Origin of the sequence: Pseudorhodobacter sp. W20_MBD10_FR17 (assembly GCF_052119765.1) — a bacterium.
Classification (GTDB): domain Bacteria; phylum Pseudomonadota; class Alphaproteobacteria; order Rhodobacterales; family Rhodobacteraceae; genus Pseudorhodobacter.
Genome location: NZ_JBGQOQ010000015.1, coordinates 1 through 56,244, shown reverse-complemented (window position 1 = coordinate 56,244; position 56,244 = coordinate 1). Strand labels below are relative to the sequence as shown.

Sequence of the window (56,244 nt, the reverse complement as noted above, 5' to 3'; positions counted from 1 at the left end):
ATGGGGTGGGTAGTATGTCAGAACCGATGAGCACAGTTGATATTGAGGACGTTCTGGCTTCGATTCGCAAGCTTGTCTCCGAGGATCTGCGCCCTGTTGCGCCGCAAGCGGCATCTGCACATCCGGTTGTTCAGGGCGGTGTCGCGGGCGGCAAAGGCAAACTATTGTTAACGCCGGCCCTGCGCGTGGTCTCGGATCAAGTAGCGGATATGCCCGAAAGCCAAGATGCACCAGAGGCGCCCTATGAGTTTGTCGAGAACGATGGCTTTGGCATGTCTGGGCAGGTGATCCAAGTACACCCCGCGCAGAGCAGAACTGACGTTACCGAAGAGCCGTCTTTTGCAGACTCAGGCGCAGAATTGCCTCCAGAAGCGGCGCAAGCCCATGAGGAAGACTGGCTGCCCGAAAATAATGAAGAGGCGGAACCGTTTCCCGGTTGGGCGCCAACATCCGCACAAGCCACGTCTGATGTAACCCGCGTTGTTAATGAAATCGCGGCAGGGGTATCGGACGCCGATGAAGATTGGGAGCCTGAGACCGGCGACAGTCTTGCGGACGCGTGGCAGGCTCCCGATTGGCGCGATGAGGAGGAGGTGGCCAAGGCTGACGCCCTCACGCAATACGCCGCCAAAGCGATTGGTGACAGGGCAGAGGCTGCGGCTGTGGCCGAGGTTTTGGCTTTGGACGCAATGGTTGCACCCGAAACGGTGACTGAAACGTCAGAAGACAGCGAGCCTGAGCTGCGTTTTGATGAGGCCGTTCTGCGTGATTTGGTCCGCGATCTGATCAACCAAGAGCTAAGCGGCCCCTTGGGCGAGCGTATCACGCGCAATATACGCAAGCTGGTTCGGGCCGAGATTAACCGTGCCATGACGGCGAAAAGCCTTGATTAAGGGCCTGCTTGGGGCCCTGTATAACAGGAATAGCTAAAATCACGCATAAAAAAACGCGCCCAAACTCGGGCGCGTTTTTTTAATCAATGGGCAAATATTAAGCAGCTTCTGCTTGCTCGGCCGCATTGCGACGCTCGGACTCTTCGCGCGACAGCGCAACAGATGTCCGAATGCCTTTGGAAACGAATTCCATCAAGCCTTTGACAACGCGCTCATTCGGGTCAATCCCCGAGCAAGACAACACTTCGCGGCCATCGCGCGAACGTGCCCAGCGGGCGATTTGATCTGGGCCGTTGCCATATTTCTTGTCATCCGCGATCGCATCGTCCAAAGCTGCTAGCACGACTGCCGCAAAAAGTTTGCGTGCGCGCTGGCCTTGTTCAAAGTTGAAAGCAGTTCCATCAACGAAGTCTAGCATCTGGCCGTCCTATTCTTGGTCTTGTGTTTTCCGACGTTCGCGCAATATGACCATTTTTGCGCGATTCGGCATCCCTCATTCGGCATACCTGCCATGCTTGCACTGCATAGCTTGCCGGATCTAGCACTGTATCTTGTAAGCTTGTAGGCGCTAACAGGGATATATATAGGGTTGATAAGGAATTCTTCAACTTTTCGACAAGGTTTTGTCATAATGCCAAAGATCAACGGAAATGAAATCAAGCCTAGCTTTATTCTGGAGCATGACGGTGGCCTTTGGGCGGCTGTTAAGGTCAATATCGTAAAGCCCGGCAAGGGTGGCGCATTTGCGCAGGTCGAGCTGAAAAACCTGCGCGACGGCCGCAAACTGAACGAACGCTTTCGGTCAGAAGATAAGGTCGAGCGCGTAACCTTGGAAAACAAGGATCAGCAGTTCCTCTATGAAACCGACGGGATGTTGGTGTTCATGGACTCGGAAACCTATGAGCAGATCGAACTGCCTGCCGATTTGTTGGGCGATCGCCGCCCGTTCTTGCAAGACGGGATGATGGCGACGGTCGAATATTTCGGCGATGAGGCGCTGTCGATGCGCCTGCCGCAAAAGGTAAAGTGCAAAATCGTTGAGACTGAGCCTGTCCAAAAAGGCCAAACTGCTGCCAACAGCTTTAAGCCTGCGATTTTGGACAATGGCGTGCGGATCATGATCCCGCCGTTTATCGGCGTGGATGAAGAGATCATCGTGCATACGGAATTGATGGAATATTCCGAGCGCGCCTAAAAGGTTCGGGGGCGGGCTAGTCTGCCCCCAAATACCCTACCGCGGCACCTTCTGCGGTCATCCCGTCGGCAATACGGTCAAAGCGCAGGTAGGCAATCGCCTCACCGCCCGCTTGGGTAAAGATTTGCCCCACGGGTTTGCCATCGGCCATAATCTCGGCCCCCAAGGCCACGGGTGCGGAAACCGACACGCGGGCGATGCCTTTGCGCAGCTCGGTCTTATGCTTCATCCGCGCGGTCACTTCTTGGCCCACGTAACAGCCCTTGCGGAAATCGACGCCATGCAGGCGCTCAAAACCGCATTCCAGAATATAGCTGTCATTCGGCGTCAGCTCGGCCCCGTAAGCGGGGATAAGGTGCTGCACACGCAAGGCGTTCCAATCTGTACCGTCATCCGGCCCAGCTGTGGGGCCGTAGAGCCGCCAACCAAGCCCTGTGTGGCGCGGGTCGGCAAATGCGCCGCTTGGGGTGGGGCCAAGGCCGCGCGTGACGTGCCGGTCGTTGGCGATGGCGATTTGCACATCGGCGCGCAGGCGGTACATCGACAGCCGCTTTAGCACATCCTCGGCGGCCAGTGCGGGCATATCCAACAGCAGCGCAGCACCGGTATTGACCACAAAGAAATCGGCCAGATATTTGCCTTGAGGCGACAGAAACGCGGTCCAGACGATCCCCGCCGCATCTGCCAGCGGTTGCACGTTATTCGTGACCAGCCCTTGCAAAAAGCCAATCGCATCGGCCCCAGTGACGACTGCAACACTGCGGAGATCGGTTTGGTCACTGGGCATCGGTTTGCTCCTGCAAATTCGGATAAGTCAGGCCTGAAACTGCAACTTGCACAGATCGGCGTAAAGGCCGGAACGGGCCAGCAATTCGTCATGTGTGCCGCTATCAACCACGCGCCCCTGATCCATCACCACAATCCGGTCGGCATTGCGTATCGTGGCCAACCTATGCGCGATCACAATCGTGGTACGGCCTTTGGCGGCGCGGGCCAAAGCATCGGCCACCAGTGCCTCGGATTGGGCATCCAGTGCACTTGTCGCCTCATCCAGCAGCAGCACGGGCGCGTCACGCAGCAGGGCGCGGGCAATCGCCACACGCTGGCGCTGCCCGCCCGAAAGGGCCGAGCCGCGCGGGCCAGCGGGGCTATCCAACCCCAAGGGCAGCTTGGCCACAAATTCCGACACATGGGCGGCATCCATTGCAGCGGTCAGCTGTGCCGCCTCTGGCTTGCTGCCCAATGCGATGTTTTCGCGGATGGTTTCATCAAACAGGGCGGCGTCTTGAGTGACTACGGCAAACTGGCTGCGCAGGTCGGGCAGCATCAAGGTGGCGATATCGGTGCCATCAAGGCTGATCTGGCCTTCCTGCGGTTCTGCCATCGCAGTCAGCAGGTTAAAGACAGTGCTTTTACCGGCACCCGAGGCCCCCACAAGGGCGGTCATCTTGCCCGCCTCGGCGGTAAAGCTAAGGCCGTGCAACACCGGCGTTTCGCCATAGCCGAACACCACGTCTTGGACTGTGATGCGCGGGGCGTGGCCCGGATGCTGCACGCTTGCCGTCGCCAAGGGGCGCGGGGCAGGTTCGCTATCGAACAGCCGGAACAGACGCTCTAGGCTGGCGGCGGCGATCTGCCAAAATCCCGCCATATCGCCCATGCGGCGCAGCGGTTGGAATGTCAGCGCCATCGACGAAAAAAACGCCATGAAATCGCCAATTGTGCGCTCGCCCTCAACAATCTGCGAGCCACCTAGCATCAGCACCGCGAAAAAGCCGATCCCGGTGATCACATCCACCAAGGCGGGGATGGTCGAGCGCCCGACCACGGTTTTAATCTCGGCCTTCACAATGCGCTGCACGATCGTGTTGAAGCGCGAGGTCTGATACGCCTCCATCCGGTTTAGCTTGACCGCCTGAATGCCGTGAAACACCTCATCCAGACGGGTGGCGCGGTTGCCCGCCTCGGCCCGCATGGCGGCGGTTTTGCGGCGAATATAGCGCTGAACGACCAAGGCAGGTAGAATCAGCAGCGGCGCGCCGATCATCGCGGCCAAGGTCCAGACCGGATCAATCGCAATCGCTACGGCAAACAGGCCAATCAGCGAAATCGTATCACGGCCAAAGCCTGTGATGATGGTTGACCACACGCCTTGCACGGCCTGCGTGTCGCCTTGCACCCGTTCAATCAACGCGCCGGGCGGGTTGGTTTGGAAAAAACTGGCGTCAAGCGTCAGGATGTGGCGCAGCAGGTCAACCTGCATGGTTGAGGAAGACCGCTGCGCAATCGTGGTCAGCAAGGTTTTTGAGGTGATCGAAGTGATCGCCCGCAACAAAAACAGTCCCAGAATGCCAAAGCCAACCCAGATCAGCGCGCCTTCGCCACCACTGGTAAACACCTTATCAAACAGGGGCTTTAGCATATAAGATAGCGCGCCAAGCGTACTGCCCTCAATGACCATAACGACCAGAGCCAGCGCCATCAGTCCGCGATATTGGTGCAAATACCCCGACCAAAGCCGCCCGAACAGGCGGGTCGAGCGATAAGGGTTCGGGGCGGCATCAGTTTTTTGGGTCACAAGCAAAGCGCCAAAATAAGGACAGGTTGCCAAAGGTGTAACGCGATATTGTTGGCACCTGCAAGGCAGCGGTTCTTTTGTCGCGCGTTTGGCGTTTGAGAGTGGTTGACGCATCGCTTGGGCGGGCCTAGCACTTGGGCATGAAATTGCAGGAAATCCCCCTCATGAAATCTCCCGTCTCGCTTGCCTATGGGCGCCCTTATCTTGCCATTCCTGGCCCGTCTGTGATGCCTGATCGCGTGTTGCGGGCGATGCACCGCGCCTCTCCCAATATTTATGGCGGCGAGATTTATGACGTGGTCGCAGGCATTTGGCCGCGGCTAAAGGCGGTTGCGGGCACGCAGCAAAACTGTGCCATTTATATCGGTAACGGTCATGGCGCGTGGGAGGCGGCGAATGCCAACCTGTTTTCGCGCGGCGATAAGGCGCTTGTGCTGGCTGTGGGGCGGTTTGGCATTGGCTGGGCCGAATCTGCACGGGCCATGGGTGTTGATGTCGAGGTGATGGATTTTGGTACATCCTCACCCGTCGACATGGCGCGGGTCGAGGCGGCGTTGCGGGCCGATAGCGGGCATAAGATCAAGGCTTTGCTGGCGACGCAGGTGGATACATCCAGCTCGATCAAAACCAATATCGCGGCATTGCGGGCGGTTTTGGATACGGTGGGGCACCCGGCGCTGTTGGCGGTTGATTGTATTGCGTCCTTGGGCTGTGACGAATACCGGATGGATGATTGGGGAGTCGACGTGACGGTGGCTGCCAGCCAAAAAGGCCTGATGACCCCGCCGGGTTTGGGGTTTGTGTGGTTTTCCGAAAAAGCGCGTGACCGCTGCCGCGGGAGTGATTTGCGCACGCCCTATTGGGATTGGGAGCTGCGGGCAAACGGCACCGAGTTTTGGCAATATTTCAACGGCACGGCGCCCACGCATCATCTCTATGGCCTGTCCGAGGCGCTGATGATGATTGAAGAAGAGGGCTTGGAAAACATCTGGGCGCGGCATCGGGCCTTGGCGGGGGCGGTTTGGGCGGCCTTTGACGTGTGGGCCAGCGGCAGCCCGACAATTGCGATGAATGTCGCTGATCCGGCCAATCGCGGCTGTTCGGTCACGGCGGCGCGGATTGGCGGGCAGGATGCAACCCGCCTGCGGGAATGGTGCGAAAAAGAGGCTGGCGTGACGCTGGGCATCGGGCTTGGCATGGCTTTGCCCAATGATCCGGCGTGGCACGGTTTTTTGCGGGTGGCCCATATGGGGCATGTGAACGCCCACATGACTTTGGGCGTGCTCGCGGTGATGGAGACGGGGATGCAGACCTTGAAAATAGCGCATGGTGAAGGCGGGATTTTGGCCGCAACGCGCGCGATTTCATCGCGGTAGGTCGCACGCAGGGGGATCGGTTTCTCTTGAAATTATGCTTTATAGTTTCGAGAGGAATTCCTTTGTAAAATTATATTTTAAAACATGGTATTACACCAACTACTTAAGGTGGTTTGTGAAGATCATAACCACTTTTTAAACTTGAAATACAGATAGGGCAGCACGGCAAAGGTGATCATCAGGCCCACAGCATAGGCATAGCCATGTTCCCAGGCCAACTCGGGCATATGGGTGAAGTTCATGCCAAACATCGAGGCAATCAGAGTGGGCGGCAGGAAGATCACCGACACAACCGAAAAGATCTTGAAGATGCCATTTTGTTCAATCCCGATCAGGCCCAGTGTGGCATCCAGCAAAAAGGTGATTTTTGACGCCACGAAATTGGCGTGATCGGTCAGCGATTTCACATCACTCGACAGGGTTCGCGCGCGCTCGCGCATGTCTGGGTTGACATCATGCTTGGTCAAAAGCTGGCCGAGATAGGTGACAAGCCGTTCCAATGTTAGCAAGCTGTCGCGGATGTTGGAATTGAGATTGCCCATTTGGCCGATTTTTTCCAGAACCTTTTGGTAGTCTTTGCTTTTGCCGCGCTGTTTGGGTTGGAACAGCCCGCGCGATTCCATGTCAATCTCGGCGGCGGCGCGTTCTAAAATATCGGCTTGGCGGTCGATAATCGCCTCCATCAAGGCCAAGAGGCAAGAATCTGCGCCGCTTATTTCTATTTTGGTTGCCTGCGCGCGCGGCGGGAACGTGGCAAAAACGCGGGGGTTGTGGTAGCGGACCGTGACAAGATGCGTAGCGGTCAGGACAAAGCTGACCGGCCCCATCAACGGATCGCCGCCATCCGAGTTTGCAGGCAGGATTGCGGTCATATAGGTGGCGTGGTCATAGGTGTAGAGGCGCGATGAAATCTCGATCTCGTTCATCTCGGCTTGGGTCGGGATGTCGCAGTTCAACACCGCCTCAACCGCTGCCTCCTCCTCGTCGTTGGGGCTGTCGAGATCAAGCCAGATGGCCGTATCAAGGCTGCCTGTATGCGGGGTAAGTACCCCGTTTTGCAGGGAATAGCTGTTGATCATGGTGCGCCTCGCTTGGTCTGTTTGGGCTATTGTGACCAGCGAGGCGCGATTGTCACGGGGTTATTTTTTGTGTTTGGCCAACTAGGTTTTCATCAAAGCGATTTCGGCCTCTTGTGCGGTAATGACGCCTTGGTGGTGTGGACTCATGCCGGCAATGAAGTCGACATCGGCATCGCCTGTTAGCGGCAGGTTCATGTTGGCGTGCATCTGGGCGGTGGCGGCGGCAAAGGCCTGCGAGGAAGCGGATTGATCGCTGGTCAATATGGCCGGTATGGTCTTGGGCCATCGCCTGAAGCGGGAGGATAATGGCGGATGCGAGCAGGAGGTGTTTCATTCTGGGGCTTTCATGCTGAATATTTAAGCACTCTGCAAGGTTCCTGCCGGAGGAATGTAAATCCAGGCTTTGTGAAGGGCGGTTGCCCCTTCACCATTGGCGCGGCGTCGCCTATCTTATATGCATGGTGTTGAATTTTAAGCGGGGACCCAATGCGCAGTCGTTCATCCAGACGCCCGGTGATCGGGATTATCGGCAATATGAATTTGCTGAATGACAGCTACCCTGTGCATGCGGGGGGCACGATGAACTCGGCTGCCGTTGCCGAAGTGGCGGGGTGCTTGCCGATTATCATCCCATCAGACCCGCATTTTGTAAGCGTGGACGAACTGCTGGAGTTGTGTGACGGGTTTTTGCTGACGGGGGGCCGGCCGAATGTGCATCCGTCCGAGTATGGCGAGGCCGAGACGCCTGCGCATGGCGACTTTGATCGCTGCCGTGATGCTGTGACGTTGCCATTGGTGCGGGCGTGCGTGGATCGCGGGCAGCCGTTCATGGGGATTTGCCGTGGCTTTCAAGAGGTGAATGTGGCGATGGGGGGCACGCTATCGCCCGAGATCCGCGATTTGCCCGGGCGGATGAACCACCGGATGCCGCCCGATGGCACCATTGAGGAAAAGTTTGCGCTGCGGCATGCTGTGCGGTTCACCGATGGCGGGGTTTTTGCCCGTTTGATGGGTGCGAATGAGGTGATGACAAACACGCTGCACGGGCAAGGAATTTGCCAAGCGGGGCCGCGGGTGGTCGTCGATGGCTTGGCCCCGGATGGCACGCCCGAGGCGATTTATATCAAAGATGCGCCAGGGTTCACGATGTCGGTGCAATGGCATCCCGAATGGAATGCCGCGATGGACCCGGTGTCGCGGCCCTTGTTTACCGCCTTTGGTGCGGCGGCGGCGGCATGGGCCGAAGGGCAGCGGCCTTTGGTGCGGGCAATGGCCGGGGCCTAAAGCTCTTGGCTGACATGCTGTAGGCACAAAAGACAGTAGACATAAAAAACGGCGGGCCTTTCGGACCCGCCGTTTTTTTATGCGTTTATGTCCGATGTTATTGGGCTGGGGTCTTTGGCAACAGGATCAAGGGCGCGGTACCGGTTGTTGTTGTCGCCTCGGGTGTCGCAGCCGTTGGTGTTGTGACCGCTGGGGCGACAACAACCGCAGGGGCTGTTGCCGCCGCAGCTGGTTCGGCCTGATAGGTGACGGTTTTGATCTCAAGTTCCGGCACAATAGGTGTCGCTTTGGGTTTTGCCACCGATTGTTTTGGCTTTGGCGGTGTCGGAATTTTCAGGCCCTTGGGCGTTGACCCATCGGCGTTCAGTACCAGAACCGTTGCGCCCGGTTGCACGCGGGTGTTCAGGTCGATCACGTCTTGTTGGATCATACGGATACAGCCCGACGAGGCGTTCTTGCCAATCGACCACCAATCAGGCGTGCCGTGGATGCGGTAGCCATAATCACGCCCGCCAGACAGCAGGTAAATCGCACGCGCGCCAAGCGGGTTGGTCGGGCCGCCGGGCTGGCCGTCTTTCCATTTTTCCAGCTTGGGGCTGCGGGCAATCATTTCCTTGGGCGGTGTCCAGGTTGGCCAGTTTTTGGTTTGCGAGACAACAGCCTCACCCGCCCATTCAAAGCCGTCTTTACCGACCGAGATGCCGTAGCGGATTGCCTTATTTTTGCCGGTGACAAAGTAGAGGAACTTTTGGCCCGGGTGGATGATGATTGAACCCACAGGGCGATCGGTCTGGTAGGCAACCTCTTGGCGGCGATAGGCTTCGGGCAGTTTATCTAAAGGGATGGCAGGTATCGCAATGGCACCGTCCATTTTGGCAACATAGACGCTATCGCCAATCGACGCCACTGGGGGCGAACTGGCCATCTGCGTTTCTTGATGCGGGACGCAAGCCGAAAGGGCAAAGCCAAGGGCGAGCGGAAGGCCTGTGAAACGTAGTGTAGAACCGAAAGTGCGCATTAGATATACCTTCACTATGCCGCCAAGGGCGGAGTATTCAATTGTTTCCACGGATAGAACAAAGTTACCAGTGGGTCAAAGCCGATTGCCCCTAAAATTGGTCGGATATCCGCTCATCCACTGGTTTTTGCCACCTAAAGCGTTGTTCTTAGGTGCCAAAGCTCTGGAAACAGCTCGGTTTCCAGCATTTTGCGCAGGTATTGCACGCCGGATGTGCCGCCTGTGCCGCGTTTGAACCCAATGATCCGTTCAACCGTGATTACGTGATTGAAACGCCATCTGCGGAAATAGTCTTCGAAATCAACGAGCTTCTCGGCCAGCTCGTAAGCCTCCCAATAGGTTTCGGGCGCACGGTAGATGGTTTCCCAAACAGCTTGCACAGATGAACTGGTTTCCCAAGGGCGCGTCAGGTCGCGGGTGATCACGTTTTCGGGAACAGGTAGGCCCGCGCGGTGCAAAAAGCGCAAAGATTCGTCGTAAAGGCTGGGGCGGGCAAGTTCGGCCGTTAGCAGCGCTGTGTAATCAGCCCTGTGCGCGTGTGGGCGCAGCATGGCCGTGTTGCGGTTGCCCACAGCAAATTCAATGAGCCGGTATTGGTGGCTTTGAAAGCCCGAAGATTGGCCGAGGCCGTCGCGAAAACGGGTGTATTCGGATGGCGTCATGGTGCGCAGCACGTCCCAAGCGGAATTAAGCTGCTCAAAGATGCGCGAGATGCGCGCGAGCATTTTAAACGCCTCGCGCGGGCGGTCATTTGCGATGCAGATACGGGCGGCGTTGAGTTCGTGCAGCGCGAGGCGCATCCACAGCTCGGAGGTTTGGTGCTGGATGATGAACAGCATTTCATCATGCGCATCGGTCGCGGGGTTTTGCGCCGTCAGGATGGCGTCGATAGAGAGGTAGTCGCCATAAGACATGCGGCCGTCAAACGACATTTCGGCGCCATCGGTTGCAGGGTCAAGCGGGGTGTATATTGGGCATTTCATTAGGTGTTCTTTCGGATTGGGATGGGGAAAGCCGTGTGAAAGGTACGGTTTTTGGGCCCGAGAGAACCGAAGATGCGGCCATATGGCGCCACAGCCCAGCCCAGCCAGAGGGGCTGCACAGCGGCAGGTGGGCGGTCAGGTTGTGGCGCATACCCACCGCCGTACGGGTTGTGCCGCCGGATAGGTATTTGGGCCAAGATGAAATTGCGAGGATCATTTTGCTGCGCTGGGGTCAGGTCACTTTGGCGCGGGTTTTATATTCTGGCCGGTCCCAGAGCGATGTTTCCATGATTTTGGCCAGAATTGTGATCGCGCTGTCGACGTCTTGTTCCGAGGTGTAGAGTGGGGTGAAGCCAAAGCGCAGGATGTCGGGGGCGCGGAAATCGCCGATGACGCCTTGGGCGATGCAGGCTTGCATGATCGCATAGCCCTCGGGGTGGCGGAACGAGGCTTGTGACCCGCGCTGTTTGCCATCGCGCGGTGAGGCGAGGGTGAGGGTGGGGCAGGCGGCCTCGACCCCTGCGATAAAGCGGTCAGTCAGGGTGATGGATTGCGCACGCACGTCATCCATATCGGCTTGGTCCCAGATATCCAGCGAGGCTTCGAGGGCTGCGAGTTGCAGGACGGGGGGCGTGCCCACGCGCATACGTTCAATACCGGCGCCGGGGGTATAGTCGAGGTCAAAGGCGAAAGGGGCGGCGTGGCCGAGCCAGCCGGACAGCGCAGGGCGGGCGGTTTCCTGATGGCGGGGGGCGACATAGATGAAGGCAGGGCCGCCGGGGCCGGAGTTGAGGTATTTATAGGTGCAGCCGACCGCGAAATCGGCATTGCATTGCGCGAGGTGGACGGGCAGTGCGCCTGCCGAATGTGCGAGATCCCAGACGGTGAGGGCGCCGTGTTGATGGGCGCGTTCGGTGATCGCCTGCATGTCATGTTTGCGGCCGGTGCGGTAATCAACCTCGGTGATCATCGTGACGGCGATGGTGTCGTCGATCGCATCCAGCACAGCCTCTGGCGCGACGGTTTTCAGGGTGTAACCTTGGCCAAGCGTGCGGCAGAGGCCGTCAGCCATATAAAGATCTGAGGGGAAGTTGCCGATATCAGACAGGATCACGCGGCGGGTCGGGTTCATTTCCAATGCCGAGGCAAGGGCTTGGTAAACCTTGATCGACAGCGTGTCGCCCATGACAACGGACCCAGCCTCGGCGCCGATAAGGCGCGCGATGCGGTCGCCGATGTTTGACGGTTGCGCCATCCAGCCCGCCTTGTTCCAGCCGGTGATCAGCATTTGCCCCCATTCGTCAGTGATGGTACGGGCCACACGGGCGGCTGCGGCCTTTGGCAAAGGGCCAAGCGAGTTGCCGTCGAGGTAGATTACGCCTTTTGGCAAGTCGAATTGTGCGCGAAGGCTGGCGAAATCGGTTGGCATGGGGCATCCTTTGTCTGATTGGGCGCATTGGAACGCTTTGCGGCGAGGGGTTCAAGATCAAAAGATGGATAAAGTATGAGACTGCTGTTTGATTGGCCGCCGGTTTGGACGGGCATGTTTTTGGTGGTGATCTGGTGGCTTTCCCGCGCGCTGCCCGTGCCGGTGTTTGGCGTGGCTGGCGATGTCGGGGGCGGGTTGCTGGTATTGGCAGGGCTGGGGTTTATGGCGCTGGCCGTGTGGGAGATGGGGCGTCTGCGCACGACGATTATCCCGCGGCGTACCGCGCATGCGCTGGTGACCTCGGGCGTGTTTCGGATCAGTCGGAACCCGATTTATCTGGGCGATGCGCTGGTGCTGATGGGGGCGTGCCTGATTTTGGACAGCCTTTTGGGCATTTTGCTGCTGCCGCTTTTTGTCTGGGCCATCAACACGCGGTTCATTGAGGGCGAAGAAGCCCATCTGCAACAAGCCTTTGGCGCGGATTTCACAGAGTGGAGCGGGCAAGTGCGGCGCTGGCTGTGACATACAGCGTTTAAACGTTAATTTTTGCCGCGCAATAAAATTACCGGGTTGAATTGCCGCAGATGCATGCCACTATGGCGTAATTGTAACGCCAACTTGTAAACTTTTGTCAAGGGGTGTTATAGGAAACCAGAAATACGGACCTGACGCCTTACGCCGCGTCATATATCGGGGGAGAAACTGTTGAAGATTGGGGCACCCAAGGAAATTTTTGAGGGCGAAGCGCGCGTTGCGATGACGCCTGATTCTGCCAAATTGCTGCAAAAGCTGGGGCATAGCTGCGTCATCGAATCCGGGGCCGGTGCGCTGGCTGGGTTTGCAGACAAGGCTTATGCTGATGCAGGCGTTGAGGTGGTGAAAACCGCCGTCGCCTTGTACAAAGCTGTTGATATTGTTGTAAAAGTGCGCGGGCCAGAGCCAAAGGAAGCCAAGCTTTTGGGTGAGGGTCAGACGCTGATCTCCTTCTTTTGGCCTGCCCAAAATGCCGATTTGCTGGAGCAGATGAAGGCGCAAGGCACCACCGCGATTGCGATGGATATGGTGCCGCGGATTTCGCGCGCGCAGAAAATGGACGCGCTGTCGTCGATGGCCAATATCGCGGGCTACCGCGCGGTGATTGAGGCGGGCAACAACTTTGGCCGATTCTTCACCGGTCAGGTGACGGCTGCGGGCAAAGTGCCGCCAGCGAAGGTGTTGGTTGTGGGCGCGGGCGTGGCCGGTTTGGCCGCGATTGGCACGGCGACGTCGCTGGGTGCGATCACCTACGCGTTTGACGTGCGGCCCGAAGTGGCCGAGCAGATTGAATCGATGGGTGCCGAGTTTGTGTACCTTGAATTCGATGCAAGCGAACTGCCCGATGGCGCGGCGACGGGTGGCTATGCGGCGCCATCTACGCCAGAGTTTCAGGCCAAGCAGCTTGCGAAATTCCGCGAATTGGCCCCCGAGATTGACATCGTTATCACCACTGCCCTGATCCCCGGTCGGCCTGCGCCGAAACTGTGGACTAAGGATATGGTTGAGATGATGAAGCCGGGTTCGGTGATCATCGACCTCGCGGCCGAGCGTGGCGGCAACTGCGATTTGACCGTGCCGGACCAAAAGATCGTCACCGAGAATGGCGTGACGATTGTGGGCTACACTGATTTCCCAAGCCGGATGGCGGCGCAGTCTTCGACGCTCTATTCCAACAACATCCGCCATATGATTGCCGATCTGACCCCGGCCAAGGACGGGGTTATCAACCAGAATATGGAAGATGACGTTATCCGAGGTGCTACCGTGGCGCATAAGGGGGAGATTACGTTCCCACCACCGCCGCCGAAAATCGCGGCAATTGCAGTGCAAAAGCCAAAAGAAAAGGTCAAAGAGCTGACGCCAGAGGAACGGCGTGCCAAAGAGACGGCAGAGTTCAAGGCGCAGACCCGCAACCAAGTTGGCCTGTTGGCGATTTTTGGTGCGCTTTTGCTGCTCGCGGGGCTGTTTACCCCTGCGAGCTTTATGTCACACTTTATCGTGTTTGTGCTGGCCTGCTATGTTGGTTTCCAAGTGATCTGGAAAGTTAGCCACAGTCTGCACACGCCATTGATGGCGATTACCAATGCGATTTCGTCGATCATCATTCTGGGCGCGTTGCTTCAGATCGGGTCGGGCAGCTGGCTGGTCGTTGTTTTGGCAAGCCTGTCGGTTTTGATGGCCGGGATCAATATTTTCGGCGGTTTCATGGTGACACGGCGTATGCTCGCCATGTTCCAAAAGTCGTAAGCGGAGACAGATATTATGGAATATGGTTTTACAACAGCCGCTTACGTTGTCGCAGCCGTGCTGGTTATTCAATCACTCGGCGGGCTTTCGGGCCAGGAAAGCGCCAAGCGCGCGGTGTGGTACGGAATTGTCGGTATGGCGATTGCCGTGCTGGCCACCGTTATCGGGCCGGGTGCTGGCAATTGGATGATCTCTATCCTGATGATCGCCATTGGCGGCGGCATTGGGTGGGTCGTGGCACAGCGCGTGCAAATGACCGAAATGCCACAGCTTGTGGCCGCTATGCACTCTTTGGTCGGTTTGGCCGCAGTGTTCATCGGCTATAACGCGCATCTGGAGGCGGCTTTGGTTGCGGGTACCCCCGAAGACCAGCGCCACCTGCTGGAAGGGTTTGCCGCAATTTTGGCGCATAAAGCCCCGGTAGAGCTGACAATCCTGCGCATCGAGGTGTTCCTTGGCGTGTTCATCGGCGCGGTTACCTTTACTGGCTCGGTCATTGCCTATGGCAAGCTGGCGGGTAAGGTGGATGGCAAGGCGAAAAAGCTGCCCGGTGGGCATATTTTGAACGCCACTGCGGCCATTGGTTCGGTGTTGATGCTGATTATGTACTTGCAATCGGCCTCGGTTGTGGCGCTGATCGTGATGACCCTGCTGGCGTTTTTCATCGGCTACCATTTGATCATGGGCATCGGCGGCGCCGATATGCCGGTGGTTGTGTCGATGCTGAACAGCTATTCCGGCTGGGCGGCGGCGGCGATTGGTTTCTCGCTGTCGAATGACTTGCTGATCGTTGTGGGCGCGCTTGTGGGCTCCTCCGGTGCGATCCTGTCCTATATCATGTGTAAGGCGATGAACCGCTCGTTCATTTCGGTGATCTTGGGCGGCTTTGGTGGCACCACTGGCCCTGCGATGGAAATCAGCGGCGAACAAATCGCCATTGATACCGAAGGTGTTGCAGCCGCGCTGAATGAGGCCGATAGCATTGTGATTATCCCTGGTTACGGCATGGCTGTGGCGCAAGCGCAGCAGGCGGTTTCCGAGCTGACACGCAAGCTGCGGGCCAAGGGTAAGAACGTGCGCTTTGCGATTCACCCTGTGGCTGGCCGTTTGCCGGGCCACATGAACGTGCTGCTGGCCGAGGCAAAGGTGCCTTATGACATCGTGTTGGAAATGGACGAAATCAACGATGATTTCCCATCAACGGATGTGGCGATTGTTATTGGCTCCAATGACATCGTAAACCCAGCCGCACAAGAAGACCCGAACAGCCCGATTGCTGGCATGCCAGTGTTGGAATGCTGGAAGGCAAAACAGGTGTTCGTGTCCAAGCGCGGCCAAGGCACAGGCTACTCGGGGATTGAGAACCCGCTGTTTTACAAAGAAAACACGCGGATGTTCTATGGCGATGCCAAGAAATCATTGGACGCTTTGTTGCCTTTGATCGACTGACCATCCTAAAAAAACAAATAACGCGCCCTGCAGGCAACTGCGGGGCGCGTTTTGCGTTTCGGGGCGTGGCGGATTTACCAGTGTACAATTGCGCACCGATTTGAATGGTCATAGGGAATTTACAATCCGTTCGGCAGCCTCTTTGTTAAGCCAAGACTAAGCCGAGGACCCTATGCCCAAAATCAAAGACCACCCGCTGCGCTATGACTTGGTGAACGAGCTGCACGCGCGGCCCTTTCCGGCGCTGACGGTGCCGTGCCATGCGGTCTATGTCGCGATCAAAGAGCCGGAACATGCGGTGAACCGTGATCGGGTCGCCGACCGCACGCATTTACTGGCCTTGCTAGACCGCAATGGATCGCCGCATCCGCAGCCCGATGCTACGCATTTTTCGGGGGCGATGGGGCGGCACCATTTGAAATGGGAAAGCCATACTGAATTTGTGACCTATTCGGCCTTTGGCAGCGGGTTATCTGCCCGCGCCTTTGACCCGATCGAGGCGGATGTTTTCCCCGAAGGCTGGCTGGCAAACGCGCCCGGCACGCGGCTGACGTCCGTCTTGATCCGGGTTGAGGAAATGCCCGAGGATGAGGCCGAAATGCTGACCAAGCTGGATGATTGGTTTGTGCCGGAAAGTCTTGCCATGGCGCGGGTTGTCGATGGGGCGGCGGTGATCGCCGGTGATTTCCGGATTGATCCGGCAGGGCACATGCGCTTTGCGGTTTTTGTGCAAAAGGGCACAGGCGAGCGGCGGGTCGGCCGGATTGTGCAACGGCTGTGTGAGGTGGAAACTTACCGCGCGATGTCGATGCTGGGCTTGATGCGGGCGCGCAGCCTAAGCGGCAAGCTGAACGAGCTTGACCCGCAATTGTCGCGGCTGATTTCGGGGATGAACAGCACGGACCATTCGCCTGAAGAGGTGCTGCAAACCCTGCTGAAAGTGTCAGCCGAATTGGAAAGCCTTGCGGTGCAGTTCAGCTTTCGCTTTGGTGCGACCGAGGCCTATGAGGCGATTGTCACGCAGCGCGTGTCGGTGATGCGCGAAGTGCGGGTCGAAGGCCGTCAGACCTTTGGCGAGTTTATGATGCGGCGCTATGACCCTGCGATGCGGACGGTGAAATCGGTGGATGCACGGCTGCGCAACATGGCCGAACGCGCGACACGGGCGGCGGAATTGCTGCGAACACGGGTCGATGTGGAACGGTCGGCACAGAACCAAAAACTGCTGGAAAGCATGGATGCGCGGGCCGATTTGCAACTGCGGCTGCAGACCACGGTTGAGGGCTTGTCCGTGGTGGCGATCAGCTATTACGCGGTGAACCTGTTGGCCTATATCGCCTATCCGGTGACCGAAGGCTTGGGAATTTCCAAAGGCATGTCGATGGCTGTGATGGTGCCGCTGGTGATTTTTGGCGTCTGGGCAATGGTGCGGCGTATCCGCAATAAGTTTCATTAAAAAAGCCCGCCCTTTTGGGGGCGGGCTGTGCTTAACCAGCCAAGCTTTAGCCAAACGCTGGGGCGGTTTTCGGTGTGGCTGCAAGCACCTTATCCGCCAGAACTGCGCCCGCAGCGATTGCGCCAAGGGCCAGCAGAGCCGCGACTGAAAGGGTTGGTACTCCGGCAAGCCCTGCACCGATTGTGCAGCCGCCGGCCAATACGCCGCCCACGCCCATCAACGCGCCACCCGCAATGTAGCGGCCGGTTTCACGCGGCGACACAAAGCTTTGCCATTTAAAGCGACCCGTGGTCAGCGAGGATAGCGCTGCACCGGCAACCGAGCCGCCAAACAGCCCGATGCCAAAGCCTGCGGCGACCGACGATGACGCAATGGCCCAGAACAGGGTTTCGGTGAGCGGCGAGGTAAAGCTAAGGCTTTCCATGACGATGGGGTCGAATTCATCCAGCAGCACAAAACCGGTGCCAACCCATGCAAGCGGGACAAGCGCACCGATGGCAATCCCCGCGAGCCATTGGCGCGGCGCCATTTTAGCCGTGACAGCAAAAGCCAGCGCTGCGGCGGCAAGGGCGCCCGCAGCAAGCGGCGCGCCGCCGGGCAGGTTTGCCAGATTGATCGCATCGCCCATCGGCACGGTGATGGTGCCCAACGCGCTGCGCAGGGGCGAAAGCAGACCCTTCATCGTGGCATGTGCGGTGATCGCAAACACCGTCAGCACCGTCAGGGCGCGTAGGTTGCCCGTGCCGCTCAGGATTGTCAGGCGTGACGCACAGCCGCGCGTCAGAACCATGCCGATGCCAAACGCCAAACCACCAAGGACTATTGCCGCATAGGGCAAGTCGGGGGTCAGCAAGCGGTGGCCTTCAAAATTGATCCAACCAGAGGCAACGGCGGCTTGGGTGCCCAAGATCGCGGTGGCGAGGGCTGTAGCCCAGAGGGCGAGGGCGGGTTTACGCTCGGCCTTGGGGCCGACCAGGCCGCGGCGAAGGCAAAAGCGGGTAACCTCGGCTAGAATGCCGAACAAAACGCCGATGGTCAGGCCCAAGATAACGGACGCTGCACGGGGTGTCAGGGTTTCAAAGCCTAGAGATTCGAACATGGCTCTCTCCGATCTAAACAGAATTTTGTTCCGTTTGGACCAGAGATTACAGCGTTGCAAGGGTGGTTGGTGCCAGAATGGTGCGTGCGCAGAGGATTGTTTTCTGAAAATGGCGCGAGCAAGGAATTTAAGACCAAACCACCCCTAAAGACAGAAAATCTGTCTAGGGGCAGGGCGAAAGCTGTGCGCTTGGTCTTATTTCAGCGGCCATGGATGCAGGCGCGTCGCACAGGCCCATGGTTGTGGAATTTGGGATGCCCATAAGTTCCAGCACTTCAATCGCGTGGTTCGCGCTTGACGCGGGCTGGGTAAGCGCACAGCTTTGCTTTAAAATATAAGGACAGACTTGATGCAAGCGATGGAATTATCAGCCCGCGAAATACTTGACCATTTGGTCGGTTTTCGCAGCGTCAGTTCTGACAGCAACCTTGATCTGATTGATTGGGTTGAGGGGTATTTGGCCTCACACGGGGTTAAGTCGCAGCGGGTGTACAATGCCGAGGGGACCAAGGCCGCGCTGTTTGCCAATGTTGGCCCCGAAGTTGCGGGCGGGGTGGTTCTGTCGGGGCATTCCGATGTGGTGCCGGTTGACGGCCAAGATTGGGCGACCGACCCGTTCACGGTGGTGGAAAAGGACGGGCGGCTTTATGGCCGCGGCACCTGCGATATGAAGGGGTTTGTGGCGCTGGCACTGGCGGCGGTGCCGCTCGCATTGAAAGCAGGCGTCAAACGGCCGCTGCAAATCGCGATCAGCTATGATGAGGAGGTGGGCTGTGTTGGCGCGCCGCCGATGATCGCGCAGATGGTAAAGGATTTGCCAAAAGCGGCGGCTGTGGTGGTGGGCGAGCCATCGATGATGCGGCTGGTGAACGGGCACAAGGGCGGCGCCGGCTATAAGGTGCATGTAAAAGGGTTTGAGGTGCATTCGTCGCTGCTGCCCTACGGCGTCAGCGCGATTATGGAGGCGGCACGGCTGGTTGGTTGGATCAACGACCAAAACACCGCCATTCAGGCCCGCACCCCAACAGCCATTGCAGCGATGTTTTACCCGCCCCATACCACCGTGCATTGCGGCAAATTTGCAGGCGGCACAGCGCATAACATCACCGCAGGCGATTGCCATTTCGTGATGGAATTTCGGGTGGTGCCGGATGAGGATGAAAACGAATGGGCTGACCGTTTTGTCGCCGAATGCAAGCGGGTTGAGGGCCTGATGCAGGCCATACAACCCAATACGCGGGTCACCTTGGATAGGTTTTTTGATGTGCCGGGGTTGCGGCCCGAAGAAGGCGGGGCCGCCGATGCCTTGGTGCGTCGCCTGACTGGCGATAACGCGGCCGAGGTGGTGTCTTACGGCACCGAGGCGGGGCAATTTCAGGCCGAGGGTTATTCTTGTGTCGTCTGTGGGCCGGGCGATATTGCGCAGGCGCATCAGCCGAATGAATATCTGGACGTCGCACAGCTTGAGTCATGCTGGGGCTTTATGCAGCGCTTGGTACAGGATTTGGCAGATTAAGGGCGGGGTTTAGCGTAGGTTCGTGAAAATGCACTGGCGGCTGTTCTAGGTCTTGCGGCGCGCGCAGGTTTGGAACACCCTGACGCCATCCGATGATAAACAGGATACTGCGATGCCCGTAAAAAACCGCTTTGCCGAAATGCTGCCCGAGCTTATAGCCATACGCCGTGACTTCCACGAAAACCCCGAGTTGCTGTTTGAGGTGCATCGCACGGCGGCCAAAGTGGCCGCGCTGCTGCGGGCATGGGGCTGTGACGAGGTTGTCGAAGGGATTGGCCGCACCGGTGTTGTCGGTGTGATCTATGGGAAAACCGACAGCGGCAAGGTGATTGGTCTGCGCGCCGATATGGATGCGCTGCCGATACATGAGGCAACAGGGCTGGATTATGCGTCGAAAATCCCTGGCAAAATGCATGCTTGCGGCCATGATGGGCATACCACGATGCTGTTGGGGGCTGCGAGATATCTGTGCGAAACCCGTAACTTCGACGGCAAAGCTGTGATGATCTTTCAACCCGCCGAAGAGGGCGGCGGCGGCGGCAATGAGATGGTTAAGGACGGGATGTTGGACCGCTGGAACGTGCAGGAAGTGTACGGAATGCACAATATGCCGGGCATTCCGGTAGGGCAATTTGAAATTCGCCCCGGCCCGATGATGGCAGCGGCAGACCAGTTTAAAATTACGGTGACAGGCAAGGGTGGCCACGCCGCCAAACCGCATGATTGCGTCGACACATTGCTGGTTGCCAGCCATATCATCGTGGGTTTGCAGTCGATTGCGGCGCGCAATGTGAACCCGCTGAAGCAGGTTGTTGTGTCGACCTGCATGATTTCAACCGATAGCAACGCCCATAACGTCATTCCGCAAACCGTTGTTTTAAAAGGTACCGTGCGGACGTTTGATGCGGCGGTTCAAGATCAGGTAGAAGCGCGGCTAAAGGAATTGCCGGTGCAAATGGCGGCGGCCTTTGGGGCCTCGGCCGTGGTGGATTTTCGCCGCGGCTATCCGGCCACTGTGAATGCCGAGGATAACACCGGCTTTGCTGTTGCGGTGGCCAGCGCGATTTCGGGCACAGTGAATGAGGACACCGAGCCGATGATGGGGGCCGAGGATTTTAGCTATATGCTGAATGAACGCCCCGGTGCCTATATTTTCCTTGGCAATGGCGACACTGCGATGATTCACCACCCCGCCTATAATTTTGACGATACCGCGATTCCGTTTGGGGCAAGCTGGTATGCTGGGATGGTTGAGGCGCGGATGCCGTCTGTGTAAGAGGGCGGCCCCATCGGGCGAACAAGTTTCCGACGAAAATGCGCAAGCGGGTTGTCGTCGGTTGATTATCTTTCACGTAAGTCGCGGCGCATGACCTTGCCGGTGGCCGTCATCGGTAAGGCATCGACAAAGACGATATCACGCGGGGCGACATGCGGGCTGATCCGGATGCGCACCCTTTCAATCAGTCGCGCACTGGCGCCGGCGCGATTTGCCCCGTCCCGCAACACGACAAAGGCACGGACCACTTCGGTACGCACAGGATCAGGGACCCCAATGGCGGCGGCCATGACCACGTCATCGTCGCCCATCAGGCAGTTCTCAATCTCGCTCGGGCCAATGCGGTAGCCCGCCGAGGTAATCACATCATCGTCACGCGCGGCAAAGGTGAAATAGCCTTGCGCATCGACATGCCCCAAATCGCCCGTGCGCAGCCAATCACCCCAAAATTTTTCGGCGGTTTTCTCTGGCTGGTTCCAATAGCGCAAAAACAGACTGGCTGCGCCTTTGCGAATGCAAATCTCGCCCAATTCACCCGCAGCACAGGGTTGGCCCATGTCATCAAGCACCGCCACATCAAAGCCGGGTAAGGCTTGGCCCATTGTCGCGGGTTTCACAGCCATAAATCCTGCCGCTTGGGTGATGCACAGGTTGCATTCGGTTTGGCCGTATAGCTCATTTATCGCGGCCCCAAGGGTGAGTGGCCCCCATGCCAGCATTTCCGCACCAAGGCTTTCACCACCGGATGAGATTGTCCGGATATTTACGCCAGCGGGAACCGGCGTACCCCGCATCAGTTTCAGCGCCGTCGGCGGCAGAAACAGGTTGCGGATGGTGTGCTTGGCGATCAGCGCATAGGCTGCGCCGGCGTCAAACTTGCGCATACGGTGGGCGATCAGCGGCACGCCGTAATAGAGGCAAGGCATCGCCATATCCATGAGCCCGCCGATCCACGCCCAATCGGCGGGTGTCCAGCCTTTATCGCCCTCTTGGGGAAAGCCGTCATGCGTCAGTTCCATGCAGGGCAAATGGCCGAACAAAAACCTATGTGCATGTAAAACGCCTTTGGGCGGGCCGGTGGTGCCCGAGGTGTAGATCATCACCGCAGGGTCTTCGGCCAGTGTGGGTGCAGGGGCGGCAAGGGGCGGATGTGTGGTGATGGCGTGCCAAAGGTCGCGGGCATCTGGCGCAGCGGTGGTGCAGAATATGGCCTTCAGGGCTGGGAGTTGGGGGGCAATGGCCCGTAGTTTCGGTAGGCTTTCGGCATCGCAAACCACCAGTGCCGCGCCGGAATCGGATAGGCGGTACAGCAGCGCATCCTCACCAAACAGGGTGAACAAGGGTAGGGCCACAGCGCCCAGTTTCATCGCAGCAAAATGCGCGATGGCCACGGCGGCCGATTGGGGCAACAGCACGGCCACACGGTCACCACGCCCCACTCCGGCGCTGGCAAGGGCAGTGGCGAGACGGTCCGACGCGTCTTTCAGCGCGGCATAGGTCCAGTCTTGGTCGCCCGCCTCGGTAATCTCGGTGATCGCGATTTTATCGGGCGCAGCCTGTGCCCAATCATCGCAACAGGCTTGTGCGATGTTGAAATGCTCGGGCCAGTTCCACGCAAAAGCCGCGCGCTTATCGGCCCAGTTCCCGCGCAAGGGGATCAGGCTTCTATTGCGCAAAGATGGTCACTTCGGGCAGGTCGGTCAGCGGTAGGTTCAGCGCCCGAAACGCCGCAAGCGACAGTTGTGCAGCCCCTGTGCCGGGGATCAGATCAACTGCGATCGACGCCCCATTGGCTGTGACCACGCGCCCCTTACCGGCGGTTTGCACCAAGCTAGACCGCAGCCAAAAGCCAGCCTCGGTGACTTTGCCAAGCGCCACTGCGGTTTTTCCGAGGGCTTGCTCGGCCGCAGGTTGGGCCGGTGCTGACAGGGCTTCGGCTTTTTGTGCGGCGGTTGTGGTGTCAAGGGCAGCTATTGTGCGGGCCCCTTTGGGGGGCGCCACCGCGCCCGCCGAATTGGGGCGCGTTTGGGGATGCGTGGCAATGGACGCAGCAGGTTCCATCGCAGCGTTTTTATCGCCGTAAAATGGCAAATAGCCGCAGCTGGATAGCAGCATAGCGGGGATAAGAAGGGCGCGTGTATGTTTCATAGAGCCTACGTTAGCCGCAGCGCTGACCGCTTTCAATGGCCTTGCAAGCCCCCCTGCGCAAAGCTAAAGTTCGGGCATGAATACACCACTGATCGACCCATTCGCCCGCGCCATCAACTATCTGCGCGTTTCCGTGACGGATCGCTGCGATTTTCGTTGCGTCTATTGTATGTCTGAAAACATGAGCTTTCTGCCCAAGGCCGAGTTGCTGACGCTGGAAGAGCTGGACCGCATGTGCACAACCTTCATCGGTATGGGCGTAGAAAAACTGCGGATCACGGGTGGCGAGCCGCTGGTGCGCAAAGGAATCATGACGTTCTTTGAGTCCATGACACGGCATCTCGACAGCGGCGCGTTGCAAGAGTTGACGCTGACAACGAACGGCAGCCAGCTGCGCAAATATGCGGTGGCATTGGCGGCTTGCGGGGTGCGGCGGATCAATGTGTCACTGGACACCCTGGATGATGCCAAGTTTGCCGAGGTGACGCGCTGGGGCCGGTTGGCACAGGTGTTGGACGGGATTGCCGCCGCGAAAGAGGCAGGGCTGCGGGTAAAGATCAACGTGGTGGCGTTGAAAGGGTTTAATGAGGACGAGCTGTTTTCTATTGCCGATTGGTGCGCGCGCGAAGGGCATGATCTGACGTTTATCGAGGTCATGCCGATGGGCGACCTCGGGAATGAGGACCGGCTGGACCAGTACTGGAGCCTGGAAGACCTGCGCGCGCGGCTGCGTGAGCGGTTTACGGTGACGGAATTGACCGAGCGCACCGGCGGGCCTGCACGCTATGTGCGGGTGGAAGAAACGGGGCAGAAAATCGGGTTTATCACGCCGTTGACGCATAATTTTTGTGAAAGCTGTAATCGCGTGCGACTGACCTGCACGGGTGAGCTGTATATGTGCCTTGGCCAAGAAGACATGGCCGATTTGCGTGCGCCATTGCGGGCGAGTGGTGATAACGCAGTGCTGGAACAGGCCATTCGCGACGCGATTTTGCGCAAACCCAAAGGCCATGATTTTGACTATTCACGCCAAAAAGTGGATGGCCAGATGACGCGGCACATGAGCCATACTGGCGGCTAGGCAGGGACGATTTTTCTACGAAAAATCATGCCTTCGGCGAGGATATTTAACCCAAAGAGAAAGCGCAGTGGGATGCGAGACGTGGTGCTTGGCACCGCGATTTGAAGGGGGTAAATCCCCCTGAAAATCGCAGGCCCCTGTGTCAGGTCATTCGTTTCACTGTAAATACTGGCCCGACTCTTTGCGCGCCCATGTTTTCATCAGATCGCCGAACTCGGCAAGAAACGCTTCGGTACGCGCTGGATCGTGTTTGGATAGATCGCGCAACCATGACGCCACTGCTTTTTGGATGAACCAGTCTTTATCGCCCAGATAGCTTGCCGCCCAGATCAGAATGCGCTCGCGGGCCTCTTGCTCGGCCGGTTTCAGGTTATTCAGACGGGCAAAGGGCAGGGTGGACACAAGGGCGGCGCGGCGGGTCCACATCTCGGGGCTGGTGGTCCAGCCTTCAACCGTGTCTAGGCGCGCCGGATCGGCCATAATGCGTTTTTGCGCGGCGATGCAGACGTGATCGGCGATGGCCCATGCGTCAAAATCGGGCAGCCAAGAGCAGATCATCTCCCATGCGCCGCTATCATCGGGGCGGATGCGGGCTTGGGTAAGCAGTTTGGCGGCGGCGATGCGCGCCTCATGGATATTGCTGGCCCAAAGGCCGTGGCACAGCGAAAGGCGATCCTGTAGCGGCAATTCGGCGCGCCAGGTTTTACACAGCGTTTCAATGTCGGGGTTAGAGGTGCCAAGATACGGGCGGTCAACCTTGTGATACGCCAGCATTTGCGCGGGTTTTGCGGGGTCAGAGAGGGCCTTGATTTCGGCAATGGCGTGTTCGACTGTCAGTTCGGGGGTCATTCTACGGTTACCGATTTTGCTAGGTTTCTGGGTTGGTCGACGTCGGTGCCTTTGGCGATGGCGGTATGATAGGCCAGCATTTGGGCCGGCACGGCATAGAGGATGGGTGCCAGAAAGTCGGGAACGGCGGGCATTTCCAGCGTTTTCCAGCAGCCCATGCCGGCCTCGGCTACGCCTGCGGCATCTGATATCAGCAATACCTTGCCATGGCGGGCCATCACCTCTTGCATGTTCGACACGGTTTTTTCGAACAGCGCATCGCGGGGGGCCAGCACGATCACCGGCACTTGGGCATCAATCAGCGCGATGGGGCCGTGTTTCAGTTCGCCGCTGGCATAGCCTTCGGCGTGGATATAGCTGATTTCTTTCAGCTTTAGCGCGCCTTCCATCGCCAGCGGGAACAGTGGGCCACGGCCAAGGAACAAAATGTCCTGCGCGCGGGCCAGTTCTTCGGCGATCTGTGCCACTTGTGGGGCGATCAGCATGGCTTGGTTGATAAGGCCGGGCAGAGTGCCCAGATCGGCAATGTGTTTTGCCAGTTCGGCATCGGTTAAGCGGCCTTTGTCACGCGCCGCTTTCAGCGCCATCAGCGCAAGGCTGGCCAACTGGCAGGTGAAGGCTTTGGTCGAGGCGACGCCTACTTCAACCCCTGCGCGGATTGGCAAGGCAATATCGGCTTCGCGCGCGATTGACGACGTAGGCACATTGACCACCGCGACGATTTTCGCAGCCTTATCGGTGCAATAGCGCAGCGCGGCCAAGGTATCGGCGGTTTCGCCCGATTGGCTGACGAACACCGCCCAAGTGTTGGGGGTAATTGGCGGCTCGCGGTAGCGGAATTCCGAGGCGACATCCACCTCAACCGGAATGCCCGCGACCTGTTCAAACCAGTATTTCGCCACAACGCAGGCATAGTAGGCAGTGCCGCAGGCAACCATGGTCAGCCGGTCAACGCTGGTAAAATCCATCTCGGGCGGCAGGTTAAGCGCATCGCCTGCAAGGTTGTGTTTCAGCGCATCGGCCAAAACCACCGGCTGTTCGGCGATTTCTTTGGCCATGAAATGCTTGTAGCCGCCCTTTTCAATGCGGGTATGTTCTTGCACGATCTGGGTTGTGGCGCGGTTGGCGCGGCGGTTGTGTGCGTCAAAAATCTCGGCGCCTTGGCGGGTGATAACGGCCCAGTCGCCCTCTTCCAGATAAGTGACTTGGTCGGTCATCGGTGCAAGGGCGATAGCGTCTGATCCGACAAACATTTCGCCAGACCCGTGCCCGATAGCCAAGGGTGAGCCTTTGCGCGCGGCGATTAGCAGGTCATCCTGACCGTCGAACAAAAAGCACAATGCAAAGGCACCGCGCAACCGTGACAGGGTTTCGCGTGCGGCCTCAACCGGGGTCATGCCTGCATCGAGATGAGAGCGGGTCAGAATGGCCACGGTTTCAGTATCTGTTTGCGATTCAAAGGTATAGCCTTTGGCTTGCAACTCTTCGCGCAGCTCACGGAAGTTTTCAATAATGCCGTTATGGACAACGGCAACGGGGCCTGCCTGATGCGGGTGGGCATTTTGAACGGTGGCGGCGCCATGCGTGGCCCAGCGGGTGTGGCCGATGCCGGATTTGCCCGCTAGCGCGTTATGCACCAGCAAGTCGGACAGGTTCACCAGCTTACCAACCGCGCGGCGGCGGCCCAAAACGCCGTTGTTGACTGTGGCAATGCCTGCACTGTCATAGCCGCGATATTCCAGCCGCTTTAGGGCCTCGACCAACAAGGGCGCGACTTCATTCTTGCCCAGAACGCCAATGATTCCACACATTTACGACTTGCCTTTCTGGCGGTCAGCTTTGATTTTCATAAATCGGTCCATCAAGCGCACGGCGAGGCCGGGCTTGTTGACTTGCGGCGCACGCGCCAGCGCCAACGCCTCTGACGGCACATTGGCCGTGATCACCGACCCCGAGGCCGTCATCGCGTCACGGCCCACTGTCACAGGGGCCACAAGCATGGTGTTAGAGCCGATAAAGACGCGCGGGCCGATTTCGGTGCGGTGTTTATTCGCGCCGTCATAGTTGCAGGTGATGGTGCCTGCGCCGATATTGGTATGCTCGCCCACATGGGCATCGCCCAGATAGGTGAGGTGGCCCACCTTGACGCCTTCGTCTAGCACGGCGTTTTTGATTTCGACAAAATTGCCGACATGCACATCCTCGGCCAACTCGGCACCGGGGCGCAGGCGGGCAAACGGGCCAACGGTGGCGCCACGGCTGATATGGCAACCCTCAAGATGGCAAAACGCCTTGATCTCGGCGTTGGATTCAATCGTCACCCGCGGGCCAAAGACCACATTCGGGCCGATCAGTGTATCGCGGCCAATCACGGTATCATAGGCGAAATATGTGGTTGCTGGATCGGCGAGAGTAACACCGTTTTCCAGTGCCTCGGCGCGCATGCGGGTCTGAAAGGCCACCTCAGCCGCCGACAACTCGGCGCGGGTGTTGATGCCAAGCGTCTCGGATTCGTCACAGGTGACCACGCCCGCCGAAAGCCCTTGGGCGCGGGCCAGTGCGATGATGTCGGTCAGGTAGTATTCGCCAGCGGCATTGCTGTTGCCAACCTGTGACACAAGGTCAAACAGCACCGATATGTCGGCGCAGATCACACCTGAGTTACAAAGGGTTATCGCGCGTTCGGCATCCGTGGCGTCTTTATATTCAACAATGCGGTCCAGCGTGTCGCCCGATGTGATAAGGCGGCCATAACGGCCCGGATCGGCAGCCTCAAATCCCAGCACAACAACGGCATGGTCGGCGCGGGCATCCAGCATGGCTTGCAAGGTTTCACTGCGCACAAAGGGCGTATCACCGTAGAGCACAATCGCGTCGCCTGCGGCACTGGCCAACAGGGGCGCAGCTTGGGCAACCGCATGACCCGTACCCAGTTGTTCTTGCTGAATCACGATTTCGATGCTGTCATCAAAGGCGCGGGCGGCTTTGCCTACAGCCTCGGCGCCATGGCCTGCGACAACGATAACCTGTGCCGGATCAAGGCTTTGGCCGGCCTGCAACGCATGGTGCAGCAACGGGGCCGAGCCCAGCGGATGCAGCACTTTTGGCAGGTCTGAATTCATCCGCGTGCCTTTGCCTGCGGCCAAAACGATCAATGAAACTGACATGAAACCCTTTCCTTCGGTAACAGAACCCTTTTACACGGGCGGGGCAGGGTGGCAAGGTCAGGCGCGTAACGCGCTGTTTCAGGGCTGACATATGGGGGACTTATGCGCACGGTTGTTTTTGATCTGGACGGAACTTTGGCAGACACCAGCGGAGATTTGATCGCTGCGGCCAATGCGTGTTTTGAGGGCATGGGCAAAGGGCGACCGTTGGACCCTGTCGCCGATGCTTTGACAGCCTTTGCAGGCGGGCGGGCGATGCTGCGTCTGGGGTTTGGCCGGCTGGGCATGGCGTGGACCGAGTCCCAGGTTAACGCGCAATACCCTGTGTTGTTGCGGGCCTATGCGGATGCGATTGCGGTGCATACGGTGCTATATCCGGGGGCAATCGAGGCGGTGAAAACCCTGCGTGACGCCGGTTTTGCAACCGCGATTTGCACGAATAAGCCTGAGGGTTTGGCCATTACCCTCTGCGACCAGCTTGGGATTTCTGGCCTGTTTGGCGCGTTGGTGGGGGCCGATACGTTGCCGGTGCGCAAGCCCGACCCCGAACATTACTTTGAAACCGTGCGCCGCGTTGGCGGTTGGGCCGATCAATCGCTTTTGATTGGTGATACAATAACCGACCGTGACACGGCCCGCGCGGCCAAGGTGCCGATCGTTTTGGTGGGCTTTGGCCCCGAAGGCGCAGGCGTGGCGCGACTGCAACCCGATGCTTTGCTGGATCATTACGATGATCTACCGGCTTTGATTGAGGGGTTTTTGCCAATGCGATGATTGTCGTTTAAGAATTTGTTTTTGAATGGTTTTTCGTGTATGATGCGCTGGCAGCTACCCTGTGGTGATGGCCCGATTGCACTTGAAACACGCGATAAAGATGCCGATCTTGAATTTAATTTCGAAAAAGCCGACGGAAAACCAACGGGCCGCCGTTTAGCTTAAACCTTCCACAGAGAAGGGCAGCAAAACGAAAGACACTGTAATGAGCAATCGCAAATCTACCTTTTTGGCCCTGTTGACGGCTGTTTCCTTGGTGGCCCCTATGGCCGCTGTTGCCCAACAAGGGCAGCGCCCGTCTGGCCCGCCGACGGCGCAAATCGCCAAGGCGCTTGGGGTATCTGAGAAGGCGGTCAAGACGTGCTTCCCCGCGCAGCCACAAGGTGAAGCAGCGGGCAAAGCGCCAGCCAAAGGCCAAAAGCCAGAGCAGCCAGCGCGCCCGGATGCCAGCAAGATTGCGACCTGCCTTAAGGCCGAAAATAAAAGCCTGACCAAAGCACAGGTTGAAAAGGTGCTGGGTGATTTCGCCCCACCAGCACCGCGTGGGTGAAGGCTGGGCTGATCCAAGTACGCCATGAGATAATCGATGCGGGGGCAAGTCAATTGCCCCCTTTATGCGTAGCTGCCCAAAGGTGGTCTGGCGAGGTTATAAGCGATGTTCTCCCTAAAATCTTGGTCAATAATTGCGTTGCTGTGCCTGACTGCATGTGGTGAACGCAGCGAAATTGTGGTGGTGCAAAAAACTGATGGCGTCACGCTGCATGAGGTGCTGTTTGCAACCAATCGCGCCCCCGACACGCGCCTGTTCGGGGCCGTGCGCAGCAGCATTACCAGCTATGGCACGGCGGTGGTTTCGGTGCCGCCTGCGCATAAGGTGGGGGTTGTGGAATACCCCGGAAAGTCGGCCGATGCGAAAGCGGCCTTTGGCATAACGCAGGCCGCGACCAGCCAAAACCCCGCCGCATTTGACCATGTTTTGGCCGAAAAGATTGCCGCGCGCGCCCCCTCAAACCGCCGCGCCGTGGTGTTTGTGCATGGCTATAACAACACGTTTTCCGAGGCGCTGTATATGAATGCGCAGATTGTCCATGATTATCAAAGCCCTGACATTCCGGTGCTGTTCAGTTGGCCCTCGGCAGGTGAAAACTTGGGGTATTTGCAAGACCGCGAGTCGGTGATGCTGTCACGATCCGCGCTAGAGGCGCTCTTGGACAGGCTAAGCGCCTCGGGGATTGAAAGTTTTACCATCGTTGGCCATTCGATTGGCAGCCAGTTGGTGATGGAGGCCCTGCGCCAGCACGCGATCCGCAACGGGGGCAAACAATGGCCGAAACTGGCGGGCGTGGTGTTGGTATCGCCGGATATTGATGTTGAGATGTTTGAACAGCAACGCAATGATATGGGCGGTTTGCCGCAGCCGTTTTTTGTGGTCGGATCGGGTAAGGACCGGTTGCTGCCGATATCGGGTGTGATTAACGGCAATTCGCTGCGCCTAGGGATGGTTGAGGACACGTCGCAGTTGGGCAACGAAGATGCGACCGTGGTTTCAGCCAGCTTCGCGACCGAGATGCTGTCGGTCAACCATACGACTGCGTTTGCCTCGCCCGCGATGATTGCCTTGTTGAAGGGGCTAGAGGGACAGTGAGGCGAGGGGCTTTGCTGCGCCGCGGGCGCCACTGCCGGAAAATCCAAGCGCGTAAGCAAGCCGTAGGGTCATATAAGAAAGGCCCCGCTGTTAGGCGGGGCCTTTGGTCGTTTAGGTGTAACGGTAGGGCCGACCGGCTTTTTCCATCACGGCGTTATATTCTTTGAAGATGGCAACCACCTTGGCCTTGGTCTCGGACTCGGCGCCGATTTCATCCCAGAATGTATGCGCTGCGGCCTCGACCGTGGCCCATTCGTCATCGGGGATGGTGGTCAGCTTCAGTTTCGGGCCGTTGACGCGCAGGTCGGCCTCGCCGCCCCAATACCATTGCTGGCGGTGCATGTGCGATTGGTCAAAGCACACTTTAACCAGTGTTTGCAGGTGCTGCGGCAGTTCTTTCCAGCGGTCCATATTGGCAAAGAAATGGCCAATCCATGCACCCGAGATGTTGTTGGTCAGGAAGTGGTTGGTCACATTCGACCAGCCAACGGTATAGACCTCGGTAATGCCCGACCACGCGATGCCGTCAAGCTCACCCGTCTGCATCGCGACTTCGATGTCTTCCCACGGCAAGGTGACGGGGATAACGCCGAATTGCGACAGAAAGCGGCCGGCGGTTGGGAAGGTAAAGACGCGCTTGCCCTTTAGGTCTTCGAGCGAATTGATCGGGTCTTTGGTTGAGAAATGGCAAGGGTCCCATGCGCCCGCGCTGATGTGTTTCACGCCGACTTTTGCGTATTCTTCATCCCAAATCTCGCCCAGCCCGTATTTGTTGAACAGCACAGGCACATCAAGGGAATAGCGCGAGGCAAAGGGGAAATACCCTCCGAAAACAGTGACTTCGGTGGGCGAGGCCATCGAGTCGTCATCCGATTGCACGGCGTCAATGGTGCCGCGCTGCATGGCTTGGAACAGCTCTCCCGTTGGAACAAGCTGGTCGGCGTAGTACAGCTCAATTTCCATTTGGCCTGCGGCGATCTCATTGAACATGTCGATCGCGGGCTTGATCACTTCGGCACCAAGGGCCGCACCGGCATAGGTTTGCAGCCGCCATTTGATTGGGGCGCCTTGGGCCAGCACGGGTGCGGCAAGGGTTGACGCACCAGCGGCGAGGACGCCGGAGGTGAGAAACTTTCTTCTTGTGGTCATTGGTACTCTCCTTGTTGTGGCGGTTCGGTCCGCCTGTCGGGTTGGTTAATGACGAAGTGTGTTTGGCAGCCAAAGCGCCAGCTGCGGGAACATCATGACGATGGCCAGCGCCAACACCATGACGGCGACGAACGGCACGATAGAGCGGTAGATGTCGGCCAGCGTCACCTCGGGCGGGGCCATGGCCCGCATGAGGAACAGGTTATAGCCGAAAGGTGGGGTCATATAAGCGATCTGGCAGGTCATCGTGTACAGGACACCATACCAGACCAAATCAAAATCTAATGCCGCGACAAGGGGCACATAGAGCGGGGCGACGATGACCAGCATGGCCGTGTCGTCCAGAAATGTGCCCATCAGCAGGAACGAGATCTGCATCAGGATCAGAACTTCCCAGCGGCCAAGGCCAAGGTTATCAAGGAACAGACCCTTGATCGCATCAACCGCGCGCAGCCCGTCAAACACCGCGCCAAAGGCAAGGGCGGCAAGGATGATCCACAAAAACATGCACGAAATCGCAAGGGTTTGGCGGGTGGCGGTTTCCAGCACTTTCCACGACATACGGCCTTTGGCCAGCGCCACCAAAACCGAGGCCAGCGCACCGATGACCGAGCTTTCGACCAGCCGCGTGTAGCCGGTCACAAAGGGCACCATCATCACAAGGAAGATGCCAAAGGGCAAAAGCCCCGCCAGCAGCAAACGGCGCTTTTCGGATTTTGACACAGCGGCAAGCTCGGCCGGGTCCAACGCAGGGCCGAGGCTGGGGTTCAGTTTGCAGCGAATCCAGATATAGGCGATAAACATCGCCGCCATCAGCAACCCGGGCACGACGCCCGCCAGCCACAAATCCGACACCGATTGCCGCGCGATCAACGCATAGAGAACAAGCACCACCGAAGGCGGCACAAGAATGCCAAGCGACGAGCCAGCCTGAATAACGCCAGTGACCATCTGTTTATCATAGTTTCGCTTTAGCAATTCGGGCAGGGCGATGGTGGCACCAATTGCCATACCCGCCACCGACAGCCCGTTCATAGCCGAAATCAGAACCATCAGCAGGATTGTCCCAATCGCAAGACCGCCCGGAACAGGGCCGAACCAGACGTGAAACATCCGGTACAGGTCATCGGCCAAACGGCTTTCCGACAGCACATAACCCATAAAAATGAACATCGGCAGCGTCAGCAGCGGGAACCAACCGATCACCTTGATGCTTTGGGCAAAGGCCAGATCATAGCCGCCACGGTCGCCCCACAGGGCCAAGGCGGCCACCACAGCCACAAAACCGATGATGCCAAACATCCGCTGGCCGGTCATCAACATCACCAGCATCGAGCCGAACATCAGCATCGCAATCATATCATAATGCATCAGATTTCTTTCCCCCGCAGGGTGGCAATGTCGCGGATAAAGAAGACGGTGCATTGCAACAGCATCATAACAATGCCCACACACATCACAATTTTCACAGGCGCCATGTAGGGCCGCCAAAGGCCGGATTTACGCTCGCCATATTCCAGCGCGTAGGCGGCGCTTTCCACACCGCCCCACAGCAAAACGCCGAGGTAAAACAGCAGGGCAAAAATGGTGACCGCATCAATCATCGCCTTGGTGCGCGTCGACCAGTTGGAATAAAACACATCCATCCGCACAGCCGAGTCCATCTGTAAGGCATAGGCACCGCCCAGCATGAAATATCCGGCAAGGATGAATTGGCCCATCTGGTCGGTCCAGCGCAGCGGCACCCAAAATGCCCGCGATATAGCCCCCCAGAGCAGCACAGCCATCAGAACAAACAGCAGATACATGGCCATTCGGCCAATGCGTTTGTTCCAGCGTTCAACCCAATGAACGTAGCGAATGACGATTGTCGGCATAAACCCCCACAGTATGCGCTTTTGCCTTTGCGGCAAAATTTGACCTTTCGGTCAGCATGGCGGGGCAAATAGGACTTGGCAAGCGTGTTAAACCAGCCCGCGCATTTTGCTGCGGGTTTTGCCTAAAGGTTAATCACTCGGGGGAACGGCGGGGGAGTCGAGTTAGCCGCAGAACATGTCGTGTATCAGGGCCATCATCCGCGTTGCGCGGGAATCAGACAGAGCGTAATAAATCGCCTTACCATCGCGGCGGCAGCTGACCAGACCTTCCAGCCGCAGGCGGGCCAACTGCTGGCTAACAGCCGCTTGGCGCGAGCCGAGAAGCGTTTCCAACTCGGTTACCGATTTTTCGCCCGAGGTGAGGTGGCACAAGATCATCAAGCGCCCCTCATGCGACAACGCCTTTAGGAAATTCGACGCATTTTCGGCCTGCCGCACCAGATCTTCTGGTGGGACGCTGCTGCAAGCAATGGCTGGGCTTGCAGAGTGGCTAAGGGCGCGGGCATTGGAGTCGAACGACATCGAAAAGCTTTCACAGCGAATATGTTGACCTTATCCTAGTGCTTGGCGCGGGTATATTCAAGAAACGGCGGGGGAATATGTCTGTTTATCTGCGGAAGTTGAAGAATGGCGGTGGCTGGCGCGTTAAGTTTGGGCAAATTGCCATGGTTTTGGGGCTTCGATGGACAGCGTAGGTTTGTAACTAGGGCGGCCCCAGAATGGGCCCCAGCACAGGATTTGTGAAAATCCGGTCATAGGCGGCTGGTGGGGCTGGAATTGTGGCCACGTTTGGGCTATTGCAGCGGCCATATCCTTTGCCAATGGGGGCCACCGATGAAAGCTGCTGTTCTAACCTTTCCTGGGTCGAACTGTGACCGCGACCTAGCAGTTGCCTTTGAACAGGCCGGCGCCGAGGTGCATCGGGTCTGGCACAAAGATACCGATCTGCCGGTGGGCATCGATATCGTAGCGATACCGGGCGGTTTTTCCTTTGGCGATTATTTGCGCTGCGGCGCGATTGCGGCGCAGTCACCTATTGGTGCGGCTGTGCGGGCCCATGCGGCGCGTGGCGGTTATGTTCTGGGCATCTGCAACGGCTTTCAGGTGCTCACTGAAATGGGCCTTTTGCCGGGCGCTTTGATGCGCAACGCGGGGCTGAAATTTATCTGCAAGCCTTTGGAATTGCAGGTCGCCACCAGGGATAGCGCCTTTACCGGCGGCTATGAAAAAGGGCAGCGTTTGATGGTGCCGGTTGCGCACCACGACGGCAATTACACTGCCGATGCCGAGACCGTAGCGCGGTTGCAAGGCGAAGACCGTGTGGCCTTTACCTATAGCAACAATCCGAATGGTTCGGTCGGCAGCATTGCCGGAATCCTGTCGGAAAACCGCAGGGTTTTGGGGATGATGCCCCACCCCGAGCGTGCAAGTGAGGCGTCGCATGGCAGCACCGATGGCGCGGCGTTGTTTCGCTCGTTGACCGGCGCTTTGGCGCTCGCCTGATTGCGCGCTGCTTGAGGTCGCCGCGGGCAGGTCGTAAGCTGTTACTATGAGCGATACAGATAAACCCATCCCCATCCCGCGCCCTTTACCGGGTAAAACCTTTGCGGCCCAGCCCTTGGCAAAACAATCACGCCGATTGTCATGGCTGATGCGTGGGCTGATCGCGGCTCTGTTTGCGGCAGCTGTAGCGGTGGTCATGGTGACAAATGTCTGGCTGACCGAACGGTTCAGCGAGGCGACGCGCAACCGGTCTGAGGTGCGTCTGGCGCTGTATACCGGTAACCTGATCTCGGAATTGCAGCGCAATTCGGTTGTGCCACTGTTGCTGGCGCGCGACCCCGAGCTGATCCGAGCGCTGCAAGATGGCGATTTTTCGCGGACCTCGGCGCGGCTGATCTCGTTTCAGGCCGAAATTGGCGCGGCGTCGATTTTGTTGCTGGATAAAGACGGGCGCGCGGTAGGGGCGACGAATCGAAATTTGCTCGGGTCGAACCATCGCAGCCTTGCCTATTTTGTCGATGCGCAGCGCACCAAAGACACGGTGTTTTCGGCGCAACCCCGTCAAACCGGCGGCAATGATTTCACCTATTCCCGCGCGGTTTTGGCCGATAACCGGATGGTCGGTGTGATCGTCGTCGCGGTTGATTTGATGAAATATGAACGGGCTTGGGCCGGACTGACCGATGCGGTTTTGGTGACCGATAGCGAAGGCCGCGTGATCCTTGCGACCGAACCGCGGTGGCGCGGGTTGACGATTGATGAGGCGCTGGCCGTGCAGGACGCGCCATCGGCGATTGAGCGCGCGTTGCGGGCCACCTCGGATTGGACGCAAAGCCGACCCGATGCCTATTTGCGCGGCACGGCGGTGATGAAAACCGAGGCGCGGGTGCCGTTTCGAGGTTGGCGCATCTTGACCTTTACCGCCTACGATTCCGTGCGCGAGCGGGTGAACGGGGTTTTGGCGCTTGAAATCATGGGATTCGCGATCCTTTTGGCGCTGACATTCTATTTCCTGTCACGGCGGGCTTGGTCGCAAAGCGCATCGTTTCAGCGTGAAAGCGCCGAGCTGCGGTTGCTGAATGCGCGCCTGAAACGAGAGATCGCGCAGCGGGAAAAGGTGCAAAAAGACCTTGCCGTGGCCGAGTTGACGCTGGCGCAATCGTCGAAACTGGCCGCCTTGGGCGAAATGTCGGCGGCTGTTAGCCATGAGCTGAACCAACCTTTGGCCGCGATGAAGACCTATTTGGCGGGCGCACGGCTGTTGTTGCAACGCCACCGCCCCGAAGAGGCGCTGTCGAGTTTTCAGCGCATTGATGACCTGATCGAACGCATGGGCGCGATCACACGGCAGCTAAAATCCTATGCCCGCAAGGGCGGCGAGGCGTTTGAGCCGGTGGACGTGCGCGCCAGCCTGTCGAGTGCGCTGTCGATGATGGAGCCGCAGCTGAAAACCCGCGTGGTGCAGATTACCCGTAACCTGCCGCGCACGCCGGTAATGATTATGGCGGATCGCTTGCGGTTGGAGCAGGTGATCATTAACCTATTGCGTAATGCGCTGGACGCGACCAAAGACACCAAAGACCCCAAGATCAAGCTAGAGATTGTGGTCGATCATTCCGTGCATCTCACGGTAAGCGACAATGGCCACGGGCTCGATAACCTCGAAAGCCTGTTCGAGCCGTTTTATACGACGAAGAAACCCGGTGAGGGTGTAGGGCTTGGCCTTGCGATCTCATCTGGGATTGTGACCGATTTGGGCGGGCGGTTGCTTGCGCGGAATGGCGATGAGGGGGGGGCTGTATTTGAAGTACAACTCCCCATATTGGGCAGTGAACTGGCAGCAGCGGAGTAGAATATGGCGCGTGCAATGAAAGTCGCGATTGTCGATGACGAGGCCGACATGCGGCAATCCATCAGCCAGTGGCTGGCTCTGTCGGGGTTTGAAACCGAGACCTATTCCTGCGCCGAAGATGCGCTAAAGGTTATTGGTGCAGACTATCCGGGCGTGGTTGTGTCCGATATCCGGATGCCTGGCATGGATGGCATGGCGTTTTTGAAACGGTTGATGAGCCTTGATAGCGGCTTGCCTGTGATTATGATCACCGGCCACGGCGATGTGCCGATGGCGGTTGAGGCAATGCGGGTCGGCGCATATGACTTTTTGGAAAAGCCGTTCAACCCCGACCGGATGACCGAGCTGACCAAAAAGGCCACGCACAATCGCCGTATGACGCTCGACAGCCGCGCGCTACGGCGTGAGTTGTCGGATGGCACGATGCTGATGAAAAAACTGATCGGCACCTCGGATGAAATGGAACGGCTGCGCGAGGATATTCTCGATCTGGGGCAGGCGGATGGCCATGTGCTGATTGATGGCGAAACCGGTACGGGCAAAACGCTTGTCGCCCATGCGCTGCATGCGGTGGGGCCGCGGGCGTCGAAAAAGTTTGTGACGATTTCCTGTGCGGCGTGGTCCGAAGACCAGCTTGCCGCCAAATTGTTTGGCCCAATGGAAGACGGCGCTGTGCCAATGGTAGAAGAGGCGCGGGGCGGCACGCTTTGCCTTGAAGACATCGAGTCGCTAAGCCACGCACTGCAATCGCGCTTGTTGACCATGATTAACGACCAAGGCGTCCCACCCGAAACCCGTATCATCGCCATTGTGAATGAACACGCGCCTGACAAAACGCTAGAGGATATTCTGCGCCCTGATTTGTTTTACCGCTTGGGCGCACTGACGATTATCTGCCCGCCATTGCGGGCGCGAGGCGAAGATATTCTGACATTGTTCACCCGTCTGTCGGAACAATTCGCCGAGGAATATGGCTGCGAGGCCCCGCAAGTCGCCGCGCAAGAGGCCGCACAATTGCTGCAAGCGCCGTGGCCCGGTAACGTGCGACAGCTGGTGAATATTGCCGAGCGTGCAGTGCTGCAAAATCGCCGCGGATCGGGTTCTATCGCGTCCTTGCTGATGGCTGATAACGAGGCCGCGGGCCCCGCGCTGACCACCGAGGGCAAGCCGTTAAAGGACTATGTCGAAGCCTTTGAACGGATGCTGATTGACAACACAATGCGCCGCCACAAAGGATCGATTGTCGCTGTCATGGAAGAGCTGTGCTTGCCGCGCAGAACGCTGAACGAAAAAATGGCGAAATACTCTCTAAGCCGCTCGGATTATACCTAAGGCCGAATTTTTTTGGGGGGGGCTGCGGCGCCCCTCTCACATGAAGCGCGTCCCTTGGGGGCTTAGCGGTCTAGCGTTTCAGCCTCTGGATGAGGTTGAGAAAACGCACAAGTATATTTCAAATATAGCGATGAAATACGATGCCTGATGGCTCAAGTGGCTTCGGCTTTCTGTTCGGTGAAAATATCCTCAGGGGGGCGCCTGAAAGGCGTAGGGGGGCAGAATGCCCCCCCTTGTTCATCCCAAGGCGTGGCTTTATTTTTCCGGGATCAACCCGCGCGGGCTAAACCGCATGACGAGCAGCAAAATCACCCCCAAGGTCAACAGCCGCATGTTTTGCGCCGAGTCCATCAGGTGCGTTTTAAGCCAGCCATCGCCCATGCCATAGGTCACCATCGACATCACACCCGGCCCAAGGCTTTCCACGATCAGCCACAACCAACCGATCAGCAGGCCACCCAGCACCGCACCCCAGTTATTGCCCGATCCGCCAACAATCACCATAACCCAGATCAGAAAGGTAAAGCGCAGCGGGTTATAGGTGCCGGGCGTCAGCTGTCCGTCCATCGACGTCATCATAGCACCCGCAAAACCAACCACGGCCGAGCCGATGACAAACACCTGCAAATGTCGGCGTGTCACGTTTTTACCCATCGCAGCGGCCGCCACCTCATTGTCGCGGATAGACCGCATCATGCGGCCCCAAGGGCTGTTCAATGCCATTTCCGACATCCAGACCACCAGCGCCAAAACCGTCGCAAACAGAACGACATAAGCCAGCTTGACCACGATGGATGAGGCGCCAACCGGATCAAACCCGTAGTTCGCGGCCCATTCAAGGAAGGCCGCATTTTGCTGCAAATCCACCTCATAGGGCACGGGCCACGGGCGGGGCAGGCCGATCATATTTTTTACACCGCGCGCCAGCCAATCTTCATTTTTCATCACAGCGATGATGATTTCGGCAATGCCAAGCGTGGCAATAGCCAGATAATCCGACCGTAGGCCCAATGAGATCTTGCCGATCGCCCAAGCCGCAAGCGCCGCCAACAGCCCGCCCACGGGCCACGCCAGCAGGGATGGCAGGCCAAGCCCGCCAACGTTGCCAGCCGTTGCGGAATTGATCGCCTCAACCGCCTCAACCGCAGGGTCGAAAATTTCCCGAAATGCAAAGAAGCCGCCGATCAGCAGGGCCAACATGGCCATTGTGCGCATCCGGCCTTTGGCCATCCGCTTATACACCTGTGTCGCGGCCACGATCACGACAATGCCAAAACCAAGCCCTGCCACGATACCCCAGCCACCAGCCGCCCACCCCTCGGGCACAGGCGGAGAGGACACGAGCGCCACAGCCAACCCGCCAAGGGCCGCAAAGCCCATGATGCCGGTGTTGAACAGGCCCGCATAGCCCCACTGCATATTCACGCCCAAAGCCATGATCGCCGATAGCAACCCAATGGTCAGGATACTAAGGGCGAGGTTCCAGCTTTGGAAATATCCGGTGCCGATATAGAGAACCGCGACCAGCCCGAACAGGATAAGATTACGTTTGTTCATCCCGATTTCCCCTTAAACAGCCCGGTGGGCATGAACAGCAACACTATGATAAGTATAATAAAACTGACCGCCAGCTTGTAGTCTGTCGACAGGAGTTGGATCAGATTGTCAGGCGCCCAAGCCTCGGGCACCAGATAGCCGATGACCTTTTTCCACGCATAGGTCACAAAGACCTCGGAATAGGCCACAACAAACCCGCCCGCGATTGCGCCCAACGGGTTGCCAAGGCCACCCACCACCGCCGCCGCAAAGATAGGCAGCAGCAGTTGGAAATAGGTAAAGGGTTTGAACGACTTATCCAAACCATAGAGCACACCCGCGATCGTCGCCAATGCGGCCACGATAATCCACGTCACGTTGACCACATGGTTCGGGTTTATGCCCGACAACAGCGCCAAATCCTCATTGTCTGAAAACGCGCGCATCGACTTACCGGTACGGGTTTTCTGCAAGAACCAAAACAGCCATGCCACCACGATGATCGCCGTAATCACGGTAATGGCTTGGGTCGATTTGATCGCCAAGCCTTCGGACAGGCCTGTCCATTTTTTAAACTCGCCCGCCGTCATGACAAAGCGTTCGCCATCGGCAAAGTTGCGTTCGTCAACGCCGATAATAAGGCGGGTAATACCGTTCATCACGAACATCACACCTAGCGAGACAATCACCAAAATTGTCGGCACCGCGCGTTGTTTGCGGTAAAATCGGTAGACGAACCTGTCTGTCAGCAGCAACAGCGCCGCAGTCGCTGCAATCCCAACCGGCATCGCGATCAACGCTGTCGGCAGCGGCCCAAAATGCACGCCCATGCTTTGCAGCCACCATGTCACCAAAATGGTGACCATAGTGCCAAACGCCATCGTATCGCCTTGGGCAAAGTTTGAAAATCGTAAGATGCCGTAAACCAGCGTGGCCCCCAGCGCCCCCAGTGCCAGTTGCGCGCCATATGCGGTGGCCGGAACCACCACAAAATTCACAAAGGCCACGATTGCGTTTAAAATATCCATCAAGCTTGCCCTTTATTCATCCGGTCCGCATCAACGCAGAACCCTGTTGCGGTGCCCAGCACAGTGCTATCTGCCGCAAATCCGTCTGTTTCAGTCACGGTCAACGCGCCGTTTTCGCGCAATTGAAACCGCCTCATGCCTGTTTTGTCGGTCCGCATCACCCATTCCGTCTCGCTCACCGTTTCCAGCGCATTGCGCCCCGTTTCAAAGCCCGCCTCAAAGTAATAGGCGCGGCCATCCTCGGCCACGGGCAAAATTACGATATCGGCGGGTAGGGGGCCCCTGCAATCGCTGCCCCGACAAATGCTGTCAAACTTGCAAGCGAAAGCAACCAACTTTTGCGGGGTGACCTTGTACTCCCACTGACTGATAAACATAATCGCTGTCACCAGCACCATGAAGACGCTAACCGACAGTACAAACGGGCGCGTATCCATCGACTAGCCCCCCAAGAAACTGCGGCGCACTTCGGGGTCTTGCATCAAGGCCTGTCCGGTATCGGTAAAGCGGTTGGCCCCTTGCACCAAAACATAGCCTTTATGCGCGATTTCAAGCGCTTGACGGGCGTTTTGTTCCACCATCAAAATGGAAATACCCGAGCGCGCCACCTCGATGATCCGGTCAAACAGCTCATCCATCACGATGGGCGACACGCCTGCGGTGGGTTCGTCCAGCATCAACACCTTTGGCTGCGTCATCAACGCGCGGCCCACGGCCACCTGTTGGCGCTGCCCACCCGACAGCTCACCTGCGGGCTGATGGCGTTTGTCTTTCAAAATCGGAAACAGGTCATAGACCTGCGCAATTGTGGCTGAGATATCGTCGCGGCGCAAAAATGCCCCCATCTCTAGGTTTTCCTCAACCGTCATGGAGGTAAAGATGTTTGAGGTTTGCGGCACAAAGGCCATGCCTTTGGCAACGCGGTCTTGGGGTGACAGGGCGGTGATATCCTCGCCTTGCAGCTTTACATGCCCCGCCCTCAGGTTCAGCATGCCAAACACGGCCTTCATCGCGGTTGATTTGCCAGCACCATTGGGGCCGACAATCACAGCAATTTCGCCCTTTTCAACGGCGATGGTACAATTGTGCAAAATATCCGCCGCGCCGTAGCCGCCGGTCATATTTTCACCAATCAAAAACGGTTCTGACATCTAATTCCTCTGCGCCGCTGCCTCGGGTTTCGGGTGGCGGTTTCATTCATCTATAGTCAAACAGCCACAGGCGTGCAGCCTTACGGGGTTACGCGCTGGTCTTAATCTTGTTCTTTAGGCCGGTGCCCAAATACGCCTCAATCACACGCTCGTCGTTTTTCACTTCGTCCACGGTGCCTTGGGCCAAAACCTTACCTTCGGCCATACAAATTACCGGGTTGCAGATGCGCGCGATGAAATCCATGTCATGCTCGATCACGCAGAACGTATAGCCCCGTTCCTTATTCAAGCGTAAAATCGCGTCGCCGATGGTGTTCAGCAGCGTGCGGTTCACGCCGGCACCCACCTCATCCAAGAACACAATCTTGGCATCGACCATCATCGTGCGGCCCAGTTCCAACAGCTTTTTCTGGCCGCCGGAAATGTCGCTGGCGCGCTGGTCGGCCAAATGGCTAATGGTCAGAAACTCCAGCACATCATCGGCCTTGTCGCGGATGCGGCGCTCCTCGGCGGCAATGCGGCCCCGCGCGAACCATGTGCTCCACAGTGCTTCACCGGTCTGGTTTTCCGGCACCATCATCAGGTTTTCGCGCACCGTCATCGAACCAAACTCATGCGCGATTTGAAAGGTGCGCAGCAGGCCTTTGTGAAACAATTCATGCGGCGGCAGGCCGGTGATATCCTCACCCGCCATTATGACCCGGCCCGACGTGGGCGGCAGGCGTCCGGCGATGACGTTGAATAACGTGGTTTTGCCCGCGCCATTTGGCCCGATCAAGCCGGTGATTGAACCGGTTTCAATCGTAAGAGATGCGCCATCAACGGCATGGAAGCCGCCGAAATGTTTGTGCAGGTTTTCGACGACGATCATCGCAGTCTCCCATAGGGGCCAGTGGAATTGGCCGCTGCCATACTATATTTAAACGGCCCGAGGGGTACCCCTCGGGCCGCATTGTTAGCCGTTAGGCCAAGATCAGCGGAATTTATCCGTGACGAACTTGCCGCCAGTGACGGTGAATTCGCGGAAGTTGCCCGCAGCTTCGCCATTGCCAATCAACTCGACCGAGGTTGCGCCAACATAGTCGATGTCGGTGCCAGCAGCGATCAGTTCCAGCGCACGGCCCAGATCGCCTGCGTTGACTTTTTCGCCCGGAGCGTTGGCCACGTCCATGACTTTGGCGGTCCAATCCTTGGAATTGGTCGATTTCGCCGCTTCCATCGCCAGCATGATCAATGCTGCCGCGTCATAGCTTTCGCCGGTGTAGGACGAGGTCGGGTCAAAGCCAGCAGCCGTTGCCAGTTCGGCAAATTTCGCAGCACCTTCGGAATCGGTACCGGGCACGGTGCCCATTGTGCCGTTCAGGCCATCACCAATGGCGGCGATCAGGCTTTCACCATACATGCCATCGGGCAGGAAGAACGTGTCAAACGCGCCGGTATCAAGCGCTGCTTGGATCACGCCTTTGCCGCCTTGGTCAACATAACCGGCAACAACAAGTACATCCCCACCAGCGGCAGCCAAAGTGGCCACTTCGGCAGAATAGTCGGCTTTGCCATCTTCATGCGCCGTTACAACGGTCACAGTGCCGCCTTTGGCTGCAAATGCTGCTGCAATGCTGTCGGACAAGCCTTTGCCGTAGTCGTTGTTGGTATAGGAAATCGCGATGCTTTTCATGCCACGCTCTGTCAGAACGTCAGCGATAACTTCGCCTTGGCGGGCGTCAGACGGTGCTGTGCGGAAGAACAGGCCGTCATCTTCGGCGCTCGACAGACCCGGAGATGTTGCAGATGGCGAAATCATGCCAATGCCGTTTGGACGTGCAACGTTTTGCAAAACCGAACCGGTAACGCCCGAGCAATCTGCGCCCATGATGCCGTTCACGCCTTCGGCGGTGACAAGGCGTTCTGCGGCAGCGGTGGCTGCGGCAGCGTCAACACAAGTGCTGTCCGCGCGAACGGGGGTGACAGTGCCGCCGCCCATGAACTTGCCCGAAGCGTTAACTTCGGCAATCGCCAATTCGGCGCCTGCGGCCATGTTGGGCGTGATTGATTCGAGTGGGCCAGTAAATCCGAGAATGATGCCGATTTTTGCATCTTCTGCAAACGCGCCACCCGCCATCAAGGCGGTTGCAGCTGTCGCGAGCATAAGTTTTTTCATTATAGTCTCCCTAGGTGGAAATTTTTCCAAGACCAAGATTAGACAAAGGGAAATGAAAAGAAAAGGCGCGAAACGGCGCGAAATCGGGCTGACTTGCAAAGAAAAACGGCAAAAACACCGCAGGTTGTGGGGATTCGTGCGTTACCCTGCGTCACCCGTGCTGGGCCGTCTTGTGCCGCCTGTCAGATCGACAGCCGCAAGGATGTGGCACCTTGGGTGCCGCGTTCGCGGTAAGGGGTGGTGGAGTAATGCGCACGATAGCATTTAGAAAAGTGCGACGGCGACGCAAAACCGCAGGCCAGCGCGACATTGATCACTGACATATCGGTCTGCATTAACAAATTGCGCGCTTTTGAAAGCCGCAACTCCATATAGTACCGCTTAGGCGAGCGGTTTAAATAGCGGCGAAACAGCCGCTCAAGCTGGCGCGTGGACATGCCCACATCATCTGCCAGATCGGCAGGGCTGATCGGTTCCTCAATCGCGGTTTCCATCATCTGGATCACTTGGGACAGCTTGGGGTGGCGCACGCCGATGCGGGTAGGGATAGACAGCCGCTGGGTGTCTTGGTCGGTGCGGATCGTCGAATAGATCAACTGATCCGCAACCGTATTGGCGACATCTTCGCCATGATCGGCGGCAATGATTTTCAGCATCATATCCAGTGACGCGGTGCCGCCCGCAGTCGACATCCGGTTGCCATCAATCACAAAGATTGAGCGGGTCAGTTTAACCTGCTCGAATTCCTCAAGGAAACCATCCTGATTTTCCCAATGGATGGTTGCCCTTTTTCCATCCAGCAACCCTGCCTTAGCCAAAGAATAGGCACCGGTGCACAAGCCGCCAATCGCCACACCTTTGCGCGCCTCACGCCGCAGCCAATTCAAAATCCCTTTGGTCGTGGCCTTTTGCACATCAATGCCACCGCACACCAGCACCGTATCGTCGCGATCAATTTCCGACAGCCCGATATCCAGCTTGAACGCCGCTCCGTTGGAGCAGTGCACCACGCCTTCGCTATTGCCTTCGCCCGCCAGCACCCATTGATAGACCGGCGCGCCAATCACACGGTTGGCAATGCGCAGCGGCTCAATCGCGCTGGCAAAAGACAGCATCGTGAATTTATCCAACAGCAAAAACACAAACCGCTTGGGTGCAGTGGTTTTTCCGACATTGGTGGCTTTTTGCTGCGGGACGGACATGAGCTTCCTTTGGGACGGCACGGGTGGGACGGCGCGGGATTGGTTAAAACCAACTACACCGAAACAGGAAATCATCGGCGCGGCAAGGGGGGCTTGGGTCTTTCACCCTTTGCTTTCCGCCCACACCTGCCTATACATCAGCCCGATACCGCTAACTTTCGGAGAAGACCGATGACGCAAGCTTGGAAAAAATCAGATTGGCGCAACAAACCTCGGGTGCAAATGCCCGATTATTTGGATGCAGATGCCTTGAACGCCGTTGAGGCCCAGCTTGGGAAATATCCGCCGCTGGTGTTTGCCGGTGAGGCACGGCGCCTCAAAAAGCAACTTGGGCTGGCGTCCGAGGGCAAGGCGTTCTTGCTGCAAGGCGGCGATTGCGCCGAAAGCTTTGCCGAGTTTTCGGCTGACAATATCCGCGACACCTTTCGTGTGATGCTGCAAATGGCGGTGGTTTTGACCTATGGCGCGAAAGTGCCGGTAATCAAAGTGGGCCGGATGGCAGGGCAATTCGCCAAGCCACGCTCGGCCCCGACCGAGATCATCAATGGTGAAGAATTCGCCAGCTACCGTGGTGATATCATCAACGGGTTTGAGGCAACACAAGCCAGCCGGATCCCCGATCCTGCCCGTATGTTGCAAGCCTATACCCAAGCAGCGGCCAGCCTGAACCTGCTACGCGCGTTCTCGACGGGCGGTTTTGCCGATATTCACCGCGTGCATTCTTGGACGCTTGGCTTTGCTGAACATCACAATGCCGAACGCTACCGCGAGCTTTCGAACCGCATTTCCGATGCGCTTGATTTCATGCAGGCGGCGGGCGTTGACAGTTCGACCGCGCATCAGCTGAGCCAGGTAGATTTCTACACCAGCCACGAATCGCTGCTGTTGGAATATGAAGAGGCGCTGTGCCGTGTTGACAGTATCTCTGGCCAGCCGGTTGCAGGCTCGGGCCATATGATCTGGATCGGTGATCGCACCCGCCAGCCCGATGGTGCACATGTTGAATTTGCACGCGGCGTTTTGAACCCGATCGGGTTGAAATGCGGCCCGACGACGACTGCCGAAGACCTGAAGGTGCTGATGGCCAAGCTGAACCCCGAAAACGAGGCGGGCCGGTTGACGCTGATCGCGCGGTTTGGCGCGGGCAAGGTTGGCGACAACCTGCCACGCCTGATCAAAGCGGTGCAGGAAGAGGGCGCAAATGTGCTCTGGACCTGTGACCCGATGCACGGCAACACGATCAAAGCGGCAAGCGGCTATAAAACCCGTCCGTTTGAATCGGTGCTGCGCGAAGTGCGTGAATTCTTTGGCATTCATCACGCAGAAAATACTATCCCCGGCGGTGTTCATTTTGAAATGACCGGCAAGGATGTCACCGAATGCACCGGTGGTTTGCGCGATGTGACGGATGAAAACCTGTCCGATCGTTACCACACCGCCTGCGACCCACGCCTGAATGCCAGCCAGTCGCTGGAACTGGCGTTCTTGGTGGCCGAAGAGCTGTCAAAAACCCGTTTGGCGGAACGTCGGGTCGCACTTTGATCTGACGGCTTGACCTGGCTGCGGTTCTGATTATCGAAAAAGGGCACCAAGTGGTGCCCTTTTTTAATGCCGTTTCATCTGCGCCATTTAGCCAGTGACGTGGGTTATTCCACCAACCGCAAATAGTGCGGCTTAAAATCGGTGGCAGGTTCGGCAAACTCTTTGGGGGTGTCGTTTGAAATGACCCGTGGGGCGAATCCCGTCGCGGGTGCCTTTTCTGGCGCGCGGGCGGGGCGGTTTACGGGGCGGAGCAGCGGGCTGACTTGGCAATCGGAAATCGCAAAGCGGCGCGGGCTGCGGCCTATCTTACCTTTCAGTGCCAAGCATCCCAACGCAAGGTTCGTCTGCCCGCGGGCATCGCGCAACGGCATCACCAACATGCGTGAGGTCAGGTTCGGTTTTAGCAATCCGCCGCTTGCTTGCAGCGTCATTTCCAGAATCGCGGGGCCATGGAATACCTGTTCCAGCTTGCTGGTCAGGGCGGCGCGGGCATCGGGTACAAAGACCGCCGACAGGGGCAGGCCACGCACTTCCATCCCCATCAGATCGGAAAAATCCATCCCCGCAATCCGAAAACGTGCCATGCCTGGGGCGACTCGCTCTATCAGGAACGTGCTCGACAAAATCTGCTCTATGCCGCGCGGGTTAATATCGGTGCGAAACGGAATCTCGCCCGTCTGGCGCAACGCCTCCCAATAGGCGCGGACCAACACCAAAGGATCGTCACGTTTGGGAAATGCGCTGTCAGTCTCGTCATTCGATATCGTCATGTTACTTACCATATGGCCGCCAGTGCCGCGGACCTTTACTTGCTGCAATGTCTTGCTCTGGCCGGGCCCCCTCTCATCCTTTTCCTAGGGAATGACATGGTTAACGGTAGTGCAAGATGTGTTACTCAATTCTTAACATACATAATACAGGCTGCATTTAGTGAAGAATCTGTATAAATGGTAAATGCTTGCCCTACAGGGCGCGCGTTGCGCGAAACGTAGTCGAGGATTTTGGATATGACGCACTCAATGACAGGGTTTGCCACGCGGCGCGGGCAGTTCGGGGCGCATGCTTGGGCGTGGGATTTGCGTTCGGTCAATGGCAAGGGGCTGGATCTGCGGCTGCGCGTACCGGATTGGATCGACGGGTTAGAGCCGCAGCTGCGCGCGCTTTTGGGCAAGGGGCTGGACCGCGGAAATGTCAGCCTGACGTTGAAAGTAAGCCGTGAGGCGGGCGGGGACGCCCCGATGCGGCTGAACCCCGCGGCGCTTGCTTCGGCGCTTGCGATGTTGGCCGAGCTAGAGGCCGTGGCGATGGACAACGGCATCACGCTGGCACAGGCCAGTCAGGCCGACGTTTTGTCGCTGCGTGGCGTGATGGAGCAGGTGGGCGATGACACCGACACCGCCCCGCTTGCTGCTGCGCTGGTTGCGGATTTTCATGGCCTGCTTGCCGATCTGATCGTGATGCGGGTGGAGGAGGGCAAGGCGTTGCACCGCGTTATCTTTGGCCAGCTTGACCAGATTGACGCTTTGGTCACGGACGCCGCAACTATTGCCGAGGCGCGGCGCGATACGGTCGCGGATACCTTAAAAGAAAATGTTAAAAAACTGCTGCAAGCCGCTGATAATTTAGATGAAAAACGGATCGAGCAGGAGCTGGCCTTGCTGGCTGTAAAGGCCGATATCACCGAGGAGTTGGACCGCCTGCGTGCCCATGTTCAGGCTGCGCGCAGCTTGCTGGCGGCGGATGGGCCTTTCGGGCGCAAGCTTGATTTCTTGACCCAAGAGTTTATGCGTGAGGCCAATACACTGTGTTCCAAGGCGCAAGCTGTGGCGCTGACACGGGTTGGACTTGACCTTAAGGCCGTGATTGATCAGATGCGCGAACAAGTACAAAACGTGGAATAAAGATGCCTGATACACCCAACCGCCGTGGCCTTTTGCTTATCCTGTCGTCGCCTTCGGGGGCCGGAAAATCAACACTGGCCAAAATGCTGATGGAATGGGACCCGAGCCTGCGCTTTTCTGTTTCGGCCACAACCCGTGCGCCGCGTGCGGGTGAGCAGGACGGGCGTGAATACTATTTCCGCAGTCGTGCGCAGTTTGAGGCGATGATTGCGGCGGGTGAAATGTTGGAACATGCCGAGGTGTTCACCAATTTCTACGGCTCGCCCAAAGGCCCGGTCGAGTCGGCGATGGCCGAGGGCCGCGACACGCTGTTTGATATTGATTGGCAAGGCGGCCAGCAAATCCGCAACTCGTCACTTGGCCGCGATGTGGTGTCAATTTTCGTGCTGCCGCCGTCGATTGCCGAGCTGGAACGCCGCCTGCGTGGCCGTGCGCAAGACAGTGATGAGATTATTGCAGGCCGCATGTCAAAATCGCAGTCTGAAATCAGCCATTGGGCCGAATATGACTATGTTTTGACCAACCGAGAACTGGACCAAACCTTTACCCAACTGCGCACAATCCTTGAGGCCGAGCGCCTGCGCCGTGATCGCCAGCCGCAGCTTTCCAGTTTTGTGCGCGGGCTAAATCAGGAGTTTGAAACACGATGATCTATGCTTTGGACAGTATTGCCCCCGAAATTCACGCCGAGACTTGGGTGGCGGATGATGCCAATTTGATTGGCAAGGTCGTGTTGGAAGCGGGGGCGAGTGTCTGGTTCGGGTCCACTTTGCGGGGCGACAATGAAGAAATCCGCGTGGGCGAAAACAGCAATATTCAGGAAAACTGCGTGTTGCATACTGACCCCGGCACCCCGCTTGTCATCGGTGCGAATTGTACGATCGGCCATAAAGTGATGCTGCACGGCTGTATCATCGGCGAAGGGTCGCTGATCGGAATGGGCGCTATTGTGCTGAACGGCGCGCAGATCGGCAAAGGCTGTCTGATCGGGGCAGGGGCGCTGATAACCGAGGGCAAAGTGATCCCTGACGGCAGTTTGGTCATGGGCGCACCGGGCAAAGTGGTGCGCACATTGGATGCCGAGGCGCAAGAAAAGCTGCTGAATTCGGCGGCAAGGTATCGCGCAAACATGCAGCGCTTTCGGGCTGGGCTAAAGCCGGTCTAGGCGCGCAACTTTGTTCAGGCTACAAGGCGGCAAACGCAGAAGGATAGAGCTATGAAAATCGGCAATCGCAGCATTGGCCCCAATCATCCGCCCCTCGTGATCGCCGAAATCGGCATCAATCATGGCGGCAGCCTTGAGGTGGCTAAAGAAATGGTGCGGCTGGCCGCGCTTTCTGGCTGCGAGTGTATCAAGCATCAGACACATATCCTTGAAGATGAGATGACGGATGAGGCGAAGTCGATCTTTCCGCCCAATGCCGATGTGTCGATCTGGCATGTGATGGAGGCTTGTGCGCTGTCGTTGGACGACGAGCGCGCGCTAAAGGCCTATACCGAGAGCCTCGGGATGATCTATTTGTCCACGCCCTTCAGTCGCGCGGCCGCAGATTTTCTGGAAACGCTGGATGTTGCCGCCTATAAAATCGGCTCGGGTGAGGCCGATAACCTGCCGCTGATCCGCCATATCGCGCGGTTCGGCAAGCCGATCATTATGTCTACCGGTATGCAAAGCATCGAATCCGTGCGTGCAAGCGTGGCGATTTTGGATGCAGCGGGCGTGGATTACGCGTTGCTGGAATGTACGAACCTGTACCCCAGCCCGCCAGAAATTGTATCGTTGCAGGGGGTTACCGACCTAAAGGCCGCGTTCCCGCGTGCCGTTGTCGGCTTTTCAGACCATTCGATTGGGCCTGAAATGGCGCTGGCTTCGGTGGCTTTGGGCGCCTGTATTCTAGAGCGCCACTACACTGACAGCCGCTACCGCAAAGGCCCCGATATCATCAATTCGATGGACCCTGTGGAATTGAAATTCCTGATTGACCGGTCAAAGGAAATCCACATCGCGCTGCACAATCCCAAACAACGGACCGAGGCCGAAGAGCCGGTGTACCGGTTTGCCCGTGCAAGTGTGGTCGCAGACCGCGATTTGCCCGAAGGCCATGTGATTGCCGAATCTGATATTTGGGCCCGTCGTCCCGGTTCAGGCGAAATTGCGGGCTATGAGTTTGATAAGGTGGTGGGCAAACGCCTAACGCGAGCGGTGACGCGCAATACCCAGTTGAAATGGGCTGATTTGGCGTAAGAGGGCAGCCACCGACGCGGCGATCTATCGTAAGGTTCGGGGCAAATGCGATGCAGAGTGTTAAGTTGAAAAAAGGCCAATCTATGACGCGCACATTACTTTTCGTCACGGGAACACGGGCCGATTTTGGTAAGTTGGAACCCCTTGCAATCGCCGCGCGCGATGCCGGGTTTGCGGTGTCGTTCTATGTCACGGGCATGCATATGATGGCGCGCTACGGGCTGACCAAGCTGGAGGTGCAGCGCATGCAAGGTGTTGCTGTGCATGAGTTTTTGAACCAGCGCCCTGGCGATCCGCAAGATATGGTGCTGGCCAAAACCGTGATGGGATTTTCTGATTTCATCACCGAAACCAAGCCTGACCTGATTATCACCCATGGTGATCGGGTCGAGGCTTTGGCCTGCACGCTGGTCGCGGCCACCAATTACATCCGCTCGGGGCATATTGAGGGCGGTGAGGTTTCGGGCACGATTGACGAGGTTTTTCGCCATTGTAATACCAAGCTGGCGACGGCGCATTTTGTCAGTTCGGACTCAGCGGCGCGGCGCGTCATGGCCTTGGGCGAACCTGCGGCGGCGGTGCATGTCATCGGCTCGCCCGAGCTGGATTTCCACTCGCAGCCCAGTGGTGTGACGATAGATGAGGTGCGTTCCCGCTATGGCATAGCCTTTCAAGACTATGGAATCGCTGTGTTTCACCCTGTCACGTCCGAGCAGGCGACGATGGGGGCGCAGGCGCGGGCCCTTTATGGCGCGCTAGAGGTATCGGGGCGCAATTTCGTATTGATCGCGCCGAATAATGATCCGGGTTCCGAAGATATCTTTAGCGTCATCAACGCTTTGCCCAAAGATCGCTTCCGGCTCATCCCCTCGATGCGGTTTGCGCATTTTTCCGAGTTGATGAAAAATGCGGCCTGCATGGTGGGCAATTCCTCGGCTGGTGTGCGCGAGGCGCCGTTTTTGGGCATTCCGTCGCTAGATATCGGCACACGCCAACACAACCGCGCTGATGCACCCTCGATCACCTTTGCCGATGCGGGCGAAAGCGCCAAAATCGCAAAATTTCTGGCACAAGACTGGGGCAAAACGCACCTGCGCCACGAAGGTTTCGGGTCTGGTGCATCCGCCCAGCGGTTTGTTGCGGTGCTGAATGATCCCGGTTTTTGGGCGCGCGGCCTGCAAAAAGAGTTTCAAGACAATGAATAATTTACCAGCCGTTATCACCACACCCGAAAGCAAATCGCTGCGCAACTACCGGCTGCTGACCCAAGCGCTTGCGCCGCTGGCTTCGTTTCACCTGAAAAACCGGCTGCGAAAGGGGCGCGAAGATGCCGCGCGGTGGCAAGAAAAGCTGGGGCAGGCGGGGCAGGCGCGGCCCCAAGGGCGGCTGATCTGGCTGAATGCCGTGGGTTTGGGCGAAGTGATGGCCCTGCGTGGATTGATTGAGGCGATGGGGCGCGCCGATCCTGACGCACATTTTCTGATCACCTCTTCGGCGCGGTCCTCGGCGCAGGTGATTGCGACGAACCTGCCTGCGCGCACCATTCATCAATATTTGCCGTTGGACGCGCCGACCTATGTCGCGCGGTTTTTGGATCATTGGCAGCCCGATCTGTCCATTTGGGCCGAGCAAGAAATTTGGCCAAACGCCGTGCATGCCTGCGATCAACGCGGCATTCCCTTGGTGCTGCTGAACGCACGTATCACCGCAGAATCGGCGCAAAAACGCGGTATTATCAAAGCGATATACCGTGACGTGCTGCCAAGGTTTCAACGCATTATCGCCCAAGACGCGGCCAGTGCTGCGCATTTGCAGGCTTTGGGCGCGTCGGACGTAGCGGTTATGGCCTCATTAAAATGCACAGCACCGATGCTTCAGGCCAATGCGACCGAGCTGTCGCGCATGCAAAACATGTTCAAGGCCCGCAAGGTTTGGGTCGCTGCCTCAACGCATATTGAGGATGAGAGCATTGCCGAGGCTGCCCAGCAAACCCTGTTTGCGGCCGATCCAAGCTGGCTGTTGGTGCTTGTTCCCCGCGACCCTAAACGCAACGTTGCGGTTCCGATGCCGTTCGTGCGGCGCAGCGCGGACCCCGATCAGATGGTTGCCCCCATTTATCTTGCCGATAGCTTTGGCGAGCTGGGCCTGTGGTACCGGCTGGCCAGCGCCGCCTTGATCGGTGGCAGCTTTGGCGCGATTCAGGGGCATAACCCGTGGGAGGCCGCCGCCTTGGGCTGTGCCGTGTTGCACGGGCCGCGCGTTGGTAATTTCACCGCCGATTACGCCGCGTTGCATGTTGCAGGTGCTGCGCGTGAAGTGGCCGATTCGGCCGCACTTGCCTCGGCATTACAAAGCGCCGATCTGGTGCAATTGGGCTTGCGCGGGCAATCGCTTGTGCGGCGCGCAGCCCCGTTGGATGATTTGGCAGGTGAACTTTTGGGAATGCTGCGTGACTAGATTTCCGTCAACCAAGCTTCGCTTGGCACTGGCGTGCTATGGCGTGCTGTGGCTTATGGCTTGGCCTGCGGTGTTGGCCTACCTTTGGCGGCGCGGGCGCAAAGACCCCGATTACCGCAGCCATATCGCCGAGCGTTTCGGGTTTTACAACACGTCACAACCAGACAGCGTTTGGGTGCATGCGGTGTCTCTGGGCGAATTGCGCTCGGCTGTGCCGCTGATCAACGCGCTGCTGGGGCAGGGCGAAAGGGTGGTCATCACCCATTTCACCCCTGCAGGTCGGCGCGAATCGACCCGTGTTTTCGCTGCGGCGATTGCTGCGGGGCAGGTCAGCGTGGTCTGGGTCCCGTTTGAGATCGGCCTGTGTTTTCGTAGCTTTTTCAAGGCCTTCAAGCCAAAATACGGGCTGGTAATGGAAATTGAGATTTGGCCGCGCATGATTATGGCATGTCGTGCCAAGGGCGTGCCTCTGTTCATGTGCAACGCGCAATACCCCAGCAAAAGCTATGCCCGCGATACCAAAACCGGCCTGCGCGCGCAGATTATGCAGGGCTTTGCCGGTGCTTTGGTGAAATCCGATCTGCAAGCCACGCGCTTTGGCTCGGTAGGGGTGAAAAACATTCAGGTCACGGGCGAGCTGCGCTTTGATCAGCCTTTGCCACAGGCCCAAATCGCGGCGGGTAGGGCGTTGAAACCCATGCGCGATGTGGTGGTGATTGCCAGCGCGATTGAGGGCGAGGATGCTGGATATATCAGCGTAATCAAGGCGGTGCAGGCCGTGCGTGACACGCTTTTCGTCTATGTTCCCCGCCGCCCCGAACGTTTTGAAGAGGTCGCGGAGCAGCTAACAGCCGCTGGTCTGCGCATTGCCCGCCGGTCATCCACGCTTGGCCCCGACCTTTCCGGCAGATTGCCCGCAGATATCGACGTGTTTTACGGCGATAGTCTTGGCGAGATGTATTTCTACCTTGCGATGGGAACCCGAGTCGTCGTCGGCGGCGGTTTTAACGCCAAAGGCGCGCATAATATTATCGAGCCTTTGGCCTTGAAAAAACCTGTTCTGGTGGGGCCCGAAACCTTTACCATCGAATATCCGTTTGTCGAGGCAGAGGCCGCAGGCGTGGCAAAATCTGTCCCCGATGCTACAGCCCTTGCCGCCGCCCTAATTGCGCGTGACGACCCGACGCCCGCGCAAATCGACGCGTTCTTTGCCGCCCATGCAGGCGCCACGCAGCGCACATTGGCCGGTATTGCCAAGCTTAGGCCTTAAGCCCTGCATCAATCTGCTGCTGTAACAAAAACTCGACGATCTTAAGGTCGAACGGGCTGTCGATATCGTGGCACCGCTCGGCCGACAGAACATAGGGAATCACCCGCCCGTCATACAGACCCTCGGCGCGGCGCAGATAATCGGGGGCAACCACATAGACCACGCCCACATGCTCATAGACCACAGGCGCTTGCTGACGCGCCAAAACACGGCCGGGCAGGGGTTTTGACACATGAAGTGCGCCACTTTCGTCCGGCTCTACAAGGTTGAAATAGGGGTTCTTGCGCGCCTCGCAGCATGACATCACCATATCGGGTTGCTCGGCCGCAAATAGCGCCAGCGCATCGGTGATATCCTGGGGCAGGCGCAGCGGGGAGGTGCAATCCAGATCGAGAAACGCCGTCGCAGGGCCGGTGATCGCCTCGGTTACCCCCAACGCGTGCTGCCAGACATGAAACTTGCCCGCCGTATCGGTGGCCAAATGCGCAGGGCGCAGCCCGATTTCCAGAGCGCCACGGCGCACCGCATGTTCGTACATTTCCTCATCATCGGTTGAAACCACGACCGCATCGACCTGCGGATCGGCAAAAAGCTGATCCAGCGACCAATCCATCAAGGGCTTGCCACAGACCTTGCGAAAATTTTTTCCCGGCACGCCTTTTGACCCTTTGCGCACCCCGATATGGCCAATAATCATCGCTTTCCCCTTTTTTATATAGCGTTAGGAATGGCGCTGTTTACCAGCATTTGCAATCTGTTGCGCCGTCTAACGCAGCAAAATTCATTTCTTTGAAAAAATGCTGAAAAGCCCTCTTGCACCCCGCGGAATCATCGGCTATTCCACCGCCAACGGGTTGTTAGCTCAGTTGGTAGAGCGCTTCGTTTACACCGAAGATGTCGGCGGTTCGAGCCCGTCACGACCCACCATTTTTTCAATTATCGAAAATATGTAGGCCAGCGTGCCTTTGGGTAGCGCTGGCTTCTCATATGCGTTTTGCCTGTGCGGTCGCTGGCGTCACTGGCTGCAAACAGCCTTCACAGGTCAACAGCTTACCGATGCTATTCCCCAATCATGAAGGGGGGCGGCTACCGCTATATCGCTCAGCTGATCATGTTTATGCGTCCAGCCCGTGGCATTCAGGGGCGAAAATCCACCTTTACCAACGGCTTGGAAATATTCCTGCCTCAAGGGGCGAAAAAACAACATTGGCCGCTTGACGCCGCCTGCGCCCCACCGTAATACCCCCACACGTTCGGGCAGGCTCGGATGGCATACGCGGTTGTAGCTCAGTTGGTTAGAGTACCGGCCTGTCACGCCGGGGGTCGCGGGTTCGAGCCCCGTCAACCGCGCCAGCCATCCGCCTGCCTGAACGTGAATTAAAAATGCGCGGTTGTAGCTCAGTTGGTTAGAGTACCGGCCTGTCACGCCGGGGGTCGCGGGTTCGAGCCCCGTCAACCGCGCC

At 57.8% G+C, this 56,244-nt stretch carries 52 protein-coding genes and 3 tRNA genes; 28 read left to right on the top strand and 27 right to left on the bottom strand.

All coding sequences use genetic code 11. The features are described 5' to 3' along the window. The first annotated feature begins 14 nt into the window (after positions 1–14). Entirely contained in the window at positions 15–893 is an 879-nt protein-coding gene (locus tag ACEN2J_RS11770; protein WP_442106047.1) for a hypothetical protein, read from the top strand. Positions 894–990: 97 nt separating this feature from the next. Here ACEN2J_RS11770 and ACEN2J_RS11765 read toward each other — a convergent pair whose 3' ends face one another. Continuing rightward, positions 991–1,311 carry a DUF6280 family protein gene (locus tag ACEN2J_RS11765; RefSeq protein WP_050523679.1) on the bottom strand — a complete coding sequence of 107 codons (321 nt, stop codon included), beginning with the start codon at positions 1,309–1,311 and terminating at the stop codon, positions 991–993. Between the two features lie 213 nt (positions 1,312–1,524). On the opposite strand from ACEN2J_RS11765, the gene efp reads away from it, so the two are divergent. Next, on the top strand, positions 1,525–2,088 hold the full coding sequence (gene efp, locus ACEN2J_RS11760) for an elongation factor P (RefSeq protein ID WP_442106045.1): 564 nt from the start codon (positions 1,525–1,527) through the stop codon (positions 2,086–2,088). A gap of 16 nt (positions 2,089–2,104) precedes the next feature. On the opposite strand, the gene ygfZ is transcribed toward efp, so the two are convergent. Both ygfZ and ACEN2J_RS11750 read right to left on the bottom strand, forming a co-directional pair. Continuing rightward, complete coding sequence (gene ygfZ / locus ACEN2J_RS11755) at positions 2,105–2,875, bottom strand: CAF17-like 4Fe-4S cluster assembly/insertion protein YgfZ (protein ID WP_442106044.1); 771 nt, start codon at positions 2,873–2,875, stop codon at positions 2,105–2,107. Positions 2,876–2,902: 27 nt separating this feature from the next. After that, positions 2,903–4,570 carry an ABC transporter ATP-binding protein gene (locus tag ACEN2J_RS11750; protein ID WP_442106096.1) on the bottom strand — a complete coding sequence of 556 codons (1,668 nt, stop codon included), beginning with the start codon at positions 4,568–4,570 and terminating at the stop codon, positions 2,903–2,905. Between the two features lie 260 nt (positions 4,571–4,830). Between ACEN2J_RS11750 and ACEN2J_RS11745 the strand changes: the two genes are divergently transcribed. After that, positions 4,831–6,042, top strand: coding sequence for a pyridoxal-phosphate-dependent aminotransferase family protein (locus ACEN2J_RS11745; protein ID WP_442106043.1), 1,212 nt, complete (start codon positions 4,831–4,833; stop codon positions 6,040–6,042). A 122-nt stretch (positions 6,043–6,164) separates the two neighbouring features. Here ACEN2J_RS11745 and ACEN2J_RS11740 read toward each other — a convergent pair whose 3' ends face one another. Together ACEN2J_RS11740 and ACEN2J_RS11735 are read right to left on the bottom strand one after the other, a co-directional pair. After that, entirely contained in the window at positions 6,165–7,121 is a 957-nt protein-coding gene (locus ACEN2J_RS11740; protein ID WP_442106041.1) for a magnesium transporter CorA family protein, read from the bottom strand. An 81-nt stretch (positions 7,122–7,202) separates the two neighbouring features. Next, positions 7,203–7,382: a hypothetical protein gene (locus ACEN2J_RS11735; protein ID WP_442106040.1), complete on the bottom strand. Its 180-nt coding sequence runs from the start codon at positions 7,380–7,382 to the stop codon at positions 7,203–7,205. A gap of 225 nt (positions 7,383–7,607) precedes the next feature. On the opposite strand from ACEN2J_RS11735, the gene ACEN2J_RS11730 reads away from it, so the two are divergent. After that, complete coding sequence (locus ACEN2J_RS11730; protein WP_442106038.1) at positions 7,608–8,405, top strand: gamma-glutamyl-gamma-aminobutyrate hydrolase family protein; 798 nt, start codon at positions 7,608–7,610, stop codon at positions 8,403–8,405. Between the two features lie 97 nt (positions 8,406–8,502). Here ACEN2J_RS11730 and ACEN2J_RS11725 read toward each other — a convergent pair whose 3' ends face one another. The 3 genes from ACEN2J_RS11725 to kynU form a co-directional block, all read right to left on the bottom strand. After that, positions 8,503–9,330, bottom strand: coding sequence for a L,D-transpeptidase (locus tag ACEN2J_RS11725; protein WP_442106037.1), 828 nt, complete (start codon positions 9,328–9,330; stop codon positions 8,503–8,505). 227 nt (positions 9,331–9,557) lie between these two features. Further along, positions 9,558–10,394, bottom strand: coding sequence for a tryptophan 2,3-dioxygenase (gene kynA / locus ACEN2J_RS11720; protein ID WP_442106094.1), 837 nt, complete (start codon positions 10,392–10,394; stop codon positions 9,558–9,560). A 244-nt stretch (positions 10,395–10,638) separates the two neighbouring features. Continuing rightward, positions 10,639–11,835 carry a kynureninase gene (gene kynU, locus ACEN2J_RS11715; protein WP_442106035.1) on the bottom strand — a complete coding sequence of 399 codons (1,197 nt, stop codon included), beginning with the start codon at positions 11,833–11,835 and terminating at the stop codon, positions 10,639–10,641. A gap of 75 nt (positions 11,836–11,910) precedes the next feature. On the opposite strand from kynU, the gene ACEN2J_RS11710 reads away from it, so the two are divergent. From ACEN2J_RS11710 to ACEN2J_RS11695, 4 genes are all read left to right on the top strand, one after another. After that, on the top strand, positions 11,911–12,357 hold the full coding sequence (locus ACEN2J_RS11710; RefSeq protein ID WP_442106034.1) for a methyltransferase family protein: 447 nt from the start codon (positions 11,911–11,913) through the stop codon (positions 12,355–12,357). Positions 12,358–12,540: 183 nt separating this feature from the next. Continuing rightward, complete coding sequence (locus ACEN2J_RS11705; protein WP_442106033.1) at positions 12,541–14,118, top strand: Re/Si-specific NAD(P)(+) transhydrogenase subunit alpha; 1,578 nt, start codon at positions 12,541–12,543, stop codon at positions 14,116–14,118. 15 nt (positions 14,119–14,133) lie between these two features. Further along, positions 14,134–15,567, top strand: a complete 1,434-nt coding sequence (locus ACEN2J_RS11700) for an NAD(P)(+) transhydrogenase (Re/Si-specific) subunit beta (RefSeq protein WP_442106031.1) — start codon at positions 14,134–14,136, stop codon at positions 15,565–15,567. 172 nt (positions 15,568–15,739) lie between these two features. Next, a complete protein-coding gene (locus ACEN2J_RS11695; RefSeq protein ID WP_442106030.1) occupies positions 15,740–17,023 on the top strand; it encodes a DUF3422 family protein in 1,284 nt (427 codons plus the stop codon). 46 nt (positions 17,024–17,069) lie between these two features. Here the strand turns inward: ACEN2J_RS11695 and ACEN2J_RS11690 are convergent, their stop codons facing one another. Continuing rightward, positions 17,070–18,122 (bottom strand): YeeE/YedE family protein, encoded by a 1,053-nt coding sequence (locus ACEN2J_RS11690; RefSeq protein WP_442106029.1) that lies wholly within the window; start codon positions 18,120–18,122, stop codon positions 17,070–17,072. A 349-nt stretch (positions 18,123–18,471) separates the two neighbouring features. Between ACEN2J_RS11690 and argE the strand changes: the two genes are divergently transcribed. Both argE and ACEN2J_RS11680 read left to right on the top strand, forming a co-directional pair. Then, positions 18,472–19,638, top strand: a complete 1,167-nt coding sequence (gene argE, locus ACEN2J_RS11685) for an acetylornithine deacetylase (protein WP_442106028.1) — start codon at positions 18,472–18,474, stop codon at positions 19,636–19,638. A 112-nt stretch (positions 19,639–19,750) separates the two neighbouring features. After that, a complete protein-coding gene (locus ACEN2J_RS11680; RefSeq protein WP_442106027.1) occupies positions 19,751–20,914 on the top strand; it encodes a M20 aminoacylase family protein in 1,164 nt (387 codons plus the stop codon). Positions 20,915–20,979: 65 nt separating this feature from the next. Here the strand turns inward: ACEN2J_RS11680 and ACEN2J_RS11675 are convergent, their stop codons facing one another. Next, on the bottom strand, positions 20,980–22,590 hold the full coding sequence (locus tag ACEN2J_RS11675; RefSeq protein ID WP_442106025.1) for an AMP-binding protein: 1,611 nt from the start codon (positions 22,588–22,590) through the stop codon (positions 20,980–20,982). Continuing rightward, a complete protein-coding gene (locus tag ACEN2J_RS11670) occupies positions 22,580–23,062 on the bottom strand; it encodes a hypothetical protein (RefSeq protein ID WP_442106023.1) in 483 nt (160 codons plus the stop codon). The genes ACEN2J_RS11675 and ACEN2J_RS11670 overlap by 11 nt, the downstream gene beginning before the upstream one ends. A gap of 76 nt (positions 23,063–23,138) precedes the next feature. Between ACEN2J_RS11670 and moaA the strand changes: the two genes are divergently transcribed. Then, a complete protein-coding gene (moaA, locus tag ACEN2J_RS11665) occupies positions 23,139–24,143 on the top strand; it encodes a GTP 3',8-cyclase MoaA (protein ID WP_442106022.1) in 1,005 nt (334 codons plus the stop codon). A 156-nt stretch (positions 24,144–24,299) separates the two neighbouring features. Here moaA and ACEN2J_RS11660 read toward each other — a convergent pair whose 3' ends face one another. The 3 genes from ACEN2J_RS11660 to glmU are packed head-to-tail and all read right to left on the bottom strand — an operon-like array spanning position 24,300 to position 28,159. After that, on the bottom strand, positions 24,300–24,992 hold the full coding sequence (locus ACEN2J_RS11660; RefSeq protein ID WP_442106020.1) for a DNA alkylation repair protein: 693 nt from the start codon (positions 24,990–24,992) through the stop codon (positions 24,300–24,302). Next, the gene (gene glmS / locus ACEN2J_RS11655; protein WP_442106019.1) at positions 24,989–26,803 is read right to left on the bottom strand and encodes a glutamine--fructose-6-phosphate transaminase (isomerizing); all 1,815 of its coding nucleotides are present in this window, start codon (positions 26,801–26,803) and stop codon (positions 24,989–24,991) included. The genes ACEN2J_RS11660 and glmS overlap by 4 nt, the downstream gene beginning before the upstream one ends. After that, the gene (glmU, locus tag ACEN2J_RS11650; protein WP_442106017.1) at positions 26,804–28,159 is read right to left on the bottom strand and encodes a bifunctional UDP-N-acetylglucosamine diphosphorylase/glucosamine-1-phosphate N-acetyltransferase GlmU; all 1,356 of its coding nucleotides are present in this window, start codon (positions 28,157–28,159) and stop codon (positions 26,804–26,806) included. 102 nt (positions 28,160–28,261) lie between these two features. On the opposite strand from glmU, the gene ACEN2J_RS11645 reads away from it, so the two are divergent. The 3 genes from ACEN2J_RS11645 (at position 28,262) to ACEN2J_RS11635 (ending at position 30,578) form a co-directional block, all read left to right on the top strand. Beyond that, entirely contained in the window at positions 28,262–28,933 is a 672-nt protein-coding gene (locus ACEN2J_RS11645; protein WP_442106015.1) for an HAD hydrolase-like protein, read from the top strand. 205 nt (positions 28,934–29,138) lie between these two features. Further along, complete coding sequence (locus tag ACEN2J_RS11640; protein ID WP_442106014.1) at positions 29,139–29,483, top strand: hypothetical protein; 345 nt, start codon at positions 29,139–29,141, stop codon at positions 29,481–29,483. A gap of 105 nt (positions 29,484–29,588) precedes the next feature. Then, the gene (locus tag ACEN2J_RS11635) at positions 29,589–30,578 is read left to right on the top strand and encodes an alpha/beta hydrolase (protein ID WP_442106012.1); all 990 of its coding nucleotides are present in this window, start codon (positions 29,589–29,591) and stop codon (positions 30,576–30,578) included. A gap of 111 nt (positions 30,579–30,689) precedes the next feature. Here the strand turns inward: ACEN2J_RS11635 and ACEN2J_RS11630 are convergent, their stop codons facing one another. The 4 genes from ACEN2J_RS11630 to ACEN2J_RS11615 all read right to left on the bottom strand — a co-directional run bounded on the left by ACEN2J_RS11630 (position 30,690) and on the right by ACEN2J_RS11615 (position 34,126). Then, entirely contained in the window at positions 30,690–31,727 is a 1,038-nt protein-coding gene (locus ACEN2J_RS11630) for a TRAP transporter substrate-binding protein (protein ID WP_442106011.1), read from the bottom strand. Positions 31,728–31,772: 45 nt separating this feature from the next. Next, on the bottom strand, positions 31,773–33,098 hold the full coding sequence (locus ACEN2J_RS11625; RefSeq protein WP_442106009.1) for a TRAP transporter large permease: 1,326 nt from the start codon (positions 33,096–33,098) through the stop codon (positions 31,773–31,775). Beyond that, complete coding sequence (locus tag ACEN2J_RS11620; RefSeq protein WP_442106007.1) at positions 33,098–33,604, bottom strand: TRAP transporter small permease subunit; 507 nt, start codon at positions 33,602–33,604, stop codon at positions 33,098–33,100. The genes ACEN2J_RS11625 and ACEN2J_RS11620 overlap by 1 nt, the downstream gene beginning before the upstream one ends. A gap of 162 nt (positions 33,605–33,766) precedes the next feature. Then, on the bottom strand, positions 33,767–34,126 hold the full coding sequence (locus ACEN2J_RS11615) for an ArsR/SmtB family transcription factor (protein ID WP_442106005.1): 360 nt from the start codon (positions 34,124–34,126) through the stop codon (positions 33,767–33,769). Positions 34,127–34,438: 312 nt separating this feature from the next. Between ACEN2J_RS11615 and purQ the strand changes: the two genes are divergently transcribed. Genes purQ through ACEN2J_RS11600 form a run of 3 tightly spaced genes read left to right on the top strand, consistent with a single transcriptional unit; the run spans position 34,439 to position 38,291 of the window. Continuing rightward, positions 34,439–35,107, top strand: a complete 669-nt coding sequence (gene purQ / locus ACEN2J_RS11610) for a phosphoribosylformylglycinamidine synthase subunit PurQ (protein ID WP_442106003.1) — start codon at positions 34,439–34,441, stop codon at positions 35,105–35,107. Between the two features lie 46 nt (positions 35,108–35,153). Next, positions 35,154–36,959: an ATP-binding protein gene (locus tag ACEN2J_RS11605; RefSeq protein WP_442106001.1), complete on the top strand. Its 1,806-nt coding sequence runs from the start codon at positions 35,154–35,156 to the stop codon at positions 36,957–36,959. Between the two features lie 3 nt (positions 36,960–36,962). Then, complete coding sequence (locus ACEN2J_RS11600) at positions 36,963–38,291, top strand: sigma-54-dependent transcriptional regulator (RefSeq protein WP_442106000.1); 1,329 nt, start codon at positions 36,963–36,965, stop codon at positions 38,289–38,291. A gap of 255 nt (positions 38,292–38,546) precedes the next feature. Here the strand turns inward: ACEN2J_RS11600 and ACEN2J_RS11595 are convergent, their stop codons facing one another. From ACEN2J_RS11595 to ACEN2J_RS11565, 7 genes are all read right to left on the bottom strand, one after another. Beyond that, positions 38,547–39,848, bottom strand: a complete 1,302-nt coding sequence (locus tag ACEN2J_RS11595; RefSeq protein WP_442105998.1) for a branched-chain amino acid ABC transporter permease — start codon at positions 39,846–39,848, stop codon at positions 38,547–38,549. Beyond that, positions 39,845–40,855 (bottom strand): branched-chain amino acid ABC transporter permease, encoded by a 1,011-nt coding sequence (locus ACEN2J_RS11590; RefSeq protein ID WP_442105997.1) that lies wholly within the window; start codon positions 40,853–40,855, stop codon positions 39,845–39,847. The genes ACEN2J_RS11595 and ACEN2J_RS11590 overlap by 4 nt, the downstream gene beginning before the upstream one ends. Continuing rightward, positions 40,855–41,292, bottom strand: a complete 438-nt coding sequence (locus ACEN2J_RS11585) for a hypothetical protein (protein ID WP_442105996.1) — start codon at positions 41,290–41,292, stop codon at positions 40,855–40,857. The genes ACEN2J_RS11590 and ACEN2J_RS11585 overlap by 1 nt, the downstream gene beginning before the upstream one ends. A gap of 3 nt (positions 41,293–41,295) precedes the next feature. Further along, complete coding sequence (locus tag ACEN2J_RS11580; protein ID WP_442105995.1) at positions 41,296–42,006, bottom strand: ABC transporter ATP-binding protein; 711 nt, start codon at positions 42,004–42,006, stop codon at positions 41,296–41,298. Between the two features lie 88 nt (positions 42,007–42,094). Next, entirely contained in the window at positions 42,095–42,877 is a 783-nt protein-coding gene (locus tag ACEN2J_RS11575; RefSeq protein WP_442105994.1) for an ABC transporter ATP-binding protein, read from the bottom strand. Positions 42,878–42,979: 102 nt separating this feature from the next. Then, complete coding sequence (locus ACEN2J_RS11570) at positions 42,980–44,164, bottom strand: ABC transporter substrate-binding protein (RefSeq protein ID WP_442105993.1); 1,185 nt, start codon at positions 44,162–44,164, stop codon at positions 42,980–42,982. Positions 44,165–44,346: 182 nt separating this feature from the next. Then, the gene (locus ACEN2J_RS11565; RefSeq protein WP_442105991.1) at positions 44,347–45,366 is read right to left on the bottom strand and encodes a GlxA family transcriptional regulator; all 1,020 of its coding nucleotides are present in this window, start codon (positions 45,364–45,366) and stop codon (positions 44,347–44,349) included. A 171-nt stretch (positions 45,367–45,537) separates the two neighbouring features. Here ACEN2J_RS11565 and ACEN2J_RS11560 point away from each other — a divergent pair, with 171 nt between their 5' ends. Continuing rightward, a complete protein-coding gene (locus tag ACEN2J_RS11560; RefSeq protein ID WP_442105990.1) occupies positions 45,538–46,908 on the top strand; it encodes a class II 3-deoxy-7-phosphoheptulonate synthase in 1,371 nt (456 codons plus the stop codon). A gap of 104 nt (positions 46,909–47,012) precedes the next feature. On the opposite strand, the gene ACEN2J_RS11555 is transcribed toward ACEN2J_RS11560, so the two are convergent. Continuing rightward, entirely contained in the window at positions 47,013–47,678 is a 666-nt protein-coding gene (locus ACEN2J_RS11555) for a PAS domain-containing protein (RefSeq protein WP_442105989.1), read from the bottom strand. A 237-nt stretch (positions 47,679–47,915) separates the two neighbouring features. Here ACEN2J_RS11555 and ACEN2J_RS11550 point away from each other — a divergent pair, with 237 nt between their 5' ends. The 7 genes from ACEN2J_RS11550 (at position 47,916) to ACEN2J_RS11520 (ending at position 54,781) form a co-directional block, all read left to right on the top strand. After that, entirely contained in the window at positions 47,916–48,809 is an 894-nt protein-coding gene (locus ACEN2J_RS11550) for a YicC/YloC family endoribonuclease (protein WP_442105988.1), read from the top strand. A gap of 2 nt (positions 48,810–48,811) precedes the next feature. Then, positions 48,812–49,459 carry a guanylate kinase gene (gene gmk, locus ACEN2J_RS11545; protein ID WP_442105987.1) on the top strand — a complete coding sequence of 216 codons (648 nt, stop codon included), beginning with the start codon at positions 48,812–48,814 and terminating at the stop codon, positions 49,457–49,459. Then, entirely contained in the window at positions 49,456–49,974 is a 519-nt protein-coding gene (locus ACEN2J_RS11540) for a gamma carbonic anhydrase family protein (RefSeq protein WP_442105985.1), read from the top strand. Before gmk ends, ACEN2J_RS11540 begins: the two co-directional genes overlap by 4 nt. A 51-nt stretch (positions 49,975–50,025) precedes the next feature. Continuing rightward, positions 50,026–51,054 carry an N-acetylneuraminate synthase family protein gene (locus ACEN2J_RS11535; protein WP_442105984.1) on the top strand — a complete coding sequence of 343 codons (1,029 nt, stop codon included), beginning with the start codon at positions 50,026–50,028 and terminating at the stop codon, positions 51,052–51,054. Positions 51,055–51,137: 83 nt separating this feature from the next. After that, positions 51,138–52,259, top strand: a complete 1,122-nt coding sequence (neuC, locus tag ACEN2J_RS11530) for a UDP-N-acetylglucosamine 2-epimerase (protein WP_442105982.1) — start codon at positions 51,138–51,140, stop codon at positions 52,257–52,259. Continuing rightward, entirely contained in the window at positions 52,252–53,511 is a 1,260-nt protein-coding gene (locus ACEN2J_RS11525) for a 3-deoxy-D-manno-octulosonic acid transferase (protein ID WP_442105980.1), read from the top strand. Before neuC ends, ACEN2J_RS11525 begins: the two co-directional genes overlap by 8 nt. Further along, complete coding sequence (locus ACEN2J_RS11520; protein ID WP_442105978.1) at positions 53,504–54,781, top strand: 3-deoxy-D-manno-octulosonic acid transferase; 1,278 nt, start codon at positions 53,504–53,506, stop codon at positions 54,779–54,781. Before ACEN2J_RS11525 ends, ACEN2J_RS11520 begins: the two co-directional genes overlap by 8 nt. On the opposite strand, the gene ACEN2J_RS11515 is transcribed toward ACEN2J_RS11520, so the two are convergent. After that, positions 54,771–55,478, bottom strand: coding sequence for an acylneuraminate cytidylyltransferase family protein (locus ACEN2J_RS11515; RefSeq protein ID WP_442105976.1), 708 nt, complete (start codon positions 55,476–55,478; stop codon positions 54,771–54,773). The genes ACEN2J_RS11520 and ACEN2J_RS11515 overlap by 11 nt on opposite strands. A gap of 154 nt (positions 55,479–55,632) precedes the next feature. Here ACEN2J_RS11515 and ACEN2J_RS11510 point away from each other — a divergent pair. From ACEN2J_RS11510 to ACEN2J_RS11500, 3 genes are all read left to right on the top strand, one after another. Further along, a tRNA-Val gene (locus tag ACEN2J_RS11510) sits at positions 55,633–55,708 on the top strand. A 349-nt stretch (positions 55,709–56,057) separates the two neighbouring features. Beyond that, positions 56,058–56,134: transfer RNA gene (locus tag ACEN2J_RS11505), tRNA-Asp, on the top strand. Positions 56,135–56,168: 34 nt separating this feature from the next. Continuing rightward, positions 56,169–56,242 (top strand) — tRNA-Asp (locus ACEN2J_RS11500). Positions 56,243–56,244 lie beyond the last annotated feature (2 nt).

Excerpts from the sequence above, each read along its gene's own strand:
- ACEN2J_RS11770 (WP_442106047.1), top strand. The coding sequence starts at position 15 with ATGTCAGAACCGATGAGCACAGTTGATATTGAGGACGTTCTGGCTTCG.
- ACEN2J_RS11765 (WP_050523679.1), bottom strand. The coding sequence starts at position 1,311 with ATGCTAGACTTCGTTGATGGAACTGCTTTCAACTTTGAACAAGGCCAG.
- efp (WP_442106045.1), top strand. The coding sequence starts at position 1,525 with ATGCCAAAGATCAACGGAAATGAAATCAAGCCTAGCTTTATTCTGGAG.
- ygfZ (WP_442106044.1), bottom strand. The coding sequence starts at position 2,875 with ATGCCCAGTGACCAAACCGATCTCCGCAGTGTTGCAGTCGTCACTGGG.
- ACEN2J_RS11750 (WP_442106096.1), bottom strand. The coding sequence starts at position 4,570 with ATGGCGCTGGCTCTGGTCGTTATGGTCATTGAGGGCAGTACGCTTGGC.
- ACEN2J_RS11745 (WP_442106043.1), top strand. The coding sequence starts at position 4,831 with ATGAAATCTCCCGTCTCGCTTGCCTATGGGCGCCCTTATCTTGCCATT.
- ACEN2J_RS11740 (WP_442106041.1), bottom strand. The coding sequence starts at position 7,121 with ATGATCAACAGCTATTCCCTGCAAAACGGGGTACTTACCCCGCATACA.
- ACEN2J_RS11730 (WP_442106038.1), top strand. The coding sequence starts at position 7,608 with ATGCGCAGTCGTTCATCCAGACGCCCGGTGATCGGGATTATCGGCAAT.
- ACEN2J_RS11725 (WP_442106037.1), bottom strand. The coding sequence starts at position 9,330 with ATGGCCAGTTCGCCCCCAGTGGCGTCGATTGGCGATAGCGTCTATGTT.
- kynU (WP_442106035.1), bottom strand. The coding sequence starts at position 11,835 with ATGCCAACCGATTTCGCCAGCCTTCGCGCACAATTCGACTTGCCAAAA.
- ACEN2J_RS11710 (WP_442106034.1), top strand. The coding sequence starts at position 11,911 with ATGAGACTGCTGTTTGATTGGCCGCCGGTTTGGACGGGCATGTTTTTG.
- ACEN2J_RS11700 (WP_442106031.1), top strand. The coding sequence starts at position 14,134 with ATGGAATATGGTTTTACAACAGCCGCTTACGTTGTCGCAGCCGTGCTG.
- ACEN2J_RS11695 (WP_442106030.1), top strand. The coding sequence starts at position 15,740 with ATGCCCAAAATCAAAGACCACCCGCTGCGCTATGACTTGGTGAACGAG.
- ACEN2J_RS11690 (WP_442106029.1), bottom strand. The coding sequence starts at position 18,122 with ATGTTCGAATCTCTAGGCTTTGAAACCCTGACACCCCGTGCAGCGTCC.
- argE (WP_442106028.1), top strand. The coding sequence starts at position 18,472 with ATGCAAGCGATGGAATTATCAGCCCGCGAAATACTTGACCATTTGGTC.
- ACEN2J_RS11680 (WP_442106027.1), top strand. The coding sequence starts at position 19,751 with ATGCCCGTAAAAAACCGCTTTGCCGAAATGCTGCCCGAGCTTATAGCC.
- ACEN2J_RS11670 (WP_442106023.1), bottom strand. The coding sequence starts at position 23,062 with ATGAAACATACACGCGCCCTTCTTATCCCCGCTATGCTGCTATCCAGC.
- moaA (WP_442106022.1), top strand. The coding sequence starts at position 23,139 with ATGAATACACCACTGATCGACCCATTCGCCCGCGCCATCAACTATCTG.
- ACEN2J_RS11660 (WP_442106020.1), bottom strand. The coding sequence starts at position 24,992 with ATGACCCCCGAACTGACAGTCGAACACGCCATTGCCGAAATCAAGGCC.
- glmS (WP_442106019.1), bottom strand. The coding sequence starts at position 26,803 with ATGTGTGGAATCATTGGCGTTCTGGGCAAGAATGAAGTCGCGCCCTTG.
- glmU (WP_442106017.1), bottom strand. The coding sequence starts at position 28,159 with ATGTCAGTTTCATTGATCGTTTTGGCCGCAGGCAAAGGCACGCGGATG.
- ACEN2J_RS11645 (WP_442106015.1), top strand. The coding sequence starts at position 28,262 with ATGCGCACGGTTGTTTTTGATCTGGACGGAACTTTGGCAGACACCAGC.
- ACEN2J_RS11640 (WP_442106014.1), top strand. The coding sequence starts at position 29,139 with ATGAGCAATCGCAAATCTACCTTTTTGGCCCTGTTGACGGCTGTTTCC.
- ACEN2J_RS11635 (WP_442106012.1), top strand. The coding sequence starts at position 29,589 with ATGTTCTCCCTAAAATCTTGGTCAATAATTGCGTTGCTGTGCCTGACT.
- ACEN2J_RS11630 (WP_442106011.1), bottom strand. The coding sequence starts at position 31,727 with ATGACCACAAGAAGAAAGTTTCTCACCTCCGGCGTCCTCGCCGCTGGT.
- ACEN2J_RS11625 (WP_442106009.1), bottom strand. The coding sequence starts at position 33,098 with ATGCATTATGATATGATTGCGATGCTGATGTTCGGCTCGATGCTGGTG.
- ACEN2J_RS11620 (WP_442106007.1), bottom strand. The coding sequence starts at position 33,604 with ATGCCGACAATCGTCATTCGCTACGTTCATTGGGTTGAACGCTGGAAC.
- ACEN2J_RS11615 (WP_442106005.1), bottom strand. The coding sequence starts at position 34,126 with ATGTCGTTCGACTCCAATGCCCGCGCCCTTAGCCACTCTGCAAGCCCA.
- purQ (WP_442106003.1), top strand. The coding sequence starts at position 34,439 with ATGAAAGCTGCTGTTCTAACCTTTCCTGGGTCGAACTGTGACCGCGAC.
- ACEN2J_RS11605 (WP_442106001.1), top strand. The coding sequence starts at position 35,154 with ATGAGCGATACAGATAAACCCATCCCCATCCCGCGCCCTTTACCGGGT.
- ACEN2J_RS11600 (WP_442106000.1), top strand. The coding sequence starts at position 36,963 with ATGGCGCGTGCAATGAAAGTCGCGATTGTCGATGACGAGGCCGACATG.
- ACEN2J_RS11595 (WP_442105998.1), bottom strand. The coding sequence starts at position 39,848 with ATGAACAAACGTAATCTTATCCTGTTCGGGCTGGTCGCGGTTCTCTAT.
- ACEN2J_RS11590 (WP_442105997.1), bottom strand. The coding sequence starts at position 40,855 with ATGGATATTTTAAACGCAATCGTGGCCTTTGTGAATTTTGTGGTGGTT.
- ACEN2J_RS11585 (WP_442105996.1), bottom strand. The coding sequence starts at position 41,292 with ATGGATACGCGCCCGTTTGTACTGTCGGTTAGCGTCTTCATGGTGCTG.
- ACEN2J_RS11580 (WP_442105995.1), bottom strand. The coding sequence starts at position 42,006 with ATGTCAGAACCGTTTTTGATTGGTGAAAATATGACCGGCGGCTACGGC.
- ACEN2J_RS11575 (WP_442105994.1), bottom strand. The coding sequence starts at position 42,877 with ATGATCGTCGTCGAAAACCTGCACAAACATTTCGGCGGCTTCCATGCC.
- ACEN2J_RS11570 (WP_442105993.1), bottom strand. The coding sequence starts at position 44,164 with ATGAAAAAACTTATGCTCGCGACAGCTGCAACCGCCTTGATGGCGGGT.
- ACEN2J_RS11565 (WP_442105991.1), bottom strand. The coding sequence starts at position 45,366 with ATGTCCGTCCCGCAGCAAAAAGCCACCAATGTCGGAAAAACCACTGCA.
- ACEN2J_RS11560 (WP_442105990.1), top strand. The coding sequence starts at position 45,538 with ATGACGCAAGCTTGGAAAAAATCAGATTGGCGCAACAAACCTCGGGTG.
- ACEN2J_RS11555 (WP_442105989.1), bottom strand. The coding sequence starts at position 47,678 with ATGACGATATCGAATGACGAGACTGACAGCGCATTTCCCAAACGTGAC.
- ACEN2J_RS11550 (WP_442105988.1), top strand. The coding sequence starts at position 47,916 with ATGACGCACTCAATGACAGGGTTTGCCACGCGGCGCGGGCAGTTCGGG.
- gmk (WP_442105987.1), top strand. The coding sequence starts at position 48,812 with ATGCCTGATACACCCAACCGCCGTGGCCTTTTGCTTATCCTGTCGTCG.
- ACEN2J_RS11540 (WP_442105985.1), top strand. The coding sequence starts at position 49,456 with ATGATCTATGCTTTGGACAGTATTGCCCCCGAAATTCACGCCGAGACT.
- ACEN2J_RS11535 (WP_442105984.1), top strand. The coding sequence starts at position 50,026 with ATGAAAATCGGCAATCGCAGCATTGGCCCCAATCATCCGCCCCTCGTG.
- neuC (WP_442105982.1), top strand. The coding sequence starts at position 51,138 with ATGACGCGCACATTACTTTTCGTCACGGGAACACGGGCCGATTTTGGT.
- ACEN2J_RS11525 (WP_442105980.1), top strand. The coding sequence starts at position 52,252 with ATGAATAATTTACCAGCCGTTATCACCACACCCGAAAGCAAATCGCTG.
- ACEN2J_RS11515 (WP_442105976.1), bottom strand. The coding sequence starts at position 55,478 with ATGATTATTGGCCATATCGGGGTGCGCAAAGGGTCAAAAGGCGTGCCG.